Origin of the sequence: Streptomyces sp. NPDC007991 (assembly GCF_042958445.1) — a bacterium.
Taxonomy (GTDB): domain Bacteria; phylum Actinomycetota; class Actinomycetes; order Streptomycetales; family Streptomycetaceae; genus Streptomyces.
In genome coordinates this window covers 58,095-112,130 of the sequence record NZ_JBIBJD010000007.1, presented here as the reverse complement: position 1 = coordinate 112,130, position 54,036 = coordinate 58,095, and the positions used below count along the sequence as shown (strand labels likewise).

Annotated in this window: 64 protein-coding genes and 1 pseudogene (1 of these 65 cut by a window edge); 8 read left to right on the top strand and 57 right to left on the bottom strand. The window is 67.9% G+C overall.

Annotated elements, in window-relative coordinates:
- Together ACFZDA_RS21200 and ACFZDA_RS21195 are read right to left on the bottom strand one after the other, a co-directional pair.
- Positions 1–610: the 5' portion of an ABC transporter permease gene (locus ACFZDA_RS21200; RefSeq protein ID WP_391083549.1), read on the bottom strand. 200 nt of this gene lie to the left of the window's left edge; only the first 610 of its 810 coding nucleotides appear in the window; its start codon is at positions 608–610; the stop codon falls past the left edge of the window.
- Complete coding sequence (locus ACFZDA_RS21195; protein WP_391083546.1) at positions 607–1,614, bottom strand: ATP-binding cassette domain-containing protein; 1,008 nt, start codon at positions 1,612–1,614, stop codon at positions 607–609. Before ACFZDA_RS21195 ends, ACFZDA_RS21200 begins: the two co-directional genes overlap by 4 nt.
- 173 nt (positions 1,615–1,787) lie before the next feature.
- Here ACFZDA_RS21195 and coaA point away from each other — a divergent pair, with 173 nt between their 5' ends.
- The gene (coaA, locus tag ACFZDA_RS21190) at positions 1,788–2,777 is read left to right on the top strand and encodes a type I pantothenate kinase (protein WP_391083543.1); all 990 of its coding nucleotides are present in this window, start codon (positions 1,788–1,790) and stop codon (positions 2,775–2,777) included.
- 31 nt (positions 2,778–2,808) lie between these two features.
- Positions 2,809–3,741 carry a DUF389 domain-containing protein gene (locus tag ACFZDA_RS21185; RefSeq protein ID WP_391083540.1) on the top strand — a complete coding sequence of 311 codons (933 nt, stop codon included), beginning with the start codon at positions 2,809–2,811 and terminating at the stop codon, positions 3,739–3,741.
- 89 nt (positions 3,742–3,830) lie between these two features.
- Here ACFZDA_RS21185 and glmM read toward each other — a convergent pair whose 3' ends face one another.
- From glmM to ACFZDA_RS21165, 4 genes are all read right to left on the bottom strand, one after another.
- On the bottom strand, positions 3,831–5,189 hold the full coding sequence (glmM, locus tag ACFZDA_RS21180) for a phosphoglucosamine mutase (protein ID WP_391083537.1): 1,359 nt from the start codon (positions 5,187–5,189) through the stop codon (positions 3,831–3,833).
- Positions 5,190–5,311: 122 nt separating this feature from the next.
- Complete coding sequence (gene rpsI / locus ACFZDA_RS21175) at positions 5,312–5,824, bottom strand: 30S ribosomal protein S9 (RefSeq protein ID WP_391083534.1); 513 nt, start codon at positions 5,822–5,824, stop codon at positions 5,312–5,314.
- Between the two features lie 42 nt (positions 5,825–5,866).
- Positions 5,867–6,310, bottom strand: coding sequence for a 50S ribosomal protein L13 (gene rplM / locus ACFZDA_RS21170; RefSeq protein ID WP_010036634.1), 444 nt, complete (start codon positions 6,308–6,310; stop codon positions 5,867–5,869).
- Positions 6,311–6,524: 214 nt separating this feature from the next.
- Entirely contained in the window at positions 6,525–6,845 is a 321-nt protein-coding gene (locus tag ACFZDA_RS21165; RefSeq protein WP_391083531.1) for a hypothetical protein, read from the bottom strand.
- A gap of 74 nt (positions 6,846–6,919) precedes the next feature.
- On the opposite strand from ACFZDA_RS21165, the gene ACFZDA_RS21160 reads away from it, so the two are divergent.
- Positions 6,920–7,792, top strand: a complete 873-nt coding sequence (locus tag ACFZDA_RS21160) for a hypothetical protein (RefSeq protein WP_391083528.1) — start codon at positions 6,920–6,922, stop codon at positions 7,790–7,792.
- Positions 7,793–7,814: 22 nt separating this feature from the next.
- On the opposite strand, the gene ACFZDA_RS21155 is transcribed toward ACFZDA_RS21160, so the two are convergent.
- From ACFZDA_RS21155 to ACFZDA_RS21135, 5 genes are all read right to left on the bottom strand, one after another.
- A complete protein-coding gene (locus tag ACFZDA_RS21155; protein WP_391083526.1) occupies positions 7,815–8,900 on the bottom strand; it encodes an NlpC/P60 family protein in 1,086 nt (361 codons plus the stop codon).
- A gap of 38 nt (positions 8,901–8,938) precedes the next feature.
- The gene (locus ACFZDA_RS21150) at positions 8,939–9,421 is read right to left on the bottom strand and encodes a poly-gamma-glutamate biosynthesis protein PgsC/CapC (protein WP_020276280.1); all 483 of its coding nucleotides are present in this window, start codon (positions 9,419–9,421) and stop codon (positions 8,939–8,941) included.
- 72 nt (positions 9,422–9,493) lie between these two features.
- Positions 9,494–10,984 carry a poly-gamma-glutamate synthase PgsB gene (pgsB, locus tag ACFZDA_RS21145; RefSeq protein WP_391083522.1) on the bottom strand — a complete coding sequence of 497 codons (1,491 nt, stop codon included), beginning with the start codon at positions 10,982–10,984 and terminating at the stop codon, positions 9,494–9,496.
- A 7-nt stretch (positions 10,985–10,991) separates the two neighbouring features.
- The gene (locus ACFZDA_RS21140; RefSeq protein WP_391084572.1) at positions 10,992–13,238 is read right to left on the bottom strand and encodes a HAMP domain-containing protein; all 2,247 of its coding nucleotides are present in this window, start codon (positions 13,236–13,238) and stop codon (positions 10,992–10,994) included.
- 203 nt (positions 13,239–13,441) lie between these two features.
- On the bottom strand, positions 13,442–14,584 hold the full coding sequence (locus ACFZDA_RS21135; protein ID WP_391084569.1) for a CapA family protein: 1,143 nt from the start codon (positions 14,582–14,584) through the stop codon (positions 13,442–13,444).
- A 230-nt stretch (positions 14,585–14,814) separates the two neighbouring features.
- Here ACFZDA_RS21135 and ACFZDA_RS21130 point away from each other — a divergent pair, with 230 nt between their 5' ends.
- Positions 14,815–15,630, top strand: coding sequence for a hypothetical protein (locus tag ACFZDA_RS21130; protein WP_391083519.1), 816 nt, complete (start codon positions 14,815–14,817; stop codon positions 15,628–15,630).
- Positions 15,631–15,647: 17 nt separating this feature from the next.
- Here the strand turns inward: ACFZDA_RS21130 and truA are convergent, their stop codons facing one another.
- From truA to ACFZDA_RS20935, 39 genes are all read right to left on the bottom strand, one after another.
- Positions 15,648–16,502, bottom strand: coding sequence for a tRNA pseudouridine(38-40) synthase TruA (gene truA / locus ACFZDA_RS21125; protein ID WP_391083516.1), 855 nt, complete (start codon positions 16,500–16,502; stop codon positions 15,648–15,650).
- A gap of 141 nt (positions 16,503–16,643) precedes the next feature.
- On the bottom strand, positions 16,644–17,129 hold the full coding sequence (gene rplQ, locus ACFZDA_RS21120) for a 50S ribosomal protein L17 (protein WP_391083513.1): 486 nt from the start codon (positions 17,127–17,129) through the stop codon (positions 16,644–16,646).
- A 180-nt stretch (positions 17,130–17,309) separates the two neighbouring features.
- Entirely contained in the window at positions 17,310–18,332 is a 1,023-nt protein-coding gene (locus ACFZDA_RS21115) for a DNA-directed RNA polymerase subunit alpha (RefSeq protein ID WP_003966937.1), read from the bottom strand.
- A gap of 149 nt (positions 18,333–18,481) precedes the next feature.
- A complete protein-coding gene (rpsK, locus tag ACFZDA_RS21110; protein WP_003956432.1) occupies positions 18,482–18,886 on the bottom strand; it encodes a 30S ribosomal protein S11 in 405 nt (134 codons plus the stop codon).
- Positions 18,887–18,950: 64 nt separating this feature from the next.
- Positions 18,951–19,331: a 30S ribosomal protein S13 gene (gene rpsM, locus ACFZDA_RS21105; protein WP_010036675.1), complete on the bottom strand. Its 381-nt coding sequence runs from the start codon at positions 19,329–19,331 to the stop codon at positions 18,951–18,953.
- Between the two features lie 186 nt (positions 19,332–19,517).
- Entirely contained in the window at positions 19,518–19,631 is a 114-nt protein-coding gene (rpmJ, locus tag ACFZDA_RS21100; protein WP_003974245.1) for a 50S ribosomal protein L36, read from the bottom strand.
- A gap of 56 nt (positions 19,632–19,687) precedes the next feature.
- Positions 19,688–19,909 carry a translation initiation factor IF-1 gene (gene infA, locus ACFZDA_RS21095; RefSeq protein WP_003948620.1) on the bottom strand — a complete coding sequence of 74 codons (222 nt, stop codon included), beginning with the start codon at positions 19,907–19,909 and terminating at the stop codon, positions 19,688–19,690.
- A gap of 231 nt (positions 19,910–20,140) precedes the next feature.
- A complete protein-coding gene (gene map, locus ACFZDA_RS21090; protein ID WP_391083508.1) occupies positions 20,141–20,977 on the bottom strand; it encodes a type I methionyl aminopeptidase in 837 nt (278 codons plus the stop codon).
- Between the two features lie 130 nt (positions 20,978–21,107).
- Positions 21,108–21,770, bottom strand: a complete 663-nt coding sequence (locus ACFZDA_RS21085; protein ID WP_391083505.1) for an adenylate kinase — start codon at positions 21,768–21,770, stop codon at positions 21,108–21,110.
- On the bottom strand, positions 21,770–23,083 hold the full coding sequence (secY, locus tag ACFZDA_RS21080; RefSeq protein WP_391083502.1) for a preprotein translocase subunit SecY: 1,314 nt from the start codon (positions 23,081–23,083) through the stop codon (positions 21,770–21,772). Before secY ends, ACFZDA_RS21085 begins: the two co-directional genes overlap by 1 nt.
- 235 nt (positions 23,084–23,318) lie before the next feature.
- Positions 23,319–23,774, bottom strand: coding sequence for a 50S ribosomal protein L15 (gene rplO / locus ACFZDA_RS21075; protein ID WP_003998813.1), 456 nt, complete (start codon positions 23,772–23,774; stop codon positions 23,319–23,321).
- Positions 23,775–23,776: 2 nt separating this feature from the next.
- Positions 23,777–23,959 (bottom strand): 50S ribosomal protein L30, encoded by a 183-nt coding sequence (gene rpmD, locus ACFZDA_RS21070; RefSeq protein WP_005481207.1) that lies wholly within the window; start codon positions 23,957–23,959, stop codon positions 23,777–23,779.
- Positions 23,959–24,567 carry a 30S ribosomal protein S5 gene (rpsE, locus tag ACFZDA_RS21065; protein WP_030671799.1) on the bottom strand — a complete coding sequence of 203 codons (609 nt, stop codon included), beginning with the start codon at positions 24,565–24,567 and terminating at the stop codon, positions 23,959–23,961. Before rpsE ends, rpmD begins: the two co-directional genes overlap by 1 nt.
- A gap of 41 nt (positions 24,568–24,608) precedes the next feature.
- Positions 24,609–24,992 (bottom strand): 50S ribosomal protein L18, encoded by a 384-nt coding sequence (gene rplR / locus ACFZDA_RS21060; protein ID WP_003992369.1) that lies wholly within the window; start codon positions 24,990–24,992, stop codon positions 24,609–24,611.
- Positions 24,993–24,995: 3 nt separating this feature from the next.
- On the bottom strand, positions 24,996–25,535 hold the full coding sequence (rplF, locus tag ACFZDA_RS21055) for a 50S ribosomal protein L6 (protein WP_010036705.1): 540 nt from the start codon (positions 25,533–25,535) through the stop codon (positions 24,996–24,998).
- Between the two features lie 23 nt (positions 25,536–25,558).
- Positions 25,559–25,957, bottom strand: a complete 399-nt coding sequence (gene rpsH / locus ACFZDA_RS21050; protein ID WP_003992367.1) for a 30S ribosomal protein S8 — start codon at positions 25,955–25,957, stop codon at positions 25,559–25,561.
- Positions 25,958–26,170: 213 nt separating this feature from the next.
- Positions 26,171–26,356 (bottom strand): type Z 30S ribosomal protein S14, encoded by a 186-nt coding sequence (locus ACFZDA_RS21045; RefSeq protein WP_003948630.1) that lies wholly within the window; start codon positions 26,354–26,356, stop codon positions 26,171–26,173.
- Positions 26,357–26,361: 5 nt separating this feature from the next.
- Positions 26,362–26,919 (bottom strand): 50S ribosomal protein L5, encoded by a 558-nt coding sequence (gene rplE / locus ACFZDA_RS21040; protein ID WP_010036711.1) that lies wholly within the window; start codon positions 26,917–26,919, stop codon positions 26,362–26,364.
- A complete protein-coding gene (gene rplX / locus ACFZDA_RS21035) occupies positions 26,919–27,242 on the bottom strand; it encodes a 50S ribosomal protein L24 (protein WP_010036713.1) in 324 nt (107 codons plus the stop codon). Before rplX ends, rplE begins: the two co-directional genes overlap by 1 nt.
- Positions 27,243–27,244: 2 nt before the next feature.
- Positions 27,245–27,613, bottom strand: coding sequence for a 50S ribosomal protein L14 (rplN, locus tag ACFZDA_RS21030; RefSeq protein ID WP_003998823.1), 369 nt, complete (start codon positions 27,611–27,613; stop codon positions 27,245–27,247).
- 104 nt (positions 27,614–27,717) lie between these two features.
- The gene (gene rpsQ / locus ACFZDA_RS21025) at positions 27,718–28,005 is read right to left on the bottom strand and encodes a 30S ribosomal protein S17 (RefSeq protein WP_010036717.1); all 288 of its coding nucleotides are present in this window, start codon (positions 28,003–28,005) and stop codon (positions 27,718–27,720) included.
- Positions 28,005–28,229: a 50S ribosomal protein L29 gene (gene rpmC / locus ACFZDA_RS21020; protein ID WP_010036720.1), complete on the bottom strand. Its 225-nt coding sequence runs from the start codon at positions 28,227–28,229 to the stop codon at positions 28,005–28,007. Before rpmC ends, rpsQ begins: the two co-directional genes overlap by 1 nt.
- A complete protein-coding gene (rplP, locus tag ACFZDA_RS21015) occupies positions 28,229–28,648 on the bottom strand; it encodes a 50S ribosomal protein L16 (protein ID WP_004984526.1) in 420 nt (139 codons plus the stop codon). Before rplP ends, rpmC begins: the two co-directional genes overlap by 1 nt.
- A gap of 5 nt (positions 28,649–28,653) precedes the next feature.
- A complete protein-coding gene (gene rpsC, locus ACFZDA_RS21010; RefSeq protein WP_010036723.1) occupies positions 28,654–29,478 on the bottom strand; it encodes a 30S ribosomal protein S3 in 825 nt (274 codons plus the stop codon).
- Positions 29,478–29,825 carry a 50S ribosomal protein L22 gene (rplV, locus tag ACFZDA_RS21005; protein WP_010036727.1) on the bottom strand — a complete coding sequence of 116 codons (348 nt, stop codon included), beginning with the start codon at positions 29,823–29,825 and terminating at the stop codon, positions 29,478–29,480. Before rplV ends, rpsC begins: the two co-directional genes overlap by 1 nt.
- A gap of 44 nt (positions 29,826–29,869) precedes the next feature.
- Positions 29,870–30,151, bottom strand: coding sequence for a 30S ribosomal protein S19 (rpsS, locus tag ACFZDA_RS21000; protein WP_007384069.1), 282 nt, complete (start codon positions 30,149–30,151; stop codon positions 29,870–29,872).
- A 12-nt stretch (positions 30,152–30,163) separates the two neighbouring features.
- Positions 30,164–31,000 carry a 50S ribosomal protein L2 gene (rplB, locus tag ACFZDA_RS20995; RefSeq protein ID WP_086560683.1) on the bottom strand — a complete coding sequence of 279 codons (837 nt, stop codon included), beginning with the start codon at positions 30,998–31,000 and terminating at the stop codon, positions 30,164–30,166.
- A 38-nt stretch (positions 31,001–31,038) separates the two neighbouring features.
- Positions 31,039–31,458, bottom strand: coding sequence for a 50S ribosomal protein L23 (gene rplW, locus ACFZDA_RS20990; RefSeq protein WP_338782539.1), 420 nt, complete (start codon positions 31,456–31,458; stop codon positions 31,039–31,041).
- On the bottom strand, positions 31,458–32,114 hold the full coding sequence (rplD, locus tag ACFZDA_RS20985; protein ID WP_391083486.1) for a 50S ribosomal protein L4: 657 nt from the start codon (positions 32,112–32,114) through the stop codon (positions 31,458–31,460). Before rplD ends, rplW begins: the two co-directional genes overlap by 1 nt.
- Before the next feature lie 4 nt (positions 32,115–32,118).
- Positions 32,119–32,763: a 50S ribosomal protein L3 gene (gene rplC, locus ACFZDA_RS20980; RefSeq protein ID WP_010036739.1), complete on the bottom strand. Its 645-nt coding sequence runs from the start codon at positions 32,761–32,763 to the stop codon at positions 32,119–32,121.
- Positions 32,764–32,780: 17 nt separating this feature from the next.
- Positions 32,781–33,089, bottom strand: coding sequence for a 30S ribosomal protein S10 (rpsJ, locus tag ACFZDA_RS20975; protein ID WP_003948644.1), 309 nt, complete (start codon positions 33,087–33,089; stop codon positions 32,781–32,783).
- 500 nt (positions 33,090–33,589) lie between these two features.
- Positions 33,590–34,063, bottom strand: coding sequence for a hypothetical protein (locus ACFZDA_RS20970; RefSeq protein WP_391083483.1), 474 nt, complete (start codon positions 34,061–34,063; stop codon positions 33,590–33,592).
- A gap of 22 nt (positions 34,064–34,085) precedes the next feature.
- Positions 34,086–38,663 carry a DUF6531 domain-containing protein gene (locus tag ACFZDA_RS20965; protein ID WP_391083481.1) on the bottom strand — a complete coding sequence of 1,526 codons (4,578 nt, stop codon included), beginning with the start codon at positions 38,661–38,663 and terminating at the stop codon, positions 34,086–34,088.
- Positions 38,664–38,934: 271 nt separating this feature from the next.
- Positions 38,935–39,867 (bottom strand): SUKH-3 domain-containing protein, encoded by a 933-nt coding sequence (locus ACFZDA_RS20960; RefSeq protein WP_391083478.1) that lies wholly within the window; start codon positions 39,865–39,867, stop codon positions 38,935–38,937.
- Between the two features lie 479 nt (positions 39,868–40,346).
- Positions 40,347–40,577, bottom strand: a complete 231-nt coding sequence (locus ACFZDA_RS20955) for a hypothetical protein (RefSeq protein ID WP_391083475.1) — start codon at positions 40,575–40,577, stop codon at positions 40,347–40,349.
- Between the two features lie 179 nt (positions 40,578–40,756).
- Positions 40,757–41,080, bottom strand: coding sequence for a hypothetical protein (locus ACFZDA_RS20950; RefSeq protein ID WP_391083472.1), 324 nt, complete (start codon positions 41,078–41,080; stop codon positions 40,757–40,759).
- Positions 41,077–45,660 (bottom strand): RHS repeat-associated core domain-containing protein, encoded by a 4,584-nt coding sequence (locus tag ACFZDA_RS20945; RefSeq protein ID WP_391083469.1) that lies wholly within the window; start codon positions 45,658–45,660, stop codon positions 41,077–41,079. Before ACFZDA_RS20945 ends, ACFZDA_RS20950 begins: the two co-directional genes overlap by 4 nt.
- A 334-nt stretch (positions 45,661–45,994) precedes the next feature.
- Entirely contained in the window at positions 45,995–46,258 is a 264-nt protein-coding gene (locus ACFZDA_RS20940; protein WP_391083466.1) for a hypothetical protein, read from the bottom strand.
- 383 nt (positions 46,259–46,641) lie between these two features.
- The gene (locus tag ACFZDA_RS20935; RefSeq protein ID WP_391083464.1) at positions 46,642–47,238 is read right to left on the bottom strand and encodes a TetR family transcriptional regulator; all 597 of its coding nucleotides are present in this window, start codon (positions 47,236–47,238) and stop codon (positions 46,642–46,644) included.
- A gap of 70 nt (positions 47,239–47,308) precedes the next feature.
- On the opposite strand from ACFZDA_RS20935, the gene ACFZDA_RS20930 reads away from it, so the two are divergent.
- Positions 47,309–47,896, top strand: a complete 588-nt coding sequence (locus ACFZDA_RS20930) for a dihydrofolate reductase family protein (protein WP_391083461.1) — start codon at positions 47,309–47,311, stop codon at positions 47,894–47,896.
- A gap of 8 nt (positions 47,897–47,904) precedes the next feature.
- Here the strand turns inward: ACFZDA_RS20930 and ACFZDA_RS20925 are convergent, their stop codons facing one another.
- The 4 genes from ACFZDA_RS20925 to ACFZDA_RS20910 are packed head-to-tail and all read right to left on the bottom strand — an operon-like array spanning position 47,905 to position 49,898.
- Positions 47,905–48,258: a hypothetical protein gene (locus tag ACFZDA_RS20925; protein WP_391083459.1), complete on the bottom strand. Its 354-nt coding sequence runs from the start codon at positions 48,256–48,258 to the stop codon at positions 47,905–47,907.
- Positions 48,259–48,269: 11 nt separating this feature from the next.
- Complete coding sequence (locus tag ACFZDA_RS20920; protein ID WP_391083456.1) at positions 48,270–48,815, bottom strand: SMI1/KNR4 family protein; 546 nt, start codon at positions 48,813–48,815, stop codon at positions 48,270–48,272.
- Positions 48,794–49,201: a hypothetical protein gene (locus ACFZDA_RS20915; protein WP_391083454.1), complete on the bottom strand. Its 408-nt coding sequence runs from the start codon at positions 49,199–49,201 to the stop codon at positions 48,794–48,796. Before ACFZDA_RS20915 ends, ACFZDA_RS20920 begins: the two co-directional genes overlap by 22 nt.
- A 49-nt stretch (positions 49,202–49,250) precedes the next feature.
- Positions 49,251–49,898 carry a hypothetical protein gene (locus tag ACFZDA_RS20910; RefSeq protein WP_391083451.1) on the bottom strand — a complete coding sequence of 216 codons (648 nt, stop codon included), beginning with the start codon at positions 49,896–49,898 and terminating at the stop codon, positions 49,251–49,253.
- 91 nt (positions 49,899–49,989) lie between these two features.
- On the opposite strand from ACFZDA_RS20910, the gene ACFZDA_RS20905 reads away from it, so the two are divergent.
- A complete protein-coding gene (locus ACFZDA_RS20905) occupies positions 49,990–50,700 on the top strand; it encodes a hypothetical protein (RefSeq protein WP_391083448.1) in 711 nt (236 codons plus the stop codon).
- Here the strand turns inward: ACFZDA_RS20905 and ACFZDA_RS20900 are convergent.
- A complete protein-coding gene (locus tag ACFZDA_RS20900) occupies positions 50,654–51,382 on the bottom strand; it encodes a hypothetical protein (RefSeq protein ID WP_391083445.1) in 729 nt (242 codons plus the stop codon). The two genes, ACFZDA_RS20905 and ACFZDA_RS20900, sit on opposite strands and share 47 nt — an antisense overlap.
- A 135-nt stretch (positions 51,383–51,517) precedes the next feature.
- On the opposite strand from ACFZDA_RS20900, the gene ACFZDA_RS20895 reads away from it, so the two are divergent.
- Together ACFZDA_RS20895 and ACFZDA_RS20890 are read left to right on the top strand one after the other, a co-directional pair.
- Positions 51,518–52,894 carry a S41 family peptidase gene (locus ACFZDA_RS20895; protein ID WP_391083443.1) on the top strand — a complete coding sequence of 459 codons (1,377 nt, stop codon included), beginning with the start codon at positions 51,518–51,520 and terminating at the stop codon, positions 52,892–52,894.
- An 87-nt stretch (positions 52,895–52,981) separates the two neighbouring features.
- Positions 52,982–53,415, top strand: a pseudogene (locus ACFZDA_RS20890) (hypothetical protein).
- On the opposite strand, the gene ACFZDA_RS20885 reads toward ACFZDA_RS20890, so the two are convergent.
- The gene (locus ACFZDA_RS20885) at positions 53,412–53,612 is read right to left on the bottom strand and encodes a DUF397 domain-containing protein (RefSeq protein ID WP_391083440.1); all 201 of its coding nucleotides are present in this window, start codon (positions 53,610–53,612) and stop codon (positions 53,412–53,414) included. The pseudogene ACFZDA_RS20890 and the gene ACFZDA_RS20885 sit on opposite strands and share 4 nt — an antisense overlap.
- Positions 53,609–54,036: Scr1 family TA system antitoxin-like transcriptional regulator (locus ACFZDA_RS20880; RefSeq protein WP_391083437.1), on the bottom strand; the 428-nt coding region annotated here is incomplete at its 5' end. The genes ACFZDA_RS20880 and ACFZDA_RS20885, both read right to left, overlap by 4 nt.

The following is a 54,036-nucleotide window of genomic DNA, read 5'->3' as shown; positions in this document are numbered from 1 at the left end:
AGGCACTGCTGGTGAAGGTGATCGGGAAGATGATCGTGAAGGCGAAGGCCTGCACCTTCTCCGCGTCACCGGCGACCATCCCGATCAGCACCGCGCTCCACGACACGGCCGCGGCGAACACCACCAGCAGCAGCGCTCCGAGCAGGAATCCGCCGACGCCGCCCGTGACGCGGAAGCCGAGGGCGAGTCCGAGGCCGATCATCAGCAGCATCGCCCACACGTGCTTGGCGAGGTCGGCGGTGATCCGCCCGATCAGCGGGGCGGAGCGCGCGATGGGCAGGCTGCGCAGCCGGTCGAAGACGCCCTTGGTGAGGTCGGTGTTGAGCGCCATGGCCGTGTACATCGTCATGAACAGCGTGTTCTGCACGATGATCCCGGGCAGCGCGTACTTCAGATACGCCTCGGGCGATCCGGCCATCTGTCCGCCCAGCACATAGGTGAACAGGAAGACGAACATGATCGGCGTGATGCTGTAGTCGACCAGTTCGAGCGGGTTGTGCTTGACGGCGACCAGGCTCCGCCAGGCCATCGTGAAGGTCTGCCGCACCCCGGCGAGGGGAGGCACGCGGCCTGACGCGGTGACCGGCGCGGTGACGGTGGTGGCGGTCATGACCGGCTCACCGCCTTCTCCAGCGCGTCGTCGTCCCGGCCGGCCGCGCCGCCGTCCTGCTCGGGCTCGGCCGGTTCGGCCCGGTGGCCGGTCAGGGCGAGGAAGACCTCGTCGAGCGAGGAGCGGCGCAGGGCCAGTTCGCCCACCGCGATGCCCTCCCGGTCCAGGGCGCGCACGACGGCCGGCATCAGTTCGGGGTCCTTCACCGGCGCGGTGATCCTCTCGCCCTCGATCCGGGCCTCCGGACCGGCGGCCCCGGCCACCAGCGCGTGCGCCCGCGCCAGGTCCTGCCCGAGGATCGGCCGGAGCTCCAGCACCTGGCCGCCGACCTGGGCCTTCAGCTGGTCCGGCGCGCCCTCGGCGATCACCCGGCCCTTGTCGATCACCACGATGTCGTCGGCGAGCACATCGGCCTCGTTCAGATACTGCGTGGTCAGCAGGGCGGTCGCACCGTCCGCGACCAGACCGCGCAGCAGGTCCCACAGCTCACCGCGGCTGTGGGGGTCCAGGCCCGTGGTCGGCTCGTCGAGGAAGAGGATGCTGGGCCGCCCGACCAGGCTGGCCGCGAGGTCCAGGCGCCGGCGCATGCCTCCGGAGAAGGTCTTCGCGGCCCGGCCGGCCGCGTCCGTCAGCTGGAAGCGCTCCAGCAGCTCACCGGCCCGCGCCTTGGCCTGCCGCCTCGGCAGCCCCAGCAATCTGCCGATGAGCAGCAGGTTCTCCGTACCGGTGAGGTTCTCGTCGACCGCCGCGTACTGCCCGGTCAGCCCGACCGTGGCCCGCACGACCCCGGCCTCCCGGACCACGTCGTGACCGGCCACCCGGGCCCGGCCCCCGTCCGGGCGGAGCAGCGTCGCGAAGATCCGCACCGCGGTCGTCTTGCCTGCCCCGTTGGGCCCCAGCAGCCCGAGCACCGTGCCCTTGCGGGCCGCCAGGTCGACACCGGCCAGCGCCTCGGTCTCCTTGAACCGTTTGACCAGGCCTTCCGCCTCTATCGCATACGTCATGGGTCACCCCTCGGCGTTCCTGGACCCCGGCCCGGGCCCATCTCTCCCACAACTGTGACGCACACCACTGACATTCCTCCCCTTGCCCCCTTTCCGCCCAAAATGAAAGCCCCGAGGACGCTGCGTGACGGATCCCACCTCACCGTCCGTTCGTAAGCCCGTAACAATGGACTGTGATCTCTCCGGTCTCCTCGATATCCCGGAGCGCCCACCGGCAGCGGCCGGAGGCGACTCCCTACGTCGACCTCACCCGAGCCGAGTGGAGCGCGTTGCGCGACAAGACGCCGCTGCCGCTGACGGCCGAGGAGGTCGAGAAGCTGCGCGGTCTCGGTGATGTCATCGACCTCGACGAGGTGCGCGACATCTACCTCCCGCTGTCCAGACTCCTCAACCTCTACGTCGGCGCCACGGACGGCCTCAGGGGCGCGCTCAACACCTTCCTGGGCGAGCAGGGCTCCCAGTCCGGCACCCCGTTCGTCATAGGAGTCGCCGGCTCGGTCGCCGTGGGCAAGTCGACGGTCGCCCGGCTCCTCCAGGCCCTGCTGTCGCGCTGGCCGGAACACCCGCGCGTCGAACTGGTCACCACCGACGGCTTCCTGCTGCCCACCAAGGAGCTCCAGACCCGCGGCCTGATGTCGCGGAAAGGTTTCCCCGAGTCGTACGACCGCCGCGCGCTGACCCGCTTCGTCGCCGACATCAAGGCCGGCAAGGACGAGGTCACGGCGCCCGTCTACTCCCACCTGATCTACGACATCGTCCCCGACGAGAAGCTCACGGTCCGCCGCCCCGACATCCTGATCGTCGAGGGCCTGAACGTCCTGCAGCCCGCCCTCCCCGGCAAGGACGGCCGCACCCGGGTCGGCCTCGCCGACTACTTCGACTTCAGCGTGTACGTCGACGCCCGCGTCGAGGACATCGAGCGCTGGTACCTCAACCGCTTCCGCAAGCTGCGCGCGACCGCCTTCCAGAACCCGTCCTCGTACTTCCGCAAGTACACCCAGGTCTCGGAGGAGGAGGCCCTCGACTACGCCCGGACGATGTGGCGCACGATCAACCAGCCCAACCTGGTCGAGAACATCGCCCCCACCCGCGGCCGCGCCACCCTCGTACTGCGCAAGGGCCCGGACCACACGGTGCAGCGCCTCAGCCTGCGCAAGCTGTGACGCCCGGGAAAAGACGGGTTAGATGGTCGGCATGCTCCACCTGCGACTGATCACACCGACGGGGCGGACCGACGACGTGGTGCTGCTGATCGAGAAGACGGTCGGCACCACCCACCTCGTCGTGCTGCCGGACGCCGCCCGCAACCCCAGCGGGGACGTCGTGATGTGCGACGTGGCGCGGGAGGCGGGCGACGAACTGCTCACCGGCCTGCGGGACCTCGGCATCGACGCCAGCGGTTCCATCGCCGTCGAGACCATCGACCTGTCGCTGTCGGAGCGGGCCGAGCAGGCCGAGGCCGACGCACCCGGCGAGGGCGCAGACGCGGTCCTGTGGGAGCACCTCAGCGACGCGACGCACGAGGAGTCGACCCTCTCCGTCACCTACCTCGCGTTCATCACCCTCGCCACGATGATCGCGGCCTGCGGTGTCGTCCTGGACAACGCGATCCTGATCGTGGGCGCCATGGCGGTGGGCCCGGAGTTCGGCCCGCTCGCCGGCATCTGCACCGCGATCGTCCGCCGCAGAGGACGCCTGGCCCTGCGCTCGGTGACCGCCCTCCTGGTGGGCTTCGCGGTGGCGATGGCGGTGACGGCCGGCTTCAGCCTCTTCATGGACGGCGTCGGACTGTTCACCCAGGCCCGGTTGGATGCCGACCGCCCCAACACCGGCTTCATCTACGCCCCCGACTGGTTCTCCTTCGTCGTGGCGGTCCTGGCCGGCATCGCCGGCACGCTCTCCCTGACCTCCGCCAAGTCGGGCGCGCTGGTGGGCGTGGCCATCTCGGTGACCACGATCCCGGCCGCCGCGAACGCCGCCGTAGCCCTCAGCTACGGCGACACGAAGCAGACCTGGGGCTCAACGGAACAACTCCTGCTGAACCTCTTGGGCATCATCGTCGCCGGCACCCTGACGCTGCTGGCCCAGAAATGGCTCTGGTCCACACAGCGCGAGAAAACGCCGTAAGGGCAGCGTCCAAAGGGGCGCGGGGAACTGCGCGACAAGCCACACACGACCCGCACCCCGCAGACAACGACAACACCCGGGCCCGCTCCCTAACCGAGCGCGGACTTCACCGCATCGGCCAAACGCCCGGCAACAGACCGAGCCTGCTCGATATCAGCCGCCTCCACCATCACCCGCACCAACGGCTCGGTCCCCGAGGACCGCAACAACACCCGCCCGGTAGCGCCCAGCTCCCGCTCCGCGTCCGCAACCGCCGAGGACAGCTCGGCCGACGTCGTCACCCGGGACTTGTCGACATCCCGCACATTGATCAGCACCTGCGGCAGCCGCTCCATCACCGACGCCAGCTCCCGCAGCGAACGCCCGCTCTGCGCGACCCGGGCCGCCAGCAGCAGCCCGGTCAGCGTCCCGTCACCCGTCGTCGCGTGGTCGAGAATGATCACGTGCCCGGACTGCTCGCCCCCGAGGGCGAACCCGTGCTCCTTCATCTCCTCCAGCACGTACCGGTCGCCCACGGCGGTCTGCACGAGCCGGATGCCCTCGCGCTCCATGGCGAGCTTGAAGCCCAGGTTGGACATGACCGTCGCCACGACCGTATCGGCCCGCAGCGTGGAGGCCTCCCGCATGGCCAGGGCGAGCACGGCCAGGATCTGGTCGCCGTCCACCTCCTCGCCGGTGTGGTCCACGGCGAGGCACCGGTCGGCGTCCCCGTCGTGCGCGATGCCCAGGTCGGCCCCGTGCTCGACGACGGCGGCCTTGATCTTGTCCAGGTGCGTCGAGCCGCACCCGTCGTTGATGTTGAGCCCGTCCGGCTCGGCCCCGATCGTGACGACCTCGGCACCGGCCCGCTGGAAAACATCGGGCGAGACCCGGGAAGCGGCGCCGTGCGCCTCGTCGAGGACGACCTTCAGCCCGTCGAGCCGGTTCGGCAGGACGCGCAGCAGATGCTCGACGTACCGGTCGGCGCCCTCCTCGGACTCGCGCACGCGGCCCACTCCGGCCCCGGTCGGCCGGTCCCACGGGGCGCCGGTGCGGTGCTCCTCGTAGACGGACTCGATCCGGTCCTCCAGCTCGTCGGCGAGCTTGTGCCCGCCGCGGGCGAAGAACTTGACGCCGTTGTCGGGCATGGCGTTGTGGCTCGCGGAGAGCATCACACCGAGGTCGGCGCCGAGTTCACCGGTCAGGTACGCCACCGCCGGCGTCGGCAGCACACCGACCCGCAGGACGTCCACGCCGGCGCTGGCGAGGCCCGCGACCACGGCGGCCTCCAGGAACTCCCCGGACGCGCGCGGATCACGCCCGACCACCGCGGTCGGCCGGTGTCCCTCGAACGTGCCCGCCTCGGCCAGTACGTGCGCCGCGGCCACGGAGAGGCCGAGGGCCAGCTCCGCCGTCAGGTCCGCGTTGGCGACACCGCGCACGCCGTCCGTGCCGAAGAGTCGTCCCACTGTGGTGTCCTCCGAAGGGGTTGTCTACGGGAACGCCCCGACGGCACAGAACGTGCCGCCGGGGCGATCGTTGCGAAATCAGGCGCAACGTTGCGAAGACAGTCGCAACGACAGCGACGCGATTAGCGCTTGCTGTACTGCGGGGCCTTGCGGGCCTTCTTCAGACCGGCCTTCTTGCGCTCGACCGCACGGTCGTCGCGGCGGAGGAAGCCGGCCTTCTTGAGCGCGCCGCGGTTGTTGTCGACGTCGGCCTCGTTCAGCGCGCGGGCGACACCGAGACGGAGCGCACCGGCCTGGCCGGAGACACCGCCACCGGCGATGCGGGCGATGACGTCGTAGCGGCCCTCGAGCTCGAGCACCTTGAAGGGCTCGTTGACTTCCTGCTGGTGCACCTTGTTCGGGAAGTAGTCCTCGAGGGTGCGACCGTTGATCTTCCACTTGCCGGTGCCCGGGACGATCCGGACGCGGGCGATGGCGTTCTTGCGACGGCCCAGGCCGGCGGCCGGCTGGGGCTCGCCGAAGCGGGAGGCCATGGACTCCGAGGTGTACTCGCCCTCGACGGGGACCTCGGACTCGGTGGTGTAGCTGTCGATGTCAATCTCTTCGAGCGGCTGCTCGGCAGTGGTCTCGGCCACGATTCTCCTCAGATTCTCTTCAGTCTTAGGGGGTGGCCGGACTTACTGCGCGACCTGGGTGATCTCGTACGGCTGCGGCTGCTGCGCGCCGTGCGGGTGCTGGTCACCCTTGTAGACCTTCAGCTTCGAGAGCATCTGACGGCCCAGAGTGTTCTTGGGGAGCATGCCCTTGACGGCCTTCTCGATGGCCTTCTCGGGGTTCTTGTCGAGCAGCTCGTCGTAACGGACGGAGCGCAGACCACCCGGGTAGCCGGAGTGGCGGTACGCCATCTTCTGGGTCCGCTTGTTGCCGGACAGGTGCACCTTGTCCGCGTTGATGATGATGACGAAGTCACCAGCGTCGACGTGGGGCGCGTAGATCGGCTTGTGCTTGCCCCGGAGGAGGGTCGCTGCGGTGGTGGCGAGACGACCCAGGACAACGTCCTGAGCGTCGATGACGTGCCACTGGCGCGTCACATCGCCGGGCTTGGGGCTGTACGTACGCACGGTTCGTAGCCTTCGCTTCGAGTGAATGGTCCTGAACAGGTCACCGAAACGATCACGACAGCCTTGACCGCACTGCGGTGACGCAAACCGCGTGCTGGTCGCTGGTCATCGGCCCGGTGGACCGGTGTAAGGGCCCGTCCCGTGAGAATGAGCAAGCCAATACACAACGAAAGAGCAGAATACCGGGGCTCACCACAAGGGTCAAAACGCGGGATCACCGCCGCCGCCGCTCGACTACGGAGACGCACAGGGCGGCACAGAGGGTCACGGCCCTGCGCAGCGTCCGGCGCCGTACCGGCCGCACATAGGGGAACACCGACGAAACCAGAACGTCGGCGAGCACCGCGGCGCACCGTCGCGGCAGACAGCCGCCGCCGCGCGGCCCGCGCAGCACCCGCAGCACCCCGAGCGCCACCGACGGCCACACCCCGATCGCGACCGCGGCCGACGGCCAGGACCACAGGCACACCAGCAGCACCCCGGTCGGCAGCAGTCGCCCCAACCACCCGCAGATGTCGCCTTTGCCCGTCCGCATGGGAGGAACGCTAGGGGCTCCGGGGCCCGTCCGGGCGGACCAGCACGCCCCATGTCCCGTCTAAGATGCGCCCCATGAGCTTTGGGCAGGGGGGACCTCAGTCCCAGTGGGATCCCTGGAAACCGCAGTCGCAGCAGCCCTGGAACAGCGGGGGCGGCCAGTCTCCGGACTGGGCCGCGCTCGCCGAGGCGTCCGAGGCCCGTAACAGGCGACGCCGGCTGTTCCTGGTCGGCGGCGGCGCGCTCGCCACCGTCGCGATCGGCGCCGCCGTCGCCGTGGCCGTGGTCTCGGCGGGCGACGACAACCAGGCGGGCAGCCCGACCTCCCAGGTGCCCTCCGCGGACATCCCGAGCGAGTCCGCCTCGGCCCCGTCCTTCGCCCCGACCAGCGCGCCGCCCCCGCTGGACCCGAAGGACTTCATCGCCAGCGCGAAGAAGGACACGGCTCCGCTCAGCCCGGACACCCTCTTCCCCGGCACGCAGCTGACCATGGGCGAGACGACGTACAAGAAGGGCCCCACGGCCGACACGAAGAACTGCGCCTCGGCGTCGGGCGGCACGCTCCCGAAGATCCTCACGGCGAACGACTGCACGCGCCTGATACGCGTCACCTACTCCGCGGACGGCATAGCCGTGACGGTCGGCGTGGCGGTCTTCGACACCGAGGCACAGGCCGCCAAGGCCAAGGGCCAGACCAACAAGAAGAGCTTCGTCAAGTCGCTCTCCGGCGGCGGTGTGAAGCCCTTCTGCGAAGCCGGGTTCTGCCGTACGACCAGCAACTCCTACGGCCGCTACGCCTACTTCACCAACGCCGGCTTCACCAGCGGCAAGGACGTGACGACGAAGGACACCGAGGTGTTCGCCACGGGCGACAACCTCCAGCTGTTCACCTTCCGTCAGATCCACCGCCGCGGCCAGGCCCAGGCGTCGGCGGCGGCCAACGAGTGACCGGCCGCCGCCGCGCGCCCGCTCACAGCCGCTTCGCGCTGCGCAGCGTCTTGGCGTAGTAGCCGTTGCCGTCCAGCCGGGACACTCCGCCGACATCACCGATGGTCGGTCCGTTGACCTCCTCGCGGCTGGAGACGAAGAGCAGGTGGCCCTCGGTGTCGTAGCCGAGCACCATGCCGACGTGGTCCAGGCGCTGCTTCGTCCGGGTGTCGAGCTTGAAGAAGACGAGGTCCCCGGGCTGGAGCTGGTCGATGCCGGTGGGCCGGTCCGCCGGCGAGATGCCCGTGAGCGGCAGGATGTCGGCACCCTCCTTGGAGCGGGCCATGCCGTTGGCGGTGCGCGGCAGGCCGTCACCCGAGTCGTCCGAGGACATCAGCGGGTAGCGGGCGCGGTAGCCGAACACCATCCGCATGTATCCCGAGCAGTCGACCGACCGGGCGCGCGCGGCCTCCGGCTGCCCGGTCACGCCGTCGCGGAAGGGGTACGGGACGCCGAGGTAGTCGTAGAAGTCGGACTGCTCCAGGCGCAGGTCGCCGCCCTCGGCCCCGGTCGTGTTGAGGGGCCCGAAGTTGGCGTCACCGGCGTAGACGGTGCCCTGCTCGTCCTTCTTCTGCTTGGCGCCCGCGACGTACTGGAAGGCGATGGCCAGGAGGTCGTCCTCCTTGCCGCTCTCGTACTTGGCGTACCAGTCCTTGAACCACTTCTGCTGGTCAGCGCCCTTCTTCCAGGGCTCGGGCATGAGGCGGACCCAGTCCGTCGTGGAGACCTTGGAGCTCGTCGAGGAGGGTTCGGTGAAGGTGCGGGCCGGTCCGGTCAGGGTCGCGGTGCGCGCCCCGTCGGTGAACACCGCCTTGACCTGGCCGTCGGACCCGCGCAGCACGGAGCGGGCGGGGTTCTCCAGCCGGGACCAGCTCTCCCCGCCCTTGTCGCGGGTCTTCGCCGCGCCCCCGGCCCGGTCCGAGCCGTCCAGCACGCCGACGTTCGTGATCTCCGGGACTCCCTTGTCCTCCTGCTTGCGGAGCTCCACGGTGAGGTAGCCGGAGGTCGCGACGAGCCCCAGCACCACGAGGCCGGAGAGGACCGGCCGCGATTTCTTCTTCCCTGCCATGTGTTCTCTCCTGGTTATCGGTCGCCGGGACGCCGGTCTCAGACGGTGGGCATGATGCCGAGCAGCAGTCCGGCGGCGACGACGATGTAGGCCATGAGCGAGACGGTGCCGGTCGCCAGCAGCGTCGCCCCCTTGGGCTGGCGGACCATCTGGTACGCGATCAGGCCGGGCACGATGAAGCCGAGGGTCTGGTTGCCGTACAGCAGCGGGAACTCGATCGACAGCACGATCATCACGGTGGCCTGGAGCAGCACGCCCAGCAGGACCACCGCGGCGAACAGCCGCTTGCCGTAGAGGATCACCAGCCGCTGCATGACCTTGGTGCCCGCGTAGGTGAGGGCGGTGACGCCGACCACCATGGCCGCCCGCTGGAGGTCCTCGATAAGGGTCAGGGCGAGCCAGCCGGGCGTGATCATGCCGCCGGGCGACAGATTGGTGGTCAGGTAGCACAGCAACGAGAAGAACAGGCCGATGGCGATGCCGAGGGCGGCCATCTCGGGGGTCAGGGCGGCGGTGGTCAACGAGGTCTCCGGGCACGGGTGCGGGTGCGGGGCGAGCGGTGGGCGTGAGGCGTGGGGTCCCGCCCGTGGACGTCAGGAACGGGGAGGCCGCCCCCTGTCGTCGGCCGGGGCGTACCCGTAGGGCTCGTCGGTGTACTGCTGCCAGGTCTGCTGGGCCGGAGCGGCGTACGGCCCTTGCTGGTAGGGACCGGGGTCGGCGTACCCGGCGTCGGCGTACGGCCCCGACGGCTGGACGGGGATGCGGACCACCGGGATCTCCTGGGTCTGGGAGGCCTGGTAGCGCTCCTCATAGGCCATGGGGTACGAGGCGTAGGGGTCCAGGCGCGCCGGCTGGGCCGGCACGGCCGTGGCCGAGGGCCGCGCGGTGTCGGCGGGGGCGGACTCGTCCGCCGGGAGTTCGGCCAGGTACTCCAGCAGCTCCTCGCCCTGGCCGTGGATGTTGCCGATGGCGACCAGGGAGGAGTCGGCGGCGAGGCGCCCCAGCAGGGCGGGCATGAACTCCTCGGCCGACCGCCGTTCGCCGCCGAGGTCGACCGCGCGGTCGCGCCACTCGGCGGGGATGGCGTCGATCGCGCTCTTGGCGGGGTGCCCGATGACGAAGACGTGGTCCGGCTGGAGGTCGGGGATGATCTCGCCCATCTGGCCGTTGCGCTCCACGCGGTCGGGCCGGCAGTTGATCACCACGTTCAGCGGCCGGTGGATGGCTCCCAGGTCGAGCAGCTGGTTGATGTTCATCAGCGTCGACTCGGGGTCGTTGGCCGCGAAGACGTTGGCGAAGGCGAGCCGCTTGCCCTCGGGCGTCGCGTAGCGCTCGACGGACAGCACGCCCGGGTCCGGCGGGGCGTCGTACATGCCCTGCAGGGCGACCCGCCGTTCCACGCCGAGCAGTTCGGCCACGACGAGGGCGATCGCTACGTTCTCCTTGAAAGTGAACCAGCTGAAGCCGCGCAGCTCCTCGTCGGTGACGGTCTCCGGGTCGGCGTAGATCAACTGGCAGTTACGGGCGTCGGCCTCCTCCTGGAGGATGTGGAAGCGCTCCTTCTCGGCGGTGACGCAGATGCCGTCCTCCGGCATGGAGCGGCACAGCGACCGCGCCACGTCGTCGAGGGTGGGTCCCATCTCGGCGAGGTGGTCCTCGCGGACGTTGCACAGCACGCCGATCGTGGAGCGGATCAGCTTGCTCTGGTTCACCTCCTGCAGGGCCGGCATGACGGCCATGCACTCGATGACGAGGGCGTCGGGCCGGTAGGTGGCGGCCCGGCGCACGATGCCGATCTGCTCCACCACGTTGGCGATGCCGAACTTGCGGTAGACCGGCTCCTCGGTGGCGTCGGGGTGGATGAACCGGGCCGCCGTGCCCGTGGTCTTCGCCACGGTGACCAGGTCGCCGCCGCGCAGCGCCCCGGCGCACAGCCGGGTGATGGAGGACTTGCCGCGAATGCCGTTCACCAGCACGCGCGACGGGATGCTGTGCAGGCTGGCGTAGTGCCGGCGCTGTTCCACGATGCCCGCCACCAGCAGCAGCACGCTGCCGGTGAGCAGGACGAAGTACAGATAGAGCACGGCTGGGTCACCTTCCCCGAACGCCGGCTTCCGGCTCCGCGAGCCGGCGCGCCTGGGTCTGCTTACGGGCCTGGAGTTGCTGGCGCAGCAGTTCGAGGCTGCGCACGACGGCGCCGACCTCGTCCTGGTAGCGGGGGTAGAGCACGGACTTGAGGTCGCCGTCGGCCAGCTTCTCCGCACTGGCCGCCAGGGCCCGCATCGGCCGGGCCACGACCAGGTACACCCAGCCGAGGCAGACGACGATCAGGGCCAGACCGAGCAGTCCGGCCAGGACGCTGCGGTCCTCGCGCTCGTACGGGGTGATCTGGAAGTCCTTGGCGTTCTGCCAGCTGACCACGGTCCAGCCGACGTCGGCCGCCACACCGCCGCCGGAGAACGGGGCGGCCGCGGCGACCGTGGTCCCGCGTCCCTCGCGGATCAGCAGGCCGTTCTCGACGGGACCCGCGCCGACGTGGACGCTGCCGGCCCGGACGAGGTCGGTGAGCGCGTCGCGGGGCAGTTTCTCGAAGGCCAGGAAGCCGTCGCTGGCGGCGATGGTCTGCGTCTTGGCGTCCACCACACGGACCTCGCCGAGCCCGGGCCGCTTCAGCAGCGAGTTGAGGAACTCGACCCGGACCTCGCCGACCAGGGTCATGCCCTTGTGGTCCGGCAGGGGCGCGGCGACCTGGACGACCGGCTTCTTGCCGCCCTTGCCGGCGACCCGGACCAGCGGCAGGCCGTCCCCGTCGGCGAAGCCGGCGCGTGGCTCCTTGCCCGCGCGGGCGACGACCTGGCCGTCCTCGTCGAGGAGGTACAGCGCCTGGTAGCGGGTGTGCTCGCGGAGGGTCTCCTCCAGCAGGGTCCGGCCGGCGTCGGCGTCGTCCGGGTCGATCAGCCGGGATGTGGAGACCAGGTCCGCCTGGGCCTCGTTGAGCGCCCGGCGCACCCGGTCGGCGACCAGGTCGGTGCGGTCGCGCTGGTCCGCGACCATGCTGGCCGGGATGCTGACGGAGTCGTCGGTGCGGTTCAGCAGGAGGCCGACGGGCAGGCACCACAGCAGCAGCAGGACGGCGGTCAGTGCGAGCGGCCCGCGCACTCCGAAGCGCCCCTTGACTCGCTGGCGGCCGCCGGGATCACCGGTCGGGCCGCCCAGCTGCGCGCGCAGCCTCTCCAGTGCGGAGCCGATGCGGGCGGCCTCACCCCAGCGGGGCACGTCCACCGGGCGGGTCAGGTCGCCCCGGGCCAGTCGGCGGGACTCCAGGAACAGCCGCAGCAGCGGCCGCTGCACGGTCGCCCACAGCACGGCCGCGGCGAGCAGTCCGAGCACCACCAGGGCGCCGGCCGCCAGCAGCCCGTACAGCTCCCGGTCCGGGCCGGCGCCCTGCTGCTGGACCACGGGCAGCAGGGCGACGACGGTGAGCCCGAGGCCCGCGCCGACGCTCTTCTTCTCCTCAGGGTCGGAGGAGGAGAGGGAGGCGTAACCGGCCGTCGCGATACGGCCGTTGTAGCTCGCGCCGACCAGGGTCCCGCTGACCCCGGGGTAGCCGTGGGAGCCCGGTTCCCTGGCGCTGACCGGGTCCTGCTCGGTCTCGTGTGCCGCCCGGGCGGACAGCCCGCTCATCTGCTTCTGGAGGAAGCCCAGCTCCTTGCGCTCCTGGTCGGAGTTGAGCGACTCGGACTGCTCGAAGCCGGCCGTGGCGAGGATCTCCCCGCCGGTGGCGACGACCGCCATGGAGCGGAACTGGCCCAGGTTGATGGAGGGCACGGACAGGCTGTTGGAGGCGAGCAGCAGCTGCTGCGGCCGGTCCTCGATGTCGAGGACCGCCATGGTCATCAGCCGTACGTCGCCGGTCTCCAGCCGCACCATGCGGGGCTTGAGGGCCGTGTCACCGGTGAGGACCTCCTTGTCCAGCCACCCGAGGGGAATCGTTTCGCCCCTCGCGGCCAGCACCTTGCCGCTCTCCAGGTCCAGGACCGTGGTGCCCGTCCACTTCTGGTACGTCTTCCCCAGGTCGGACAGGACGCGCTCGGGCTTGACCGGCGGCCCCGCGTTCAGCGCGGCGGCGGTGCGGTTCAGGTCGGTGACCCGCTCGTCGATGGAGGCGCGCAGGGCGATGGCGCCGTCCTCCGCGAAGTGCTGCTGCGAGGAGAGCACGGCCTGCGGTACGGCCTGCTCGCCGGCGGGGCCGAGCACCTGGGCGGTGAGGCCGGCGAGGGCCAGCACCAGCACGCACAGCAGCGCGATCGGGGGACGGACGCCACCCAGCAGCGGCATGTCCGCGCGTCGTCGGCTGCGTCGCCGTCCTCCCTTCACGGGGTGCACGGCGCGGGTGGGTGTCACCGGTGGTCTCCTGGGGCCTCTGGGTGAAGAACGGCCGCACCGGACACCGCCCCCGCGGGAGGGGTGACGGACCGCCGTATACAAGACTGTCGGGAAGGGCCGAGGTTGTGCCGCTCGTCCCCCTGAGCGCTGTGGCGCTAATCACGCTCCAGCGTGAGCTCCTTCAGGCCGTCGCCGCCCGGCGCCCCGCGGTTGTACAGGAAGCCACGGGTGCGGTCGGCCGCCAGCCGGTAGCGGGCGAGCCGCTCCTCGGAGATGTCGCCCGGCGCGTCGAGCACCCGCCGCACGTCGACCACCCGATGGTCCTCGACCGCGCCGGCGGGCGGTTTCTCACCGGCCTCCACCTCGGGCGGGATGTCCACCAGCGTCGTGGCGTAGCGGGCGGAGACGTCCCAGCCGTCGGTCGTCTCGCGGAACTCGAACCAGCCGATCGCGCCCTCCTCGGTGAGCCCGGTGGGCGAGGAGTGACGGGCGACCTGGTTGCCCAGGCTGTAGGCGATCCAGGTGCCGTTCACCTTCTGGATCGGCTGCACGACGTGGGCGTGGTGCCCGATGACCAGGTCGACCCCGGTCTCCGTGGTGAGCCTCTCCGCCAACTGCAGCTGGGGGACGCTCGGTTCGTTGTAGTGCTCGAGCCCCCAGTGGACCGAGAGGATGACCACCTCGGCGCCTTGCTCGCGGGCCCGGGCCTCGGCGTCCTTGATCGCGTCCGTGTCGATCTGGTTGAACGCCCACTTCTCCTTCTCCGGCGTCGGGTTCAGGAACGACATCCAGGAGAACGAGAGGTGGGCGACCTTGACGCCGTTCACGTCACGGATGTTGATCCGCTCCGCTTCCTCGGGCGTGCGAGCCGAGCCGGTGTGACCGAGGCCGGCCTTGTCCATGGCGTTGAGGGTGCGCCTGACGGCCCCCAGGCCGTGGTCGTAGGTGTGGTTGGAGGCCGTCGAGCAGGTGTCGTAGCCGACATCCTTGAGCGTCGTCAGGACCTGCGGCGGGACGAGGAACTCCGGGTACCCCTCGAAGGGGCCCCGCGGCTTCCCGACGGGCGTCTCCAGATGGCAGATGGCCAGATCGGCCTTGCTGATGACCGGCTTGATCCCGGCGAGCAGCGGCCCGAAGTCAAGCCCGGCCTCTCCCTCGCCGGTCTTCTTGGCATCCTTGGCGGCCTGGTCGACCAGCTCGGGGTGGATCAGCACGTCACCGGCGGCGGCGACGGTGAAGGAGCGGCCGCCCGGCTTCACCTGCGGTGCGGAAGCCGCGGAAGTGCACGCGGTCGCCACGGCGACGGTGGCCGCGAAAGCGGTTGCCGCCCGGGCTATCCGGAAAGGATTGCGAAGTGTCACCGCATCATATTCACATGAAGCACACATGCACCACGGACGTTGCCATCACAAGACAGTCTCATTTGACTCGTATTCTGGTCCAAATCGGACTCGTCCTCGCCTTGTTCGGCTGCCAATCGGCAACAGACCGGTCAACGGACGACTCCATTCCGCACGCCCGGGAGCTGGTGGACGTCCGCGGCAGGATCCTCGCCTACACGGCCGGCCTGGAGCCCGACGCCGCGTACACCCCGCCGGACGACACCCAGCGCGAGCGCGTCGCCGCGAGCGTCGGCCACCTCCTGGACGGCGACACCACGAAGGCCGAACGACTGCTCGCCCCTCTCGGTCTCAAGCTCACCCGCCTCACCGACACCGAGTCCGGCCGCAGGTACGACGAGGTCGCCGCCGCCCGCCCGGGCCGGGCCGAACGCTGGGGGCGCCTCTACCTGACCGCCGACTCCGACGTCCGCTGGAACGCCCAGGTGCCGCACCCGGTCTCCGACCAGGACACCGAACGCCTCGGCGTGCGGCTCCTTCAGGACAGCCCCGGCGGCTCGCTGGTCGTGGCCGGCGCGCACCGCGAGGCGGGCCGGGGCGACGCCGCCGACGTCGCCCACCGGGAGGACAGCCTCTTCCACGCCATCGTCGTGGAGTTCCAGAAACGCGACGTCCCGGGCGTCCAACTGCACGGCTTCGCCAAGGACTCGGAGCGCCCCTACGAGGCGGTCCTCTCCACGGGAGCCGCCCGGAGCACCTTCACCGAGGCCGCCGCCCTGGCCGACGGCATGCAGGCCGACGGGCTGCGGGTCTGCCGGGCGTGGTCGGCTCGCTGCCCCCTGGAAGGCACCACGAACGTCCAGGGCAAGGCCGCGGAGCGCCACCACGCCAGGTTCCTCCACGTGGAGCTCTCCCCCAAGGCACGCGGCGACGGCAACGACGCCGACGCCGCCGCCAGGGCCCTGTCAGGTCTGCTGACGACCTGGAACTCCGCCCGCCGGTGAGGAACGCCGCAAGCCGGTCAGCAGCACCCCGCCGAAGGCAACGACCGCTTGTTCCGCGCCTCCTTGCTGCGCGCGGCCAGCAACTCGTCGGCCGGGTAGCCGACCTCCTCCAGCGTCAGCCCGTGCGGCCGTACGACGTGCACCGCGGAGTCCCGTACGCCGGCCGCGAGCACCTTCGCGGGCCAGTCCGGCGGCCGGTGCCCGTCTCCCACGAACAGCAGCGCCCCGATGAGCGAGCGCACCATGTTGTGGCAGAAGGCGTCGGCCCGTACGGTCGCGGTGACGATGCCGTCGCCGCCCTTGTCCAGGCTCAGCTCCTGGAGCGTACGGATGGTGGTGGCCCCTTCCCGCTTCTTGCAGTAGGCGGCGAAGTCGTGCTCCCCGAGCAGCCGCCGCGCGGCCTCGTTCATGGCGTCGACGTCCAGGGGCCAGTCGTGCCACAGCACATGGTTGCGCAGCAGCGGATCGACGCCCCCGGGATTGTCGGTGACCCGGTACGCGTACCGCCTCCAGACCGCCGAGAACCGCGCGTTGAAGCCACTGGGCGCCTCCCTGAGGGCCCACACCCGTACGTCCCTGGGCAGCCGCCCGGCGAGCCGCTTCAGCAGCTTCTGGTGGTGCTCGGCCCAGACCTCACGCGGCAGATCGACATGCGCCACCTGCCCCCGGGCGTGCACCCCGGCATCGGTACGCCCCGCCACGGTCAGCTCGTACGTCTGCCCCGACCGCGTCACGGTCCGCAGCGCGTCCTCGATCTCCCCCTGCACGGTCCGCCGCCCCCCGGCCTGCTTGGCCCACCCGGAGAACTCACTCCCGTCATACGACAGATCGAGCCGCACACGAACAAACCCGGGCGCCACTTCATCACTCACACGCAGATCCTCTCAGAACACAAAAGCGGGCCCGCCCCTTGAAAAGGAACGGACCCGCCAACGCCCTTAAGGGGCGCGGGGAACTGCGCGACCAGCCACGAACAAACCCGCAGCCGCCGACGAACAGCCCCCGGCAGACGCTCAGGCGTCCTTGGACTCCTCAGCGTCCTCGGCCTTGGTCACATCGACCTGAGCCTCGGCAGCCTCGGCATCCTTCGCGGCACGCTTGGTCGCGGCCTCGGCCTCGCCGGTCGCCTCCTGCGCCACCGTCAGCGCCTCGACCAGCTCGATGACGGCCATGGGCGCGTTGTCGCCACGGCGGTTACCGATCTTGGTGATGCGGGTGTAGCCACCCGGACGGTTCTCGTAGCGCGGGCCGATCTCGGTGAAGAGCGTGTGGACGATGCCCTTGTCCGTGATGACCTGGAGCACCTGACGGCGGTTGTGAAGGTCGCCCTTCTTCGCCTTGGTGACCAGACGCTCGGCGTACGGGCGCAGCTTGCGCGCCTTCGCCTCGGTGGTGGTGATGCGGCCGTGCTCGAACAGCGACTTCGCGAGGTTCGCGAGCATCAGCTTCTCGTGCGCGGCGCTGCCGCCCATACGGGCACCCTTGGTGGGCTTCGGCATGGTGTTTCTCCTAGGTGTCTGCCCCGGCCGTATCAGGTACCGGGGTCAGTATCCGAGCGAGCGGTTGCCCGTCGGAGATCCGGACGCGGCCCGCAGGGGCCCGTCCGGAAGGGGCGCGGGGAACTGCGCGACAAGCCACAGCGCACCCGCACCCAAGAACCGGCGGCCGGTTCCGAGCTGTCAGTACTGCTCGGTCTCGACGAACCCGGCGTCCGCGTCGTCGTCCGCACCGAACGCGTCGGCGGCGGCGGTCGGGTCGAATCCGGGCGGGCTGTCCTTGAGGGCCAGGCCCATGCCGGCCAGCTTCGCCTTGACCTCGTCAATGGACTTCGCACCGAAGTTGCGGATGTCCAGCAGGTCCGCCTCGGAACGCGCCACGAGCTCACCCACGGAGTGGATGCCCTCACGCTTGAGGCAGTTGTACGACCGAACGGTGAGCTCCAGCTCCTCGATCGGCAGGGCGAGATCGGCGGCGAGCGCGGCGTCCGTCGGGGACGGGCCCATGTCGATGCCCTCGGCGTCGATGTTGAGCTCGCGGGCCAGACCGAACAGCTCGACCAGGGTCTTGCCGGCCGACGCCATGGCGTCACGCGGACGCATGGCCTGCTTGGTCTCGACGTCGACGATCAGCTTGTCGAAGTCGGTCCGCTGCTCGACACGCGTGGCCTCGACCTTGTACGTGACCTTGAGCACCGGCGAGTAGATCGAGTCGACCGGGATCCGGCCGATCTCCTGGCCGACCTGCTTGTTCTGCACGGCGGAGACATAGCCGCGGCCGCGCTCGACCGTCAGCTCCATCTCCAGCTTGCCCTTGCCGTTGAGCGTGGCGAGGACGAGGTCGGGGTTGTGCACCTCGACACCGGCCGGCGGCGCGATGTCGGCGGCGGTGACCAGACCCGGGCCCTGCTTGCGCAGGTACATCACGACCGGCTCGTCGTGCTCCGAGGAGACGACCAGCTGCTTGATGTTGAGGATCAGGTCGGTGACGTCCTCCTTGACGCCCGGCACGGTGGTGAACTCGTGCAGGACACCGTCGATGCGGATGGACGTGACCGCCGCACCCGGGATCGAGGACAGCAGGGTCCGGCGGAGGGAGTTGCCGAGGGTGTAACCGAAGCCCGGCTCCAGCGGCTCGATCACGAACCGGGAGCGGAACTCGTCGACGACCTCTTCGGTCAACGAGGGACGCTGAGCGATCAGCATGTGTGGATCAGATCCTTCAGTCGGGGGCGCCCGCTATATGACGCCCGACTCGACCGTCCCCGACGAAAAGGGACGGGTACTGCAAGGGTACGGGCGATACGGCCCGAAGGAGCCGTACCGCCCGAAAACCGAGACCCGAAGGCGTCGCGTCAGACGCGGCGGCGCTTCGGCGGACGGCAACCGTTGTGCGGGGTCGGGGTGACGTCCTGGATGGAGCCGACCTCGAGACCGGTCGCCTGAAGCGAACGGATGGCGGTCTCACGACCGGAACCCGGGCCCTTGACGAACACGTCGACCTTGCGCATGCCGTGCTCCTGGGCGCGGCGGGCAGCCGACTCGGCGGCCATCTGCGCGGCGAACGGCGTGGACTTCCGGGAGCCCTTGAAGCCGACGTGGCCGGCGGAGGCCCAGGAGATCACGTTGCCGGACGGGTCCGTGATCGAGACGATCGTGTTGTTGAACGTGCTCTTGATGTGCGCGTGGCCGTGAGCGACGTTCTTCTTTTCCTTGCGGCGCACCTTCTTGGCAGCGCCCTGACGACCCTTGGGGGGCATCTATAACTCCTACGGGAGGTGGTCGGTCCTGCAGCGAAGACCGCTGACGAGCGTCCGCTGAGGACTACTTCTTGCCCGGCTTCTTCTTGCCGGCGATGGCGCGACGCGGGCCCTTGCGGGTGCGGGCGTTGGTGCTGGTGCGCTGACCGCGGACGGGCAGACCGCGGCGGTGGCGCAGACCCTGGTAGGTACCGATCTCCACCTTGCGGCGGATGTCGGCCTGGATCTCGCGACGGAGGTCACCCTCGGTCTTGATGTTGTTGTCGACGTACTCGCGGATCGCGACGAGCTGCTCCTCGGAGAGGTCGCGAACGCGGGTGTTCGGGTCGACGCCGGTGGCGGCCAGCGTCTGCTGCGAGAGGGTCCGGCCGATGCCGAACACGTAGGTGAGGGCGATCTCCACGCGCTTGTCGCGCGGGATGTCAACACCGGAAACGCGTGCCATTCAATGGCTCCAGTTGCTTGACGGAGGTCTTCCACAGAACCGACTCCCAGCCGCCGTGCGAGGTACGAACTGGGTCCCCGGCCTCCGACCGGGGGTGTCGGACCACGAGGTCCGGGTCCTGCGTATGAACATATTCAGCTTGCGTCGCGCGAATCCCTGCGATGAGGCAGAGGGATCGGTCGTGCGTCAGCCCTGGCGCTGCTTGTGGCGCGGGTTGTCGCAGATGACCATGACCCGGCCGTGACGGCGGATCACCCTGCACTTGTCGCAGATCTTCTTGACGCTCGGCTTGACCTTCATGGGTGAGGTTCTCCGGGTCAGTGCCACCACCCCGGAAGCCGGGGCGCGGGCAAGATCTACTTGTAGCGGTAGACGATCCGGCCACGCGTCAGGTCGTACGGAGACAGCTCCACCACGACCCGGTCGTCAGGGAGGATGCGGATGTAGTGCATACGCATCTTGCCGCTGATGTGTGCCAGGACCTGGTGGCCGTTCTGGAGCTCGACCTTGAACATGGCGTTCGGAAGAGACTCGACGACAGTGCCCTCGATCTCGATGGCACCTTGCTTCTTGGCCACGCTTCGCCCTTCGAATCGACTACCTTGATCGACTCAGTGCGAGCGCATGCAGACATGCGGATGCACAAGAGCCGACGAGTCAGTCTACGACAGGGCTCTCGGAAACACGAATCGAGAGATCCTGCCCCAGCGGGGAGATCCTTAAGCGCACCCCAAAGGGGCGCGGGGAACTGCGCGACAAGCCACAACGAACCCGCGGCCGCCGGCGGATCCGCCCACCCCGGAAGGCGCTCAGCCCAACGGATCCGGCGCAGCGACGATCCCGAGCTCGGCGAGCTTCGCCTTACCCCCGTCGGGAGACGTGAGCACCAACGGCCCCTCCTCCGTCAGCGCCACCGAGTGCTCCCAGTGGGACGACCACGTACCGTCCGTCGTGACGACCGTCCAGTCGTCCTGGAGGACCTCGGTCTTCGGCGTGCCGAGCGAGACCATGGGCTCGATCGCGAGGCAGAAGCCCGGCACCAGCTTCGGTCCCTTGCCACGCCGGCGGTCGACGTAGTTCAGCAGATGCGGGTCCATGTGCATCTCCGTGCCGATGCCGTGGCCGCCGTAGTCCTCGATGATCCCGTACCGGCCGCCACCGGGCTTGGGCTGGCGGCGGATGTACGTCTCGATCGCCCGGGAGACGTCGACCAGCCGGTTGCCCTGCTTCATGGCGGCGATGCCGGCCCACATCGACTCCTCGGTCACCCGGGAGAGCTCGATCAGCTCCGGGGCGTGACCGGAGCCCACGAAGGCCGTGTACGCGGCGTCGCCGTGCCAGCCGTCGATGATCGCGCCGCAGTCGATGGAGATCACGTCCCCGTCCTTGAGGACGACCTCGTCGGACGGGATGCCGTGGACGACGACCTCGTTCACGGACGTGCAGATCGTCGCCGGGAAGCCGCCGTAGCCGAGGAAGTTCGGCTTGGCGTTGTGCTCGGCGAGCACCTTGCGGGCGACCTGGTCCAGATCCTTCGTCGTGGCCCCCGGCACGGCGGCTTCGCGGGTCGCCGCGTGAATGGCGGCGACGACCAGCCCCGCCTCACGCATCTTGGCGATCTGCTCGGGGGTCTTGATCTGCACCATGGGGGCTACGGCCTTTCTGGACCTACGGCGACGGTGAACGCCTTCAACGATACGGGGCCGGGCGACGGCCCCGCCCACACAGCAGCCGCGGCCCCCGAGGGGAACCGCGGCCGTAGCTGCGCACGAACGACTACTTGCCGTCCTCGCCACGCTTGAGCGCCTCCATGGCGCGCGTCGTGACGTCCTCCACCTTGCCGAGCGCGGAGATCGTGACCACCAGGCCCTGGGCCTTGTAGTAGTCGATGATCGGCTCGGTCTGCGTGTGGTAGACCTCCAGGCGCGTCCGCACCGTCTCCTCGGAGTCGTCGTCCCGCTGGTACAGCTCGCCGCCGCAGACGTCGCAGACGCCTTGCTCGGCCGGCTGCTTGTACGTCACGTGGAAGACGTGCGAGGAGTCGTTGCGGCAGATGCGGCGGCCGGCGATCCGCTTGACCACCTCGTCCTCGGGGACCTCCAGGTCCAGCACCGCGTCGAGTTGCATGCTCTCGGTCTCGAGCAGCTCGTCGAGCGCCTCGGCCTGCGAGACGTTGCGCGGGAAGCCGTCCAGCAGGAAGCCGTTCTCGGCGTCCGGCTGTTCCATGCGGTCCTTCGCCATCGCGATGGTGACCTCGTCGGGCACGAGATTGCCCGCGTCCATGTAGGACTTCGCCAGTTTGCCGAGTTCCGTCTGCTGGCTGATGTTGGCCCGGAACAGGTCGCCCGTGGAGATGTGCGGGATCGACAGGTTCTTGGCCAGGAACGCGGCCTGCGTTCCCTTACCGGCACCCGGCGGCCCGACGAGGACGATACGCATCAGCGGAGGAACCCTTCGTAATTGCGCTGCTGGAGCTGGCTCTCGATCTGCTTCACCGTCTCGAGACCGACACCCACGATGATCAAGATGCTGGTACCGCCGAACGGGAAGTTCTGGTTTGCCCCGAAACCAACCAACGCCACCGTCGGCACGAGAGCGATCAGACCCAGGTACAGCGAACCCGGCCAGGTGATCCGGTTGAGCACGTAGCTCAGGTACTCAGCGGTCGGTCGGCCAGCCCGGATGCCCGGGATGAAGCCACCATACTTCTTCATGTTGTCGGCGACTTCCTCGGGGTTGAAGGAGATCGCGACGTAGAAGAACGCGAAGAAAACGATCAGCAGGAAGTACGAAGCGATGTAATACGGGTGGTCGCCCTTGACGAAGTGTTGCTCGATCCAGGTCTTCCAGCCCGAGGTGCCTCCGGCGAACTGGGCGATCAGCGCCGGGATGTAGAGCAGCGACGAGGCGAAGATGACGGGAATCACACCCGCCTGGTTCACCTTCAGCGGGATGTACGTGGACGTACCGCCGTAGGAACGGCGGCCGATCATGCGCTTGGCGTACTGAACCGGGATGCGGCGCTGGGCCTGCTCGACGAAGACCACCAGGCCGACCATGACGAGGCCGACCGCGATGACGGTGCCGAACTCGATCCAGCCGTCGGCCAGGGAGCCCTGCTCCTTGATGGCCCACAGGGCGGACGGGAAGGTGGCGGCGATCGAGATGAACATCAGGATCGACATGCCGTTGCCGATGCCGCGGTCGGTGATGAGCTCGCCGAGCCACATCACGAACGCCGTACCGGCGGTCATGGTGATGACCATGGTGATGGTGACGAAGATCGACTGGTCCGGGACGATCTGGCTGGCCACCGGGCAACCCTGGAACAGAGCGCCGCTGCGGGCGGTGGCGACGAGGCCGGTGCCCTGAAGGATGGCGAGGGCCACCGTCAGGTAACGGGTGTACTGCGTGATCTTCGCCGTACCGGCCTGGCCCTCCTTCTTCAGGGCTTCCAGGCGCGGAATCACCACGGTCAGCAGCTGCAGAATGATGCTCGCCGTGATGTACGGCATGATGCCCAGCGCGAAGATCGTGATCTGGAGCAGCGCGCCGCCGCTGAACATGTTGACCAGACCGAACAGGCCCTGGTTGGCCTGGGCGGCGTCGATACAGGTCTGGACGTTCCGGTAGTCGACTCCTGGGATCGGGACATGTGTACCGACCCGGTAGACCACGATGATGCCGAGCGTGAAGAGCAGCTTCTTGCGCAGGTCGGGCGTCTTGAACGCCCGGGCGAACGCGGTGAGCACGGTGCCTCCTGCGACCCCCGCGCAACTGCGTCAAGGGTGACGGTCTTGAGGTTCGACGAATAAGTAACGGGCAGCTGCCGCTCAGAGTGCCCGAGGTGCGGCACCCTGTGAAAGTGGGCAGTACAGGCCACCTTACCGGCGAGACTGCCGCCCTAGGAACGACCAACCGGGGATACCCCATTTGTAGGGGTATCCCCGGTCGGGATCGCTCAGATCATCGAGACGCCTGTGGTGTTCAGACGAGCTCGGTGACGGAACCGCCGGCGGCGGTGATCTTCTCCTTGGCGGAGCCGGAGACGGCGTCGACCGTCACCTGCAGCGCCACGGAGATCTCGCCCTGGCCGAGGACCTTGACGAGGCTGTTCTTGCGAACAGCGCCCTTGGCCACCAGCGACTCGACGGTGACCTCGCCACCCTCGGGGTAGAGGGCGGCCAGCTTGTCGAGGTTCACGACCTGGTACTCGGTCTTGAACGGGTTCTTGAAGCCCTTCAGCTTCGGGAGACGCATGTGGAGGGGCATCTGGCCACCCTCGAAGCGCTCCGGAACCTGGTAACGGGCCTTCGTGCCCTTGGTACCACGACCGGCCGTCTTACCCTTCGACGCCTCACCACGACCCACACGGGTCTTGGCGGTCTTGGCGCCCGGGGCGGGACGGAGGTTGTGGATCTTGAGCGGGTTCTGCTCCGCCATGATCAGTCGACCTCCTCGACCGTCACGAGGTGGCGGACGGTGTGCACCATGCCGCGGAACTCGGGGCGGTCCTCCTTGACGACCTGCGTGTTGATGCCCTTGAGACCAAGGGAGCGCAGGGTGTCACGGTGGTTCTGCTTGCTGCCGATGTACGACTTCGTCTGCGTGATCTTGAGCTGAGCCATTACGCAGCACCCGCCCCGGCACGCGCACGCAGCAGAGCCGCGGGAGCGACGTCCTCGAGCGGCAGACCACGGCGGGCCGCGATCTCCTCGGGACGCTGCAGGCCCTTCAGGGCCTCCACGGTCGCGTGCACGATGTTGATCGCGTTCGACGAGCCGAGCGACTTCGACAGCACGTCGTGGATACCGGCGCACTCGAGCACGGCACGCACCGGGCCACCGGCGATAACACCGGTACCGGGGGACGCGGGCTTGAGCAGCACGACGCCGGCAGCCTTCTCACCCGTGATCGGGTGCGGGATGGTGCCCTGGATGCGGGGGACCTTGAAGAAGTGCTTCTTGGCCTCCTCAACGCCCTTGGCGATGGCGGCCGGCACCTCCTTGGCCTTGCCGTATCCGACACCCACGGTGCCGTCACCGTCGCCCACCACGACCAGCGCGGTGAAGCTGAAGCGACGACCACCCTTCACAACCTTGGCGACGCGGTTGATCGCGACAACGCGCTCAACGTACGCGGTCTTCTCGGCGGCAGCTGCGCCGCCGTCACGGCCCTTCCGGTCCCGCCGCTCGCCGCCACCGGCACCGCCACCGCGGCGCTGGGGTCCAGCCATTGGAATTACCTCTCTCTGTTTCCGCTAGCTACGGAACCGGCTCAGAACTTCAGGCCGGCTTCGCGGGCGGCGTCCGCCAGAGCGGCGATGCGCCCCGCGTACTGGTTACCACCACGGTCGAACACGACGGCCTCGACACCGGCGGCCTTGGCGCGCTCGGCGACCAGAGCGCCGACCTGCTTGGCCTGCGCGGACTTGTCGCCCTCGCCACCGCGGATCGAGCTGTCCAGGGTGGACGCCGACGCAAGGGTGTGACCCTTGATGTCGTCGATCACCTGGGCCACGATGTGGCGGTTCGAGCGGGTAACGACCAGACGCGGACGCTCCGCCGTACCGTTGATGTGCTTACGGATCCGGATGTGGCGGCGCTTGATCGCGGCGCGCTTGTAGGCGTCGCCCTTAAGGATCTTCTGTCCGTATGCCATGGCTTACTTACCCGCCTTTCCGACCTTGCGGCGGATGACTTCGCCCTCGTACTTGACGCCCTTGGCCTTGTACGGGTCGGGCCTGCGCAGCTTGCGGATGTTGGCCGCAACCTCGCCGACCTTCTGCTTGTCGATGCCCTCGACCGAGAAACGGGTCGGGGACTCCACCTTGAAGGTGATGCCCTCGGGGGCCTCGACCAGGATCGGGTGGCTGTAGCCGAGGGAGAACTCCAGGTTGGAGCCCTTCGCCACGACGCGGTAGCCGACACCGCTGATTTCGAGCTTCTTGACGTATCCCTGGGTCACACCGGTGATCATGTTCGCCACCAGCGTGCGGGACAGGCCGTGCAGGGCCTTGCTCTGCCGCTCGTCGTTGGGCCGCAGCACCTGAAGGGTGCCGTCCTCGGCCTTGGCGATGTCGATCGGCGCGATGACGGTGTGGGTCAGTTCGCCCTTGGGGCCCTTGACCGCGACCGTACGGCCGTCGATGGTGACGTCCACGCCGGCGGGAACCGGGATGGGGAGCTTGCCGATACGCGACATTGTGTCTCTCCTCCGTTCCCGAACTACCAGACGTAGGCGAGGACTTCCCCACCCACGCCCTTCTTCTGCGCCTGCTTGTCGGTCAGGAGACCGTGGGACGTGGAGATGATCGCCACGCCCAGGCCGCCCAGCACCTTCGGCAGGTTGGTGGACTTCGCGTACACCCGGAGACCGGGCTTGGAGATCCGCTTGATGCCCGCGATGGAGCGCTCACGGTTGGGGCCGAACTTCAGCTCCAGGACGAGGTTCTTGCCGACCTCGGCGTCCTCGACCTTCCAGCCCGTGATGAAGCCCTCCTGCTGGAGGATCTCCGCGATGTGCGACTTGATCTTCGAGTGCGGCATCGCCACGGAGTCGTGGTACGCCGAGTTCGCGTTCCGCAGACGCGTCAGCATGTCTGCGATCGGATCAGTCATGGTCATGAATTGGCCTTCGGCCTCTCTCGCCGGGGTTTCCTGGTGCGCCATCCCTCTCCCCGATCCGAGACGGGACGGGTGCGGCGCGGTGGACCTACGGCGTAGTAAGTCGTAAGGGCGGCGGCAGACGCCCAACCCCACAAGCCTAAGGCATGTGAGCTGGACGTCCTGCCGCCCCAGATGCTTACCGAGAGCCCTGCTAATCCCTGATTGGGGGGATTACCAGGAGCTCTTGGTCACGCCCGGCAGCTCGCCACGGTGAGCCATCTCACGAAGGCACACGCGGCACAGGCCGAACTTGCGGTACACGGAGTGCGGGCGGCCGCAGCGCTGGCAGCGGGTGTAGCCACGCACACCGAACTTGGGCTTGCGAGCAGCCTTGGCAATCAGAGCCTTCTTCGCCATCTCGCTCACGCCTCCTTGAAGGGGAAGCCGAGGTGACGAAGGAGCGCGCGGCCCTCAGCGTCGTTGGTCGCCGTGGTGACCACGGTGATGTCCATACCCCGGACGCGGTCGATCTTGTCCTGGTCGATCTCGTGGAACATGACCTGCTCCGTGAGACCGAAGGTGTAGTTGCCACGGCCGTCGAACTGCTTGGGGGACAGGCCGCGGAAGTCGCGGATGCGCGGCAGCGCGAGCGACAGGGTGCGGTCCAGGAACTCCCACATGCGGTCGCCACGGAGCGTGACGTGGGCACCGATCGGCTGGCCCTCACGCAGCTTGAACTGCGCGATGGACTTGCGGGCCTTGGTGACGGCCGGCTTCTGACCGGTGATCGTGGTGAGGTCGCGGATGGCGCCCTCGATCAGCTTGGAGTCGCGGGCGGCGTCGCCCACACCCATGTTGACCACGATCTTGACGAGACCGGGGATCTGCATGACGTTCTCGTACTTGAACTCGTCACGCAGCTTGCCCGTGATCTCCTCACGGTACTTCTGCTTCAGGCGCGGAGTGGTGGTGGTCGTCATCAGATGTCCTCACCCGTCCGCTTGGCAACGCGGATCTTGTTGCCTTCGTCGTCGAAGCGGTAACCGACGCGGGTCACGACCTTCTTGCCGTCCTTCTCCACGACCAGCTGGACGTTGGAGACGTGGATCGGCGCCTCGGTGGTGACGATGCCGCCGGCCTGCGAACCGCGAGCCGTCGGACCGGCCTTGGTGTGCTTCTTGACCCGGTTGACACCCTCGACCAGGACACGGTCCTCACGGGGGAAGGCCGCGATGACCTTGCCCTGCTTGCCCTTGTCCTTACCGGTGATGACCTGGACCAGGTCGCCCTTCTTGATCTTCATGCTCACAGCACCTCCGGCGCGAGGGAGATGATCTTCATGAACTTCTTCTCGCGCAGCTCACGGCCGACGGGGCCGAAGATACGGGTGCCACGGGGGTCGCCGTCGTTCTTCAGAATGACGGCGGCGTTCTCGTCGAAGCGGATGTACGAGCCGTCCGGACGGCGGCGCTCCTTGACGGTGCGAACGATGACCGCCTTGACGACGTCACCCTTCTTCACGTTGCCACCGGGGATCGCGTCCTTGACGGTGGCGACGATGACGTCACCGATACCCGCGTAGCGGCGACCGGAGCCGCCGAGCACACGGATGCAGAGGATCTCCTTCGCACCCGTGTTGTCGGCGACACGCAGTCGCGACTCCTGCTGGATCACGTCTATCTCCTGGTTGTCTGCCGGTTCCCGGGGAGAAGCGTGAATGACTCACGCTTCTCCCCGAGCCTGGCGGAACGATGCCTAGGGGGTCCCCCTAGGCGGGATTACTTGGCCTTCTCGAGGATTTCCACGACGCGCCAGCGCTTGGTCGCCGACAGCGGACGGGTCTCCATCAGGAGAACCCGGTCGCCGACGCCGGCGGCGTTCTGCTCGTCGTGCGCCTTGAGCTTGTTCGTACGGCGGATGACCTTGCCGTACAGCGCGTGCTTGACGCGGTCCTCGACGGCGACGACGACGGTCTTGTCCATCTTGTCGCTGACGACCAGACCCTCACGGGTCTTGCGGAATCCGCGGTCCGTCTTGGTCTCTTCAGTCACGTTGCTCTCGCTCATCAGGCGCTCTCCACCGTCTCGATGCCCAGCTCGCGCTCACGCATCAGGGTGTAGATCCGCGCGATGTCCTTGCGGACGGCCTTGAGCCGACCGTGGTTCTCGAGCTGGCCCGTCGCCGCCTGGAAGCGGAGGTTGAACAGCTCTTCCTTGGCCTCGCGGAGCTTGTTGAGCAGCTCCTCGTTGCCCAGCTCGCGCAGCTCGGACGCCTTGGTACCGGCCGACATCACGCTTCACCTGCCTCGCGCTTGACGATCTTGCACTTCATCGGCAGCTTGTGAGCCGCACGGGTCAGGGCCTCGCGCGCGATCTTCTCGTTGGGGTACGACAGCTCGAACATCACGCGTCCGGGCTTGACGTTGGCCACCCACCACTCCGGCGAGCCCTTACCGGAACCCATGCGGGTCTCGGCCGGCTTCTTGGTGAGGGGGCGGTCCGGGTAGATGTTGATCCAGACCTTGCCACCACGCTTGATGTGACGCGTCATGGCGATACGAGCGGCCTCGATCTGGCGGTTCGTCACATAGGCCGGGGTCAGCGCCTGGATGCCGTACTCGCCGAACGCAACCTGCGTGCCACCCTTGGACATGCCGTTGCGCTTGGGGTGGTGCTGCTTGCGGTGCTTGACCCTACGGGGGATCAGCATGTCGGTCAGGCCTCCGTTCCGGTGCTCTCAGCCGGAGCGGCGGCGGCGGGAGCCTCGGCCTTGGGGGCCTCGGCGCCGGCAGCCTGCTGCGGCTTGCGACCGCGCCGCTCGCCACCGCGGCCACCACGGGCCGGGCGGTCGGCACCGCCGCGCGCCGGGCGGTTACCCGCACGGGCAGCGGCGTTCTCGGCGCGGACCTCGGCGATGTTCTTGACGTCGCCCTTGTAGATCCAGACCTTCACACCGATGCGGCCGAAGGTCGTCTTGGCCTCGAAGAAGCCGTAGTCCACGTTCGCGCGGAGCGTGTGCAGGGGCACACGGCCCTCGCGGTAGAACTCCGAGCGGGACATCTCGGCGCCACCGAGGCGGCCACCGCACTGGATCTTGATGCCCTTGGCGCCGGCCTTCATGGCGGACTGCATGCTCTTGCGCATGGCCCGACGGAAGGAGACGCGGGAGGAGAGCTGCTCGGCGACGGCCTGGGCGACCAGCTGGGCGTCGGTCTCGGGGTTCTTGACCTCGAGGATGTTCAGCTGGACCTGCTTGCCGGTGAGCTTCTCGAGGTCACCGCGGATGCGGTCGGCCTCGGCGCCGCGGCGGCCGATGACGATGCCCGGACGAGCGGTGTGGATGTCCACACGCACACGGTCACGGGTGCGCTCGATCTCGACCTTGGAGATGCCGGCGCGCTCCATGCCGGACGTCATCATCCGACGGATGGCGACGTCTTCCTTGACGTAGTCCTTGTACAGCTTGTCGGCGTACCAGCGCGACTTGAAGTCGGTCGTAACGCCGAGCCGGAACCCGTGCGGGTTTACCTTCTGGCCCATTACCGGGTTCCTTCCTTGCTGCTGACGACCACGGTGATGTGGCTGGTCCGCTTGCGGATCCGGTAGGCACGGCCCTGGGCGCGCGGACGGAACCGCTTCAGGGTCGGGCCCTCGTCGACGTAGGCCTCGGAGATGTAGAGGCTGTCGACATCGGTGTGGTCGTAGTTGTGCGCGGCGTTGGCGATGGCGCTGTCCAGCACCTTGCCGACCGGCACGCTCGCGGCCTGCGGGGCGAAACGCAGGACCGCCTGAGCCTCCGTGGCGTTCAGGCCACGGATGAGGTCCACCACGCGGCGGGCCTTCATGGGCGTGACGCGGATGTACCGCGCCTGGGCCCTGGCTTCCATGGTTGTCCCTTCAGTGTCTGTCATGATCATTCACACCCCGCTGGCTAGCGGCGCTTCGACTTCCGGTCGTCCTTGACGTGACCCCGGAAGGTGCGCGTCGGCGAGAACTCGCCGAGCTTGTGGCCGACCATCGACTCGGTGACAAACACCGGGATGTGGGTCTTGCCGTTGTGCACCGCGATCGTGTGGCCCAGCATGGCCGGGACGATCATCGAGCGACGGGACCAGGTCTTGATGACGTTCTTGGAACCCGCTTCGTTCTGGGCGTCCACCTTCTTGATCAGGTGGTCGTCGACGAAGGGCCCCTTCTTGAGACTGCGCGGCATCTAAACCCGCTCCTAGCGCTTCTTGTTCGTCTTGCGGCGGCGGACGATGTACTTGTTCGACGCCTTCTTGGGCGAACGAGTACGGCCTTCCTTCTTGCCCCACGGGGACACCGGGTGGCGACCACCGGAGGTACGGCCCTCACCACCACCGTGCGGGTGGTCAACCGGGTTCATGACCACACCACGCACGGTCGGGCGGACGCCCAGCCAGCGCTTGCGGCCGGCCTTGCCCCAGTTGATGTTGCTCTGCTCGGCGTTGCCGACCTCGCCGACCGTGGCGCGGCAGCGCTGGTCGACCAGGCGGATCTCACCGGACGGCATGCGCAGGTGGGCCATCGAGCCCTCCTTCGCGAGCAGCTGCACCGAGGCGCCGGCGGAGCGGGCGAACTTCGCGCCGCCGCCCGGACGCAGCTCGATGGCGTGCAGCGTGGTACCGACCGGGATGTTGCGCAGGGCCAGGTTGTTGCCCGGCTTGATGTCGGCCCCGGGACCGTTCTCGACGCGGTCGCCCTGCGACAGGCCACGCGGCGCGAGGATGTAGCGCTTCTCGCCGTCCGCGTAGTGCAGCAGCGCGATGCGCGCGGTGCGGTTGGGGTCGTACTCGATGTGCGCGACCTTCGCCGGCACGCCGTCCTTGTCGTGACGACGGAAGTCGATCACGCGGTAGGCGCGCTTGTGGCCACCACCCTGGTGGCGGACGGTCACACGACCGGAGTTGTTACGGCCACCCTTGCTGTGCAGGGGGCGGACCAACGACTTCTCCGGCGTGGACCGCGTGACCTCGACGAAGTCGGCGACGCTGGCGCCACGACGGCCAGGAGTCGTCGGCTTGTACTTGCGGATACCCATTTCTCAGTCCTCGTCCGATTCCGGACGATCCTGACCGCTTACGCGGTCGGACCGCCGAAGATGTCGATACGGTCGCCCTCGGCGAGGGTCACGATCGCGCGCTTGGTGGACGCGCGCTGGCCGAAGCCCGTGCGGGTCCGCTTGCGCTTGCCCTGGCGGTTGATCGTGTTGACCCCGGTGACCTTGACCGAGAAGACCGACTGAACGGCCTGCTTGATCTGGGTCTTGTTGGCGCTCGGGTCGACGATGAACGTGTACTTGCCCTCGTCGAGGAGCGCGTAGCTCTTCTCCGAGACGACCGGCTTGAGCAGCACGTCACGGGGGTCCGTGAAGGACTTGCTCAGCGGGGTCTCGACGGTGTTCTTGCCCTCGGTGGCGTGGCGACGCGCCTTCTTGACGCGGGCCTCCTTGGCCTTCTTCGCGGCCTTCGAGGCGATAGCGGGGTGACGGATGGCCATCAGACCTCGCTCCCTTCGGTGTCGTTGGCCTTCGGGCCGGCGACGAAGGACTCGAAAGCGGCCTTGGTGAAGACCACGTCGTCCGAGACGAGAACGTCGTACGTGTTCAGCTGGCCCGGCTCCAGGATGTGGACCTGGGGCAGGTTGCGGGCGGACAGCCACGCGGCCTCGTCGGAGCGGTCGACGACCAGGAGCAGGTTCTTGCGCTCGCTGATCTTGCCGAACAGGCTCTTGGCGGCCTTCGTGGAGGGGGTCTCGCCCTCGACCACGCCGGAGACGACGTGGATGCGGTTGTTGCGGGCCCGGTCGGTGAGGGCGTGACGCAGCGCGGCAGCCTTCATCTTCTTGGGCGTCCGCTGCGAGTAGTCACGCGGCACGGGACCGTGCACGACGCCACCACCGGCGAACTGCGGCGCGCGGGTCGAACCCTGACGGGCGCGACCGGTGCCCTTCTGGCGGTACGGCTTCTTGCCACCGCCGCGGACCTCGCCACGGGTCTTGGTCTTGTGCGTGCCCTGGCGGGCAGCGGCCAGCTGCGCGACGACGACCTGGTGGATCAGCGGAATGCTGACCTTCTCGACGTCGAAGATCTCCGCGGGGAGCTCGACGGAACCGGCCTTGTCGCCCGCCGGCGAAAGGATGTCAACAGTGCTCATTACCTCAGGCCCCCTTGGCCGCGGTGCGGACCAGGACGAGGCCGCCGTTCGGACCGGGAACCGCGCCCTTGATGAGCAGCAGACCCTTCTCCGCGTCAACGGCGTGGACGGTCAGGTTCTGGGTGGTGACCCGCTCGTTGCCCATGCGACCCGCCATGCGGAGGCCCTTGAACACACGGCCCGGGGTGGCGCAGCCACCGATGGAACCGGGAGAGCGGTGCTTGCGCTGGGTGCCGTGTCCGGCGCCGAGGCCACGGAAGTTGTGGCGCTTCATGACACCGGCGAAGCCCTTGCCCTTGCTCTTGCCGGTCACGTCGACCTTCACGCCGGCCTCGAACACCTCAGCGGTGATCTCCTGGCCCAGCGTGTACTCGGAGGCGTCCGCGGTGCGGATCTCGACGAGGTGGCGACGGGGGGTGACGTCGGCCTTGGCGAAGTGGCCCTTGAGGGGCTTGTTCACCTTGCGCGGGTCGATCTCGCCGAAAGCGATCTGGACGGACTCGTAGCCGTCGACATCGTTCGTACGGACCTGGGTGACGACGTTGGGGCCGGCCTTGACGACGGTGACCGGGACGACGCGGTTGTTCGCGTCCCAGACCTGCGTCATGCCGAGCTTCTCGCCCAGGATGCCCTTGATCTGCTTAGCCATCTCTCAGATCACCGGCCTCAGAGCTTGATCTCGATGTCGACACCGGCCGGGAGGTCGAGTCGCATCAGAGAGTCAACGGTCTTGGGGGTGGGGTCGAGGATGTCGATCAGGCGCTTGTGCGTGCGCATCTCGAAGTGCTCGCGCGAGTCCTTGTACTTGTGCGGCGACTTGATGACGCAGTACACGTTCTTCTCAGTGGGCAGCGGCACCGGGCCCGCGACCGACGCACCAGTACGCGTCACCGTCTCGACGATCTTCTTCGCCGAGCTGTCGATGACCTCGTGGTCGTAGGCCTTGAGCCGGATGCGGATCTTCTGTCCCGCCATGGCTACTCAGTAGTCCTGTCTCTCGTAACGCTCTGGAACCCGGTGTTCCATTTCCCTTCCCTCTCCGACCCACGCGGTCGGGCGTGTCGCGCTCCCGCTGACACAGATGTCCCTTGTTCGAACATCCCTGCGGGATTGCACACGGCCCTTCCGGTACCGCGAGCCGGAGGCGAAAGCCCACCGGGTGCCTGGCCGGCGCCGCACTGACACTTCCCGAAAGATTCCCGTACGTCCGCCCCAGCGCTGCCGTGTGGCAGTTAGGGCGACGAGTACTGTGGGACTCGCTTCCGGTCCCCCCGGCGGGAGGCGCGCAGCATCAACACTCGACCGAGCAACTCGGACAGTCTGCCATACGGGGCACGGCGGACGCCAATCGAGCCGGAGAGAATACCCCGGGGGTGACAGGAATCAAACGCCACCGACCCCGAACCCCAGACCGGGGTCGATCACAGCCCTGCCTGTTCGGGACGCCCCGATCATTTCTTCCCCCACCGCCCAGTTCATGAACGCCGACCGCGCAGGGCCCGCCAGGCGTCACTGACGGCATAGACGGACTCCAGCCGCCAGGTCTCCAGCTTGTCCTGCACCTTTGACACGATCTTGCGCCATTTGAGCCACATCGGAAGCTGCCGGAACGGCACGTAGTCGAGGGTGTCGTCGATGGCGTTCTCGGCGATGCTCTTGCGGCCGGGACCCTCCGCCCGCAGTGCGGCGTACAGCTCTGGCGTCAACGCGCCGTTGAGCCGGGCCGCGGTGCCCGCCGCGGTGAACGCGAACCCGCGCTGAGCGGCATCCGGTAGCTGCATCGCCTGGACGATCCGAGGCGACGCATCCTCCAGCGAACAGTTGAAGGCCAAACCGATCGCCGCTGTACCGAGATGCTTTTCGCCACGCTCGAACGCGGCATCCCACTCTGCCGGGTCGTCGATGCCCAACAGTCCTTCGCCGCTTTCCCAGTCCAAGTCGGACGCCATAACGAACCGTCCCCGTCACCTGTCAGTTGTCGCACTTAGGGGGAAGCACCTTCTGCTTCTTCTTGTTGTTGATCATTCCGGCCCTGACGAGCTTGGTCAGGTGGCTCTCCTTGACAGCGCTCGACGGGTACGAGGCCTGCACGTGGCCATGGTAGATCTCCTTGACGATCTTGCCGTTCTTGTCGGTTTCGTAGTGGTGCCGGTCGAGGACCACGATCTCGTTGTTCACGTGGTCCACGCCGATACGCCGGAAGTCATCCGGGTTGCTGCCGTCGCCCCGCGTGATGGACCGGTCCAGCGCGGCCTGGCCGTCCGTGGGAGCGCGACCGATCTCTCCCTTGGCCGACGAACTGCTGCTCGAACCATGCTTGTCGTATGTCGAGTCGTCGTAGATGCGGATCGGCTCGTCGCCCTCAAGGCCGAGCGGGTCGCTCCACCGAAGTGGGTTGCCGACATACGCGTGGTGGTTGGGGGCAGGGATCAGCCCGAGCGGGTCGGGGCTGAGGTAACTCGCCGTGTCCGGGTCGTAGTAGCGGGCCAGGTTGTAATGCAGGCCGGTCTCGGCGTCGCGGTACTGGCCCGGGAAGGCCAGAGGGCACAGACCGCCGTCTCCGCCGGCCAGAGGCCTTCCCCACAGACTTGTGGCCGCCCGCCAGGTGATCACGCCGTCGTCGCCGACGAGTTCACTGGGGGTACCGGCCAGGTCGGTGACGATGGCGTAGAACTGCCTGTCGATCGCGTCGGGCGCATCGACGCGCCAGCTCCTCCGCATCTGGGCGGCTGCCCTGTGGGTGCCCGGCTCCCAGTCCCAGGTGTCGGTCTCCACCAGACCGTCGCGGAGCGTCTGCTGCTCCGCGAGGTTGGCGCCGTCCCAGGTGAAGAGGACCTCGTCGGCGACCGAATCGTCGTCGGCCACGCGCCACTTGGCCATGCGCCGACCGAGCACGTCGTAGCGGTACCGCCACACACCGCTGTCGGGGGTGGCGACCTCGGTGAGCCGGTCGTCCGCATCCCAGACGTACGTCCAGATCCGCCTCAGGCCGGACAGTGTGCGCCGGACCATGCGGACTACGCGCCCCTGGTCGTCATGCTCATAGGTGGCACGGCCCGCCGCCGTGACCCTCGTACCGGAGTGCTTCACCGAACCCTGCGCATCGTGTGCCCCAGGAGCGGGGTGGGCGGCAGCGGTGAGGTTGCCGAGCTCGTCGTAGGCATAGGTCTCGGTCCACGTCTCGGCCGACACCTCGGTGACACGGCCCGCGCGGTCGAGGCCGAAGCTGCGGGTCGTGCCCAGCCGGTCGGTGATCGAGGTGACGTGCCCGTCTTGGCGATAGGTGTAGGACCGGGCCTGCCGCACAGTCGCACCACCGTGTCCTTCGGCGCCCGCTCCCCCGGACGAGATGACCTGCTCGACGAGGCGGTGACCGGCGTCCCAGGTCTGCGTCAGCATGGCGGCACCGGCGAGGCCTCGGCTGATCTCCCGGCCGGCCGCGTCGTGGGTGAAGGTCAGGTCGCCGCCGGCGGTGACGAGCGACGTGGGCAGTCCAGCGCAGTCGTATGCCCAGCGTGAGGTGGCGCCACTCGGCGTGGTCCGCCGCACCCGTCGCCCCAGCGGATCGTACTCGCTGGCGACAGTCCGGCCGTCGACGGTTTCCGCGACGACCCTGCCCACCGCGTCGTAGCCAAAGGCCACCCTGGTGCCGGGGTTCGCCGCCTCGATCATCCGGCCTGCCGCGTCGTAGCGCAGTGTCGTGATCGCACCGTCGTCCGTGCGCGATGACACCACCCGGCCGGCGGCGTCACGGGTCAGGCAAACCGTCTGGCCGGTGCCATTCGTCCGCTCGATCTGACGGCCGGTGGCATCGTGGACGTAGCCGAGCGTGCGGCCGTTGAAGTCCGTTTCGCCGATGAGGCGACCCGCGGCGTCGTAGCGGTAGCTCCACTCGTCGCCCCGTGGGTTGATGACGCCGACGAGCCGCAACTCGGCGTCATGAACGAAGCGATAACGGGTGCCGTCCGGGTCGGTCCGGGAACTGGGCAGGTCGAACGCGCCATACTCGAACGTGGTGGTGAACCCCCCCGCGTCGCAGTGCGCGGTGAGATTGCCCTCCGCGTCGTACGACCAGGTCTCCCGGCCGCCGTCGGCACGCTCCCGCCACAGGAGCCGGCCCTCCGGATCCCATCCCTGGCGGATGGTGCCGCCGATCGGATCGTCCGTCCGCACGACGCGGCCGAAGGCGTTCCGGCGCACGGTGACGACGCTGCCGCGCGGATCCACGACCCGGACGGGCAGTCCGGACTCGTCGGTTTCGAAGCGAAACGTATTGCCGAGCGCGTCGGTTTGCGCGATCCGGTGCCCGCGTTCGTCGTAGGTGTACGCACTCACCGCCCCCAGCGGATCGGTGCTGGTGAGCAGGTTGCCCCGGCCGTCGTACGTGCGCTCCCAGCGCCCGCCGTCAGCTTCCGTGACGGCGACAGGCAGGACGCCGTCGCTGTACTCCACCTGCACACTCGTCCCGTCCGGCCGGTCCATACGGACCGGCTGGCCGTGCTCGCCCAAGGTGAAGCGGGTCGTGTTGCCCAGTTCGTCGGTACGGGACAGCAGCCGTCCGTAACGGTCCCATTCGGAATACGTGGTGTGACCGAGCGGATCGGTCTCGGCGACGAGTTGTCCCAGCTCGTTGTGAAGGTACGTCGTCGTGTTGCCAAGCGCGTCGGTGTACCGCGTCTCGCGGCCCTCGGTGTCATACGCGATGGTGCAGCAAAGGCTGCCATCGGCGCCTTCCCCGCGGATGCAGCGGTCCAGAGCGTCGAAGGTGAAGCGGTACCAGTAGCCGTTGCGGTCGGTCCACGACGTGATGCGGGCCCGATCGTCATACGTCAGCTTCCGCGGCAGCCCGCTGAAGTCATGGATCTCGGTCAGGTTGCCCTCGGGGTCATAATCGAAGCGCCTGAGAACCGTGCCTTCCGGGCCGTCCTCCGAGTTGCGCAGACGAAGCGCGACGACCCGTCCCTCAGCAGTGTCGACATGCAGGTGCCGACCGCCGGAGTCTCGCACCGCGACAGGCGTACCGTCGACAGCGCGGTCGAAGTCGATGCGGTAGCCGTTGTGGTCAGTTGTCGCGACCAGTGGCAGGGTGAAGGTCTCGTCTACTGCGGCCGGTTCCGTTCGCGGCGCGAAATGGCGGGTGATGCCTGTGGCAGGGTCGGTGATGCGAAGGGGAGCGCCCGGCGCACCGTCCCAGTCCAGCGGCCACCGTGGGCCCTCCAGCGGCATGACCGAGTCACCCGGTCGCGGCACCGGGTAGAAGAGGAGCATGCCGTCCTCGGTGGCGAAGACAGCACCTTCGTCGTCCAGTTCCAGGCGCTCGTCCAGTGTCGAAGCCCAGGATGGTCCGAAGCAGCGCCCCCACTGGTACGTGGACAGATGGGTGCGGCGAATGACCAGCGGGAGCAACCCCGGCAGGTCGACGTCGGTCTCCTCCATGAGCATTTCGCCCGAGACCATGTCGATCGGATCGCCGTTCTTGCACCGTCCCTTGGACGGCTTGGCCTTCGCCGCCGCGTTGTCGGCCTCTCTCCGCAGGCCTTTCCCAAGCCCCTTGGCCATGGCCCTGAGGCCGCCCTTGCCGAAGACCTTGAGGCCCTTGGCGAGTCCGCCGAGCGTGGTCAGGCCCTTCATGCCGGGTATGCAATCCAGCGCCGCGAACCCGACGTCCCATAGGGACGCCTGCCCCTTGGAGTATTTATAGAGCGTGTCGGCGAGGACGACCGCGGCGGCGATCAGCACGATCGCGCCCAGGATCGGGCCGCCGATGATCATCGCGACGATCCCGACCACCGTCACGACGACCTTGCAGACCGCCACGATGGTGTCCCAGTTGTCCGTGAACCAGTCGCCGACGTCCTCCCACCACGACCGGTTCTGAATGCCGGCGTCGGAGGCCTCGTCGATCTTCGACTTCGCCTCGCGGGCGGCTTCCTCGCGCATCTTGCGCGCGTCCTCGGCCATCTTCTTCGCCGCAGCGAGAGCATCCTGCGCGTCGGAGACATCCGACTGGGCCTTGGACTGGGCCGACTTGGCGTGCTGCACATCCCGGGTCGCCGCCCGGACCTTCGCCTCGTCCGGCTTGTCCGCATCCGACTTCCTGCCGGTCGGGTCGTCCTTGTACTTGTCCGCCTCCTTGCCGGCCCGCGTCACCCACGAGTCGGCCGACGTCAGCCGCGACTGGGCCGAGGAGAGGTTGTCCCGAGCCTCACGGCCCTTGACCAGCGCCTTGTCCGCCAGCGACTGCGCCCGCTCCAGCTTCGGCCAGAAGTCCGCCAGCGCGTCCCCGCACATCTCGTAGGACTTCTTCAGCTTCTTGAGGTTCTTCGGAACGTCGGCGAAGTCCTCCTTGAAGACGTCCGCCGACTTGCCCGCCCACTCAAGCAGCGTCCCCTCCCCCGCCATCCCCTTGACAAGACGCAGAGCCTCGGAGACATCGTCGGCGAAGTCATGCAACTGCTTCGCAAGCGTGCGCACCCGCTGCGGATCACCTGGCGTCGGATCCTTGTCCAAGTCCAGGACATGCCAGTCCGCAGGCCTGTGCCCCGCCATACCGCAACCCCCGTCACACGCACACCAACGTCAACAACCGTATGCACACGTGAACTTACAGGGCACACCGTTCGACGAAAAGATCGGCATCGACCGGCCACAGCCGACGACGATCGCGCACCCCCGCTGTTCGGGTTTCGGCAGCGAGCAGGAGCCGGGCTTCACATAGCTGTCGGCCGGATCCTGCTGGTCAGCTTCTGCAAGGCCTCGTCGGGTGTCGGAGCGAGCAGCCAGACCCTGTCCATGCCGGCGTAGACCGAGCCGTCCTCCGTCATGGCCAGGTGCTGGTTCCCACGGTCGCGCATACCGGATCGACGCCCGCCCGCTCGGCGAGGTCGTCGATGATCTCCCCGTCCCAGATGGCGAGCAGCGGGTCCAGCGAGAACTCCATCCACGGCATCGAGTCCCACGGCTCGCGGTAGGACACGCCCACGGCGCCGAACTCCGCCAGGAAGCGCCGTGCTGCGTCGTGGATCTCGAACTCGCCGGTCTGCAGAAGGATGCTCTCCCAGGTCTGCGTGGGAACCGACCGGCCCGGGAACCAGCCGCCGACCCGCAGCACCCGGTCCGTCTCCTCGGGCCAGCGCGCCCCGGCGTCCGGACCGGTTTCCACGGTGTGCAGTCGCCTCCAGAAGGGGTGCTCGGCCGTCGGCTCCCCGGGCGTCCAGAGGGCAGACCGGGCCGCCTGCGCCTCGACCAGCCGGTCCAGCGCCCGGTCGGTGGTCCCGGCCAGCAGTTCCACGCGGTCCCTTACGAGGTGGAGCGCCCCGGCCTCGGTGATGCCAAGAAAGCCGGCGCCTTCGTCGGCCGTGCCGACGGGATAGAGGGACGCCCCCGCTTCCCGGCTCGCCCCCGCGAACCGCTCGTCCTGCCAACCGGCCTTCAGGGGGTCGAAACGGATCGCCGACGACGTGGTGATCGTGTCGGCGGGCCAGCCGTACGTCACCAGAGCCCCGAATTCGGAGAGGAACCGGCGCGCGGCTTCATGGGCCACGAAGGACCCACGCTCGCGCAAGATCGACTCCCAAGTGCCTGTCGGAACCGAACGGCCGGGGCGCCAACCCGCACGACTCAGTACTTCTTCAGTCTGCGGGGACCAGCGCCGTGTGTGGCCGTCACTCACAACACCACACCAGCCACCAAGGCACCCACGAACACGTCGGTGAGCCTCCGTGCCGGCGGCGTTGACCGCACCGGTCTCCATCACTCCCCGAGCCGACAAGATCAGTCGGCCCAGGGAACGCGTACCGGCTTGCGCTTCCACCACTCACGGGGTCCGCTTCCGCCTTCTCGTTCGTCGGACGCACCCACGGGCGGAGCGATCGCTCCGGGTCCGGGACGGTGGCGGCACGAAAGCGTGAGTCCAGCCGTGTGAGTAGCCGCCCCAGCGCACCGTCGCCCACCTCCGCGGGCAGTGCGCGCATCACCTCGTCGAGTGCGTCCCTGAAGTCGACGTCGTTGTCGTGCGCGCTGATGGGGTAGAAGTCGTCGCTCGACCAGCCGGGCTCCATCCGCCGTACCAGACGTTCCCAGGAGGCGAACCGGTCCGCCACCGAGTACACAGGGGCCGTGATCTTTTCCCGGATGTGGGGTGCGACTCGTGACCTCTCCACCTCCAGCCGCACCGCATCGCACCGAGCGATCGCTTCCAGGACAGGCTGCGACGACTCGCCCCACACGGCCTTACTCTCCGGCGCGCCCCAGAACACGTCGCGCGGTGACCGCGGGATCAGCATCGTCCCAGTGGCGTCGTCCCACCACGCGAAGCGAGGATGCCGAACGGGGTGCTGCGGTCCGAAGGCATTGCGAGCCGGTCATCATGTCTTCCAGATACTCCGGCACGTCCAGATCGTCGACACCTGGGATGCCGCGTTTCTTGATGTCACCGTGCGCGGCGATCTTGTTCGCGATCATCGGCAGATCGCCTGCCTGGCTCGCTGCGTCGCATGCGGTGAACGCACGCGAAGTCCCGGCGCTCCCAGATTTCTGTGGCCTCGCTCCGCTCTCCTACATACCGATGAAGACATCCAGACTCCACGCTGCCGCCGAGGGAGACCAAACCGCGTGGGCCAGTCGGGCATCGGTCGGGCCGTTCACTCCGAGATGGTCCAGACATGCGAGCTTTTCGGCGGGGCAGGTCGGGTCTCCCAGAGGGAGAGATCCTCGCCGGACTCGCCATGTGGGACACGCCCGTCTTTGGGAAGGAAGTAAAGTCCGAAGGCCCAGTAATCCGGCTCTTCATGGCACATGAGATCCGGATACGGATCGATTTCAGCCCCTTCGTATGCCTCGTTGATGCGCGCGACGGCCTCGGCCCGGGAGATACCGAAGCGGGTGACCAACTCGTCGGCGATTTCTCGAAAATAATGCAGCATTCCTTCGTCGAGCGCCGCAAGAAATTCTTCGGTCCTCTTCATGGTCCCACTCTACGCAGCAAGGAGTTATCGAACAGTCGGGCAGCACGATCCGAAAAGATCGCTACCTGATGGCCATTGAAAACACCTTCTTCCTTCCCTCTCTTGAAGGGCCCGACGTTCCGGAGCATGGGTCCCTCGACAAGCTCGTAACTGTGCATGTCAGCACCACCACGGTCCAAACGGTGGTGTCTGATGAAGTCAGCGAGCTCGTCACTCGGACCATCGAATATCTTGCTGTTCAGCTTGTCCAGCTCACTCTTGGGCACTCGGAAATGGAGCACTGCGGGAATGTCGTGGTTACTCCTCGCCAGTCGATGCGCCCACTTCAAAGCCTGTTCCGGATCATTGGTCACATAGAATCCACCGTAACCGAAATCCATCTCCCGCGGCTTGTAGTTCGGGTTGATTCCGTTCTTCATGATGTTGTCCGCGGCACTTCCGAAGGTCCCATGGTACAGATCAACGGTACAGGGGGCTTTCAGCCCGAGCGGATCCTTCCACTGCAGTGGATTCTTGACATACGCATAGTGGTTCGGTGCGGGCGTACGTCCCAGAGGGTCTGGGCTCAGGTAGCGTGCCGCGCCTGGCTCGTAATAGCGGTGATGGTTGTAGTGCAGCCCGGTTTCCGCGTCGAAATACTGGCCCGGGAACCGCAGGGGGCACTCGATGCCGCTGCCGCCGGACGCTGCGAGCCGCACGCCCCACAAGGAAGTCGACTGTGTCCAGACGACGTCTCCCTCAGCGTCCACCAGTTCCGTGGGGGTGCCCAGGAGGTCAGTGACGATCGCATAGAAGCGCTCGTCGATCTGGTCCTGCGGAGTGCTCGGTCCAACCGGGCCGGTCGCCCGCACCCGCTGGCTGATCGGACCCTGCCCACCGGTCCAGTCCCACGACAGGCTTACGGCCCCGTCGGTCTGCTCCGCCAGGTTGTCCCCGTCCCAAAAGAAGGTCACCTGCTCCAGGACCGTCGTGCCGTCGTCCGCCAGCAGTTGCTTCGAGATTCGTCGACCGACGGGGTCATAGGCGTAGTGCCAGTGGTGGCCGTCCGGTGTCAGGACGTCCGTGAGCTGGTCCTCAGCGTTCCAGACGTATCGCCATTCGCGGCGGCCACCGGAGAGCAGTTTCGTTACTCGCCGGATCAGGCGCCCTTGGCCGTCGTGCCGGTAGAACGTGCGGCCGGCCCGCTCGATGACGGTGCCCGAGTACGTGCGGTCGCCGGGCGCGCTCTCCTCATCGCCCGGCGGTACCGAGGCGCTGAAGCCGGTCAGGTTACCCAGGGCGTCATACTGATAGAACTCGTCTGCGCCTACTCCCCCTCGCGCGGCCGTCACCCGCCCGGCATGGTCGAACTCGAAGTCACGTGCGCCACGGACGGCGTCCGTCACCGACGCCAAAAGGCCGTCCGACCTGTGCCGGAAAGCACGCTTCCTGGCATCTACGCCACCGGTTACAAGCCTCTGAGTCGTGACCCTCCGGTCCGCGTCCCACTCATGGGTCAGGCGTGTGGCCTCGCCCAGGACCCGCTCGATCTCGCGGCCGACGACGTCGTAGTGGAAAGCGACCTCGTGTCCGCCGATCCCTTGCACGATCGAGCGCCGCTCAAGCTCGTACGTCCACGCGGTCATGGCGCCACTGGGAGTCTTACGGGCGGTACGGCGCCCAGTAATGTCATAATCGGACCGCACTTCCCGGCCGTTCCAGGACTCGGCGAGCAACCGACCCGCCGCATCATATTCCCGGGTGAGTTCGACGTCGGCGTTGCGGGCCCGGACGAGCTGGCCGAGCAGGTCGTACTCGTAGGTCGTCGTGCTGCCGGCTGCTTCCATGACGACGACGTTGCCGAGAACGTCGTGTGTGAATCGTGTCGTCTCGCCTGCGCCATTGGTCCGCTCGACCAGTTGTCCCGCCGCGTCGTAGCGGTAGGTCAGCGTGCGGCCGTTGTAGTCGGTCTCCGAGGTGATCCTGCCGACGGCGTCGTACGTGTAGGTCCAGGTCTGGCCAGCGGCGTTGGTGACGCTCCGCAGCCTCAGTTCGGTGTCGTACACGTAACGCTCAAGAGTTCCGTCCTCGTTCTCCCTCAGTGTGCAGAGGTCGAAGTGCGTGTTCGCATAACGCGTACGGCGGCCGTTCGAAGACGTGAATTCCAGTGGGTTGCCCTCGGAGTCGTAGGACCATTGCTCTGCCGTCCCGTCAGGGAGGTGACGCCAGGAAATGCGCCCTTCCAAGGTCCAGCCAACCCGCGTGATCTGGCCGAAGGGATCAGTGAGTTCGGTGATACGGCCCAAGGCGTCGCGTTTGAACTCGCTGACGGCATTCAGCGGGTTGGTGCTACGGACGACCAGGCCTGCGGCGTCGTTGACGAGCGTCTCCTGGCGGAGGCCCAACGCGTCGGTAACTCCGGTGAGTGCCCCGTTGTCGTCGAACGTGAAGGACGTGATTGCGCCCAGCGGGTCGACAACCGCTACGCGATTACCCCGGTCGTCGTAGACCGACTCCCAGATGCTTCCATCCGGCTGGACGACCTTCGTCATCTGACCGTGCTCGTCGTACTCCTTGCGCATGACGCCGCCGTCGGGGCGAACGATGTGTGTGATGTTGCCGTTTGAGTCATGGCTGAAGCTGATGGTGCGGCCGAGTGGGTCGGTGAGCGCGGCAAGACGGCCGTCCTCGTCCCAATCCCTGGTGACCACGTGCCCCAGCGGATCGATCTCGCGAACGGGCCTGTAGTCCTCGTTGAACGTGTACGTGATCGAGTGGCCGAGGGAGTCCGTCGCCACCGTGGTACGCGTTTCATCGTCGTAGGCGTAGGAGTAAGCGAGCACGCCACCGTCACCGGTCGCGCGTACGCAGCGGCCGACGTTGTCGTACGTGTACCAGTACTCGTACCCGTCACGGCTCCGCCAACCGGTGATCCGGTTCTGATCGTCATAGCTGTATCGCTGTGCCGCACCCGAGGAGTCGACCACTCCTGCGAGGCGACCGCGGTCGTCGTACTCATAGGACACGAGCCGCGGCTGCTCGGGGGAATTGAGGAGGGAGAACCCCGTTACGCGACCCGACTCGGTGGTGACGCCGAGGCGATAACCACCGTGATGCACCAGCTCGCGCGGGGATCCGTCTTCGTCGTAGCACAGGTCGATGGTGTTGCCGTTGCGGTCCCTCATACGGACGAGCGGTAGCTCTGACGCCTGGCCACCCTGTACATGCCCGAAGTACAGCGTCACGCCGGTCTCGGGCTGGCAGACCGTCATGTCGGCATCCGGTGCATCGTTCCAGGTGAGTGCCCAGTCAGGGCCCACCAATGGCCTCATGCGCTCGCCGAGCTCGGGGATCGCGTAGTAGAGGACGGTCCCGTCAACACCGACGAAGCGGATGCCGTCACCGTCCAGCAGCAACCGTTGATCCAGACTGGTGGTCCAGCTGGGACCGAACCAGCTCCCCGCTTGGACATCCGTTCGATGGTTGCGCTGGATCACCAGGGGAAGCACGCCGGGCAGGGAGAAGTCGTCGATCGACATGACCATCTGGCCTGTGGCCATGTCGATGGGATCGCCGCAGGTGAAGAGGTTCTTCATCTGGCGGCCCAAGCCCTTCATACGCGGACCTAGGCCCCTGACACCGGCAGCCATTCCCTTGAGGCCCGTCTTGCCGAACGCTTTGAGGCCCTTGGCGAGGCCCCCGAGGGTGGTCAGGCCCTTCATACCCGGTATGCAGTCCAGCGCAGCAAATCCCACGTCCCATAGGGACGCTTGGCCTTTGGAGTATTTATAGAGCGTGTCGGCGAGGACGACCGCGGCGGCGATCAGCACGATCGCGCCGAGGATCGGTCCGCCGATGATCATCGCGACGATCCCGACCACCGTCACGACAACCTTGCAGACCGCGACAATCGTGTCCCAGTTGTCCGTGAACCAGTCGCCGACGTCCTCCCACCACGACCGGTTCTGAATACCGGCATCCGAAGCCTCGTCGATCTTCGACTTCGCCTCGCGGGCGGCTTCCTCGCGCATCTTGCGCGCGTCCTCGGCCATCTTCTTCGCCGCAGCGAGAGCATCCTGCGCGTCGGAGACATCCGACTGGGCCTTGGACTGGGCCGACTTGGCGTGCTGCACATCCCGGGTCGCCGCCCGGACCTTCGCCTCGTCCGGCTTGTCCGCATCCGACTTCCTGCCGGTCGGGTCGTCCTTGTACTTGTCCGCCTCCTTGCCGGCCCGCGTCACCCACGAGTCGGCCGACGTCAGTCGCGACTGGGCCGAGGAGAGGTTGTCCCGGGCCTCACGGCCCTTGACCAGGGCCTTGTCGGCGAGTGACTGGGCGCGCTCCAGCTTCGGCCAGAAGTCCGCCAGCGCGTCCCCGCACATCTCATACGACTTCTTCAGCTTCTTGAGGTTCTTCGGAACGTCGGCGAAGTCCTCCTTGAACACATCCGCCGACTTGCCCGCCCACTCAAGCAGCGTCCCCTCCCCCGCCATCCCCTTGACAAGACGCAGAGCCTCGGAGACGTCATCAGCGAAGTCATGCAACTGCTTCGCAAGCGTGCGCACCCGCTGCGGATCACCAGGGGTCGGATCCTTGTCCAAGTCCAGGACATGCCAGTCCGCAGGCCTGTGCCCCGCCATACCGCAACCCCCGTCACACGCACACCAAAGTCAACAACCGTATGCACACGTGAACTTACAGTGCCCAACCATTCGAGGTAAACGTGATCTCCCACATCGGGAACGATGCCTGTGCGCGACGCCGCGCATCACCCTGGGGTTGCTCGGCGACGCCGCAGCCAGAACGTGCGACCGGGCCGCCAGTCCGCGCGTCGCAGCAGTTCATCGGTCTGCGGGGACCAGCCACGCGCCTGATCAGCACGAAACTCACACACCACCCGAGCGCGCCACATGACTGCAGCGGAGCCAGGTGAAATCAGGAGTACCAGTCCAGCATCTCGGCGATACAGCTTCTCAGGGTCAAACGCCCCTCGACGGCGCCACGGTCCACTCGGATGCGCTCCATGAGCGCTCGCAGCGCATGGGCAGTAACCGTGTCGCCGCCCTCCAGTGCGTCACCCGCGGATCCCCCACCGAGAGTCAAGCGACCGGTCGTGCACAGCAGTTTGTCGCCGGTGGATGTGATCAAGATCGTGGTGCAGGGCGGGACGGAGAATCCTTGCTCCTGAATCAGCTCCATCCCTGTCACCTCGTAAGGAACGAGCGACCATCCCGCGCAGTCCTCACCGACTGTCCTCGCCCCTGACGGAACCCCCAAGTGCAGGCTCTTGAGCAAGCCCTCCGCTGCGTCGAAGCGGAACTCGTCCTCCGCGGAGTCCTGCCAGTTCCCGCTCCCCGGGTAGCGAGCAAGTGCATCTCGTGCTCCTCGCGGCTCGTGTATGGTCCCGCAACAACCAGGGACCCCGAGACGACGAATCGTGGAGTGCCGGTGATACGCCGCCTGGGGCAAGGCGGACAGCCCCAGTGCCGACGCGCATACATCCTCCTCGCTGTGGCCCGATTCTGGCCGCCGGCGGCATGGTCCTGCCCCTCGGTGTGCGGCCTCCCTCGTTCGTGCGGCGCTCATCCTGCGTCGGGAAGGCTCGTCGTCAACCGTTCGACCGCGGCCGTCACAAGTCGTTCGCGCTCGGCCTCCGGGAGCACGTCCGGGAGCGTGAGCTGCTCGACGATCAGCCAGTTGAGCGTGAGGTACAGCAACTGGACGGCGGTAGCGTCGCCGGGCAGGCCGGATTCCTCGTGGTAGCCCACGTTGGCTTGGAGGTCGGCCCGCACCTGTTCGGTCAGCACCTCGCGGAGCTGTGGCCGCCGGGTGGCCTCCAGGCGCAGTTCGAGGAGTGCGAGGTAACCCGTGCGGAAGTCGCTGATCCGGCCGACGAGTTCGCGCATCAGGGCCGCGTAGGTCTCCCGGTCCCCCGCCCGCGCGCTCGCTCGCTGCCGGGCGATGGTCGCCTCGTCGGGCTGGAGCCGCTCGTAGACACGGGCGCCTGCCTGGGTGAGCAGGTCGTCGCGGTTGGCGAAGTAGTTGGAGGCCGTGCCGGCGGGCACACCGGCCTCGGCGTCCACCGCCCGGAACGTCAGACCGCGCGCGCCATCCCTGGCCAGGACCTCGATGGCGCCGTCCACGAGGGCCGCCCTTCGTTCGTCATTCCTGCGCACCATTGACACCACTCCAGACGTAGTACTACGTTCACAGCACTACAAGTAGAGTACTACGAATGGAGCTGCGTCGATGCGAGAGCTCGTCTACTACGTCGCCGTCTCTCTCGACGGCCGGATCGCCGGCCCCGGCGGAGAGTTCGACTTCTACCCGGCAGGCGACGATGAGCAGGCCGCCGCCTACAGCGCCTGGATGAATGAGCGCTATCCCGAGACCGTCCCTACCGCGCTGCGCACCCGGCACGGCTTAGCCGATGCGCCCAACCTCCACTTCGACACCGTGCTGATGGGGCTGGGCACCTACCGCGCCGTGCTGGACGCGGGCATCACCAGCCCGTACACACACCTGCGTCAATACGTGGTGTCGAGCACGTTCGGGGCCCGCCCCGACCCGGACGTGAGAGTGGTCAAGGACAGCCCGCTCGACCTGGTCCGCAAGCTCAAGGCGGAAGAAGGGAAGGACATCTGGCTGTGCGGAGGCGGTCGGCTCGCGGGGGCTCTGTTGCCTGAGATCGACAGGCTGATCATCAAGAGCTATCCGGTGGTGGCCGGGGCCGGTATCCCGGCGTTCGACGGGGCGTTCGACCCCACGCTCTTCACCGTGACGGAACGCCGGTCGTTCGCCAATGACGTCACGGCGACCTGGTTCGCACGGCGGTAGGGAAAGGATCAGTGTCGGGACCGACGCCCGCGCCCAGCCCGCCAAGCCTCCCCAACGGCGTCCGCGGACCGCAGCCACCAGCCCTCCACCTTGTTCCACACCGTCGCATGCACCCACCGCCACTTGAACCACGGCGGCAGCTTGCGGAACGGCACGAAGCTCAGCGCGTCGTTGATGGCGTCCTCGGCCAGGCCCTTGGGCCCCTCCACACGCAGCGCCGCGTACAACTCCGGCGTCAGCTCCCGCCCGACCACCGCTGTACCGAGCCGACTCTCGCCGCGCTCCCACGCGGCATCCCACTCGGCGGGGTCGTCGATGCCCAGCAGGCCCGTGCCGCTTTCCCAGTCCCATTCGGACACCATGAGCAGGATCCCTACCGATACCAATCCTCGCCGTCGCTCGCCAACGCGCTGCGCACATAGCGCTCCAGGCTCGACGCCACGGGGATTCTGCTGTCCGTCTCGTGGTCCCAGACGAACACCTCCTGGCGCTCGGGTCGCCGGACGAAGGCGAACTGGTCTCCCCCGCCGTTGTCTCCGAAGAACATGAGCGAGTCGAACTCCCTGTACAGGGACTTGTACTGTTCGTCGTTGCGGAACGAGAGATTGTCGTCGAGGATCCGCGCGGCAGGCCAGATGACGTCGGTGCCGTATTCATCGGCCAGCCCGTCGCTCCCCAGAAGGAAGGAGCGGAGGTCATCCGGGAGCCGCTGGCCAAGGATCGATTCAATGCGGTCGAGGGTGCCCCGGTCCACGGGGTCACGGAGTTCCGCCGAGGGGAACGCTTCGACGAGCTCGGGCCACATACACCCGCCGCCCGGGCGCCCCTCGCGATATTCCTTGAACGCCTTCTTGAAGGACTGCGGGCTTGAGTCGTCCACCGGGTTGTCCATGTCCATCAGGGGGAGGTTGATCTCCACCACCGAGATCTGGGGCCCGACGTGGCGAGCATTCCACTCCTCGATTGCGCGAAAGAGCGCGATGCCGCGAAATAGGCGGGTTGCATGGACGCGTATGCGGCCTGGACTATCCAGTCTCCCCGAGCGTCCCGGGTCATGGGCCGGCCAGGCGGCACGATGACGAGGTTGTGCCAGCCGTCGCCCCGCCGGTTCTCCAGGATCTGGGCCTCTTGGACGCCGGGGCGTCCGCCGTACCGTTCGAGGGCGAAGATTCCGGCCATGAGGACTGCGTCGACAGGAGCCTCGGCCCTCAGCCCTCGCTGGCAGATGACGTCTCCGCAGTCTTCGAAGACGCGCTGCCACCTGTCCAGCGTGTCGGTCTTCTGCGAGGTGATCACCAGGCGCACGGTTGCGGCCCTCCTGCTCGATGCCCCGGCCGTCCTCGTGGAGAGGAGGTCAGCTCGTGAACCGGAACGTCGACGTGATCGCGTCGAAGATGTCGAAGAAGGAGTCCGCGAGGTCGAGGACCTGGCTGCTGCCCGCCACCAGGGCCACCTTGCCCTCCTGGCCCGGCACGGGAATGTACGTCTGCATCAGCACGGCCCGGATCGTGCGGCCCAGCGCGTCGCCGGGTACGGGGATGTCCTCGATGCCGAACGTCCGCGCGGCCGGGCCGACTCCGGGGATGTCGACGGTCGTCACCTTCCGCCAGGAGTCCCCTTCCCGCTTGGCCTCCTTGACGGCGAGCTGGCTCGCGATGACGGCCGGGTCGTTCGACAGCGGCTCACCGCGCTCGTTGCGCCCGCCCACCAGGGAGACGGTCACCGAGCCGGTGATCGGGGTGTCCCCGCCGAAGCTCTCCGCCATGCAGCCGCAGTACAGCGCGCCCGACTTCCACGCGTCCGCGGCGGCCTTCTTGAGGAAGTCGACGTACGTGTCCCGGTACTGCTCCAACTCCGGCCGCTGCCGCACCCGTTCGTTCACCATCCGGCGGATCGAGTCGTCCCGCGACTCCGGCCGCACGTCGAACTCCCACCACGACTCCGGCACCTTGATCCGGAACCCGCCCCTCTCGACGGTCAGTGCCTCTATGTAGCGGGCCATGCCTCCGGCCTCCCCGTTCGCTCGATCACTCGTGCGCCCATCGTCCCATTGCACAAGGAAGGGATACGACAAGATCAGCGGCATGAGAAGGATGAGACAGCGAACGGCCCTGGACCTGGGCATGGCAGGTGCGGAGATCGAGCAGCGGAGAAGGCGGTGGTCCGCGGGTGGGGTCCAGGTGTCTCCCGTGCTGTGGGCCGACGATCGCACACACCTGGCGGTGCGGTTCGGTTCGGCCGGCTGGGCCGTCCAGCTGACCGCAGAGGTGCACCACAGCGGCTGGGCTCATCTGCATGTCGTCTCACAGGCCGAGGCCGTGCGGGAAACTCGGCGGGTCGGGTCCGTCGAGGCGTTCCTCGCGTTCCTCGACGATGTCGTCGCCGGGGCCGCGCGGGTCAGTCTGCGACCCGCCCAACTCCTCGCCACCACCTGCACCAGCGGCTGGCTGGACTGGATCCACGGGGAACTCTGGCTGCTCCCCGACCGCCTGGTCCGCATCCGTGGCGGCCTGCCGGCCACCATGGTGACCGGGTTCAACGGACCCGAGCTGGCCGCACCCGACACCCACCGGACCCTTGCCTACGACCCCGATGCCATCCGCGACGCCCACCGCACCAACAAGGTGCTCCCACTCGCCGAGATCGCACAGGCCCGGCTCCACGGCGGCCTGACCACCTCCGGCATGACCCTGCGCATGGCCGACGGGGCCCGTCACAAACTGCTGTGGATGTCCACCGAGCCCGCGCGCCGCGTTCTCAGTGACCGGCTTCCGCCGCTCCTGGGTCCTCGGTTGACTCACTGAGTTCCTCCAGCGTCCAGAAGGGCGAGCCCTTCGGCGGGGCCGGGCGCACGGAGAGCGTGCCGTAGTCGATGTCCGCGTCCAGGACCGGGTCCCCGACCGGGAGCCGGCCTCGGTGATCCGGACGGTAGTACGCCCCGAACGCCCAGTACTCGGCCACCTCGTGGCCCATGATCCACACGCCGTCCTGTGTCCCGTACGTCGCGTTGACCCTGGCGACCGCCTCCGCCCGGGAGATACCACAGCGTTCCACCAGTACGTCCACCATCTCGCGGTAGTACGCGAGCATCTCCTCATCGAGGGGAATCACGAACTCGGTGCCCGTTGTGCCGGCCGCGGGGCATGCCCCGTACTCCACGAGCAGGCGCAGCCGCCTCACCTCGGCAACGAGCTGCGGTACGGCGTCTCTGGCCATGGCGATGAACGCGGCGTTCTCGTCCCAGCGCTCGTCGGCGCAGTCGACGTAGCGAGGTTGCTGGACGAGGGTCGCCGCGATCAGTTCCCGGTGGTCGAAGCCGGGCCATCGCTCGGCTCGGCCCGTGTCCTGCGCCGTGCTCACCGCGACCAGGTTCATGGCATGGCCGTCGTCGAGGTTCCTGACGAACCAAGGGCCCGGGGTGGCGGCCGCGCACAGTTGCTCAATCGCGTCCAGGTCGAGGTCTTCGTGAGCCGGTTCCGAAGTCATGCCCCAGTCTTACTGCCCGGCGACCGTGAACCGATCGGGGGCTGCCCCCACCCCCGTCCACCAGCCCACCGGATGGCCGGCCCCCCACTCCCCCAGTCACCGTAGTGACCCACGACCACGAAAACGGGGAATGTCATGCGCACCGCCACAGCCACCGCCCTCACCCTGGCCCTCGCCGCAGCCGCGGCAGCACCCGCCGTCGCCACACCCGGCAAGCCGAGCACCGACGGCCTCTGGCGCATGGACGGCTACGGCACCGTCCTCTCCCTCGACGGCGACACCTTCCAGGAGTTCCAGACGACATCCGTCAGCTGCCTCAAGGGCGACACGGCCCGCCGAACCGCCCCCGGCACCTACGCAACCGCCGACGGCGCCACACTGACCGTCCGCCCCGGCCCAGGCCGGAACCGCGCCACCCTGAACGCCGACCACTCGGTCGGACACCGCACGCTGCGGCGGATCAGGGAACTGCCGGCCGACTGCACCCGCCCCACCCCCGAAGACCCCCGCACCGCCTTCGACGTCTTCTGGCACTCCTTCGCCGAGAACTACCCCTTCTTCGCCGCGAAGGGCGTCGACTGGCAGGCCACCCGGGACCGCTACCGCCCGCAGGTCGACCAGGACACCACCCGCAAGGAACTCTTCGCCGTCTTCAGCGACATGGTCCGCCCCCTCTACGACGCCCACGTCGCCGTCCAGGACGGAGACCGCGTCTTCGCCCAAGTCCGCCCCGGCACCGACATGCCCACGCAGGAGCTGGACACCAAGGTCAAGAAGTTCATCGGCGAACGCGACCTCAAGGGCGCCCCGTACCGCCAGGACTTCGCCAACGGCCGCGTCACCTACGCCGATCTGCCCGGCGGCGCCGGCCAGGGCTACCTCCGCATCTCCGGCTTCGGCGGCTACACCCCCGAGGACGCCCCGTACGCCGCCCACCTCGCCGAACTCGACAAGGCCCTGGACACGATCCTCACCAAGAAGCGCACCCAGCGTCTCAAGGGCCTGATCATCGACCTGCGCGTCAACGGCGGCGGCTCCGACGCCCTCGGTATCCACATCGCCGAGCGCCTCACCGACAAGCCCTACGTCGCCTACGCCAAACGCGCCCGCAACCACCCCACCGACCCCGGCCGGCACACCCGCCCCGAGCCCATCCCGGTCGTCCCGGCCGACGGGCCCCGCTACACCGGCCCCATCGCCGTACTGACCGGCGGCTCCACCGTCAGCGCGGGCGAGACCTTCACCCAGGCCCTCATCGACCGCCCTGGCGGCACCATCCGCATCGGGCAGCCCACGCAGGGCGTCTTCTCCGACGTCATGGAACGCAAGCTGCCGGGCGGCATGACCGCCATCCTCCCGAACGAGGAGTTCCTCAACCACTCCGGCCACACGTACGACGGCACGGGCATTCCGCCCCACCTGACCGAACCGGTCTTCACGAAGGAGGAGTTCGCCAAGCAGCGCGACTCCGCGTTCGACCGCGCGGTGAGCGTCCTGCGGAACGACGGCTAGTCCTCCCTCAGCGGGGGCGCCCTCATCCGCACGGCGGATACGGTCCGCCGTAGCGGACGAGGCGTGGTCGCCATGTCCAAGGCCAGCATGAACGTCATGACGACAGCGACCGTCCCTCTCCCCGTCTCCGCACCTGCGCCTGTCTGGGCTCGCCGCGCCGCCCACGCCATCGCCCTGTGCGCCGTCCCGCCCGGCCTGTGGCGCATCGCCATGGCATCCGGTGTCTGTACGTCGTCGGCCTCTCCGTCCTCACGGAGCTGGCCGCTCTGTTTCCGCTGCTGCTCGTCAGCGACCGGTGGAGGCCGCTGCACCCCAAGGTCCTCGCCCCGCTGTCCTGGACCGCCTCGGGCATCCTGGTCCTGGTGGCACTGTGGCAACTCGTGGTCGCTTTCACCGTCGAGAGCCAGACGTACATGTCGAGCGGTACGGCACAGACCGTCTGGGGCTTCGCTTTCGCCCCGCTGTTCGCCATCCCGGCCCTGATGACCGCGGTGACCTGGTCATACGCAAGGCGGCACTAGACGGACGCCACGAACTCCGACCATGCCTCCGGCGCGAGCGCGAGCCGGGGGCCTGCGGCCTGCTTTGAGTCACGGACGTGGATCACACCCGGAGTGGTCGCGATCTCGACGCAGGAGTCGCCATCCGGGCCACTGCTGTAGCTGCTCTTGAACCACGCCAGTTCGGAGGCGTCCCCGATCGAGGACTTGCGGATCATGTCTCTCCCAGCAGTTGCTCAATGAAGGCCAGCGACTCCCGTGGTGGAAGGGCCTGAGCTCGGATGGTGCCATACCGCAGTTCGAGGATCCGGATCTGCTTCGGATCAGTGGTCGGTCGCCCGTTAAAGGCGCCGTCGGACCGGCCGACCGCAGTACCGTCCCCGAACTTCAGCACCTCGATCCTCCCGTTCAGACCGGGATGGGCCTCGCTGCTCGTCGGCATCACCTGAAGCCTGACGTTCCGCAACCGCCCCACCTCCAGCAGGTGCTCAAGCTGCTGACGCCAGACCATTGTGCCCCCAACCGGGCGCCGCAGCGTCGCCTCCTCCTGGACGAAGCTGAGCGACGGCGCCGGCGACCGCTCGAACACGGACTTCCGGGCCGTACGCGCAGCTACCAGACGCTCCACCTCGTCCGGCGAGC

Bases quoted from the DNA above. Each gene is read 5' to 3' on its own strand.
- ACFZDA_RS21195 (WP_391083546.1), bottom strand. From the start codon at position 1,614: ATGACGTATGCGATAGAGGCGGAAGGCCTGGTCAAACGGTTCAAGGAG.
- ACFZDA_RS21185 (WP_391083540.1), top strand. From the start codon at position 2,809: ATGCTCCACCTGCGACTGATCACACCGACGGGGCGGACCGACGACGTG.
- ACFZDA_RS21165 (WP_391083531.1), bottom strand. From the start codon at position 6,845: ATGCGGACGGGCAAAGGCGACATCTGCGGGTGGTTGGGGCGACTGCTG.
- ACFZDA_RS21160 (WP_391083528.1), top strand. From the start codon at position 6,920: ATGAGCTTTGGGCAGGGGGGACCTCAGTCCCAGTGGGATCCCTGGAAA.
- ACFZDA_RS21155 (WP_391083526.1), bottom strand. From the start codon at position 8,900: ATGGCAGGGAAGAAGAAATCGCGGCCGGTCCTCTCCGGCCTCGTGGTG.
- ACFZDA_RS21140 (WP_391084572.1), bottom strand. From the start codon at position 13,238: ATGCCGCTGCTGGGTGGCGTCCGTCCCCCGATCGCGCTGCTGTGCGTG.
- rplQ (WP_391083513.1), bottom strand. From the start codon at position 17,129: ATGCCGAAGCCCACCAAGGGTGCCCGTATGGGCGGCAGCGCCGCGCAC.
- ACFZDA_RS21115 (WP_003966937.1), bottom strand. From the start codon at position 18,332: ATGCTGATCGCTCAGCGTCCCTCGTTGACCGAAGAGGTCGTCGACGAG.
- rpsK (WP_003956432.1), bottom strand. From the start codon at position 18,886: ATGCCCCCCAAGGGTCGTCAGGGCGCTGCCAAGAAGGTGCGCCGCAAG.
- rpsM (WP_010036675.1), bottom strand. From the start codon at position 19,331: ATGGCACGCGTTTCCGGTGTTGACATCCCGCGCGACAAGCGCGTGGAG.
- rpmJ (WP_003974245.1), bottom strand. From the start codon at position 19,631: ATGAAGGTCAAGCCGAGCGTCAAGAAGATCTGCGACAAGTGCAGGGTG.
- map (WP_391083508.1), bottom strand. From the start codon at position 20,977: ATGGTGCAGATCAAGACCCCCGAGCAGATCGCCAAGATGCGTGAGGCG.
- ACFZDA_RS21085 (WP_391083505.1), bottom strand. From the start codon at position 21,770: ATGCGTATCGTCCTCGTCGGGCCGCCGGGTGCCGGTAAGGGAACGCAG.
- rplO (WP_003998813.1), bottom strand. From the start codon at position 23,774: ATGGCGGAGCAGAACCCGCTCAAGATCCACAACCTCCGTCCCGCCCCG.
- rpmD (WP_005481207.1), bottom strand. From the start codon at position 23,959: ATGGCTCAGCTCAAGATCACGCAGACGAAGTCGTACATCGGCAGCAAG.
- rpsE (WP_030671799.1), bottom strand. From the start codon at position 24,567: ATGGCTGGACCCCAGCGCCGCGGTGGCGGTGCCGGTGGCGGCGAGCGG.
- rplR (WP_003992369.1), bottom strand. From the start codon at position 24,992: ATGGCATACGGACAGAAGATCCTTAAGGGCGACGCCTACAAGCGCGCC.
- rplF (WP_010036705.1), bottom strand. From the start codon at position 25,535: ATGTCGCGTATCGGCAAGCTCCCCATCCCGGTTCCCGCCGGCGTGGAC.
- rpsH (WP_003992367.1), bottom strand. From the start codon at position 25,957: ATGACCATGACTGATCCGATCGCAGACATGCTGACGCGTCTGCGGAAC.
- ACFZDA_RS21045 (WP_003948630.1), bottom strand. From the start codon at position 26,356: ATGGCGAAGAAGGCTCTGATTGCCAAGGCTGCTCGCAAGCCCAAGTTC.
- rplE (WP_010036711.1), bottom strand. From the start codon at position 26,919: ATGACGACCACCACCACTCCGCGCCTGAAGCAGAAGTACCGTGAGGAG.
- rplX (WP_010036713.1), bottom strand. From the start codon at position 27,242: ATGAAGATCAAGAAGGGCGACCTGGTCCAGGTCATCACCGGTAAGGAC.
- rpsQ (WP_010036717.1), bottom strand. From the start codon at position 28,005: ATGAGCGAGAGCAACGTGACTGAAGAGACCAAGACGGACCGCGGATTC.
- rpmC (WP_010036720.1), bottom strand. From the start codon at position 28,229: ATGTCGGCCGGTACCAAGGCGTCCGAGCTGCGCGAGCTGGGCAACGAG.
- rplP (WP_004984526.1), bottom strand. From the start codon at position 28,648: ATGCTGATCCCCCGTAGGGTCAAGCACCGCAAGCAGCACCACCCCAAG.
- rpsC (WP_010036723.1), bottom strand. From the start codon at position 29,478: ATGGGCCAGAAGGTAAACCCGCACGGGTTCCGGCTCGGCGTTACGACC.
- rplV (WP_010036727.1), bottom strand. From the start codon at position 29,825: ATGGAAGCCAGGGCCCAGGCGCGGTACATCCGCGTCACGCCCATGAAG.
- rpsS (WP_007384069.1), bottom strand. From the start codon at position 30,151: ATGCCGCGCAGTCTCAAGAAGGGGCCCTTCGTCGACGACCACCTGATC.
- rplB (WP_086560683.1), bottom strand. From the start codon at position 31,000: ATGGGTATCCGCAAGTACAAGCCGACGACTCCTGGCCGTCGTGGCGCC.
- rplW (WP_338782539.1), bottom strand. From the start codon at position 31,458: ATGGCCATCCGTCACCCCGCTATCGCCTCGAAGGCCGCGAAGAAGGCC.
- rplD (WP_391083486.1), bottom strand. From the start codon at position 32,114: ATGAGCACTGTTGACATCCTTTCGCCGGCGGGCGACAAGGCCGGTTCC.
- rplC (WP_010036739.1), bottom strand. From the start codon at position 32,763: ATGGCTAAGCAGATCAAGGGCATCCTGGGCGAGAAGCTCGGCATGACG.
- rpsJ (WP_003948644.1), bottom strand. From the start codon at position 33,089: ATGGCGGGACAGAAGATCCGCATCCGGCTCAAGGCCTACGACCACGAG.
- ACFZDA_RS20970 (WP_391083483.1), bottom strand. From the start codon at position 34,063: ATGGCGTCCGACTTGGACTGGGAAAGCGGCGAAGGACTGTTGGGCATC.
- ACFZDA_RS20965 (WP_391083481.1), bottom strand. From the start codon at position 38,663: ATGGCGGGGCACAGGCCTGCGGACTGGCATGTCCTGGACTTGGACAAG.
- ACFZDA_RS20960 (WP_391083478.1), bottom strand. From the start codon at position 39,867: ATGGAGACCGGTGCGGTCAACGCCGCCGGCACGGAGGCTCACCGACGT.
- ACFZDA_RS20955 (WP_391083475.1), bottom strand. From the start codon at position 40,577: ATGATCGCGAACAAGATCGCCGCGCACGGTGACATCAAGAAACGCGGC.
- ACFZDA_RS20950 (WP_391083472.1), bottom strand. From the start codon at position 41,080: ATGAAGAGGACCGAAGAATTTCTTGCGGCGCTCGACGAAGGAATGCTG.
- ACFZDA_RS20940 (WP_391083466.1), bottom strand. From the start codon at position 46,258: ATGGAGCTGATTCAGGAGCAAGGATTCTCCGTCCCGCCCTGCACCACG.
- ACFZDA_RS20935 (WP_391083464.1), bottom strand. From the start codon at position 47,238: ATGGTGCGCAGGAATGACGAACGAAGGGCGGCCCTCGTGGACGGCGCC.
- ACFZDA_RS20930 (WP_391083461.1), top strand. From the start codon at position 47,309: ATGCGAGAGCTCGTCTACTACGTCGCCGTCTCTCTCGACGGCCGGATC.
- ACFZDA_RS20925 (WP_391083459.1), bottom strand. From the start codon at position 48,258: ATGGTGTCCGAATGGGACTGGGAAAGCGGCACGGGCCTGCTGGGCATC.
- ACFZDA_RS20910 (WP_391083451.1), bottom strand. From the start codon at position 49,898: ATGGCCCGCTACATAGAGGCACTGACCGTCGAGAGGGGCGGGTTCCGG.
- ACFZDA_RS20905 (WP_391083448.1), top strand. From the start codon at position 49,990: ATGAGACAGCGAACGGCCCTGGACCTGGGCATGGCAGGTGCGGAGATC.
- ACFZDA_RS20900 (WP_391083445.1), bottom strand. From the start codon at position 51,382: ATGACTTCGGAACCGGCTCACGAAGACCTCGACCTGGACGCGATTGAG.
- ACFZDA_RS20895 (WP_391083443.1), top strand. From the start codon at position 51,518: ATGCGCACCGCCACAGCCACCGCCCTCACCCTGGCCCTCGCCGCAGCC.
- ACFZDA_RS20885 (WP_391083440.1), bottom strand. From the start codon at position 53,612: ATGATCCGCAAGTCCTCGATCGGGGACGCCTCCGAACTGGCGTGGTTC.